This is a genomic window from Micromonospora sp. NPDC047134 (assembly GCF_040643455.1).
GTDB lineage: Bacteria > Actinomycetota > Actinomycetes > Mycobacteriales > Micromonosporaceae > Micromonospora.
Window position 1 is genome coordinate 1 of sequence record NZ_JBEYUI010000016.1, and the last position, 56430, is coordinate 56430.

The 56430-nt window shown below is 71.1% G+C and carries 52 protein-coding genes, 2 pseudogenes and 1 riboswitch (1 of these 55 only partly in view); of the genes and pseudogenes, 22 read left to right on the forward strand and 32 right to left on the reverse strand.

Features of this window, described 5'->3' with window-relative positions:
* Window positions 1-328: 328 nt before the first annotated feature.
* The 3 genes from ABZ795_RS19365 to ABZ795_RS19375 form a co-directional block, all read right to left on the reverse strand.
* Window positions 329-1009, reverse strand: a complete 681-nt coding sequence (locus ABZ795_RS19365; protein WP_327024586.1) for a dihydrofolate reductase family protein — start codon at window positions 1007-1009, stop codon at window positions 329-331.
* Window positions 1010-1924: 915 nt separating this feature from the next.
* Complete coding sequence (locus ABZ795_RS19370) at window positions 1925-3334, reverse strand: sigma-70 family RNA polymerase sigma factor (RefSeq protein WP_357531341.1); 1410 nt, start codon at window positions 3332-3334, stop codon at window positions 1925-1927.
* Window positions 3298-3669 carry a YciI family protein gene (locus tag ABZ795_RS19375; RefSeq protein ID WP_357531342.1) on the reverse strand — a complete coding sequence of 124 codons (372 nt, stop codon included), beginning with the start codon at window positions 3667-3669 and terminating at the stop codon, window positions 3298-3300. Before ABZ795_RS19375 ends, ABZ795_RS19370 begins: the two co-directional genes overlap by 37 nt.
* A gap of 279 nt (window positions 3670-3948) precedes the next feature.
* Here ABZ795_RS19375 and ABZ795_RS19380 point away from each other — a divergent pair, with 279 nt between their 5' ends.
* The 5 genes from ABZ795_RS19380 (at window position 3949) to ABZ795_RS19400 (ending at window position 7388) form a co-directional block, all read left to right on the forward strand.
* Window positions 3949-4218 carry a hypothetical protein gene (locus ABZ795_RS19380; protein ID WP_357531343.1) on the forward strand — a complete coding sequence of 90 codons (270 nt, stop codon included), beginning with the start codon at window positions 3949-3951 and terminating at the stop codon, window positions 4216-4218.
* Window positions 4218-5255, forward strand: coding sequence for a hypothetical protein (locus tag ABZ795_RS19385; RefSeq protein ID WP_357531344.1), 1038 nt, complete (start codon window positions 4218-4220; stop codon window positions 5253-5255). Before ABZ795_RS19380 ends, ABZ795_RS19385 begins: the two co-directional genes overlap by 1 nt.
* Window positions 5256-5413: 158 nt before the next feature.
* Complete coding sequence (locus tag ABZ795_RS19390; protein WP_327024590.1) at window positions 5414-5773, forward strand: GntR family transcriptional regulator; 360 nt, start codon at window positions 5414-5416, stop codon at window positions 5771-5773.
* Window positions 5770-6696, forward strand: a complete 927-nt coding sequence (locus tag ABZ795_RS19395; protein ID WP_357531345.1) for an ABC transporter ATP-binding protein — start codon at window positions 5770-5772, stop codon at window positions 6694-6696. Before ABZ795_RS19390 ends, ABZ795_RS19395 begins: the two co-directional genes overlap by 4 nt.
* Window positions 6693-7388, forward strand: coding sequence for an ABC transporter permease (locus ABZ795_RS19400; RefSeq protein ID WP_357531346.1), 696 nt, complete (start codon window positions 6693-6695; stop codon window positions 7386-7388). Before ABZ795_RS19395 ends, ABZ795_RS19400 begins: the two co-directional genes overlap by 4 nt.
* Before the next feature lie 174 nt (window positions 7389-7562).
* Here the strand turns inward: ABZ795_RS19400 and ABZ795_RS19405 are convergent, their stop codons facing one another.
* Window positions 7563-9749 (reverse strand): carbohydrate-binding module family 20 domain-containing protein, encoded by a 2187-nt coding sequence (locus tag ABZ795_RS19405; protein ID WP_357531347.1) that lies wholly within the window; start codon window positions 9747-9749, stop codon window positions 7563-7565.
* A 306-nt stretch (window positions 9750-10055) separates the two neighbouring features.
* On the opposite strand from ABZ795_RS19405, the gene ABZ795_RS19410 reads away from it, so the two are divergent.
* A complete protein-coding gene (locus ABZ795_RS19410) occupies window positions 10056-10985 on the forward strand; it encodes an LLM class F420-dependent oxidoreductase (RefSeq protein ID WP_357531348.1) in 930 nt (309 codons plus the stop codon).
* A gap of 2 nt (window positions 10986-10987) precedes the next feature.
* Here ABZ795_RS19410 and ABZ795_RS19415 read toward each other — a convergent pair whose 3' ends face one another.
* Window positions 10988-11386 carry a hypothetical protein gene (locus ABZ795_RS19415; protein ID WP_357531349.1) on the reverse strand — a complete coding sequence of 133 codons (399 nt, stop codon included), beginning with the start codon at window positions 11384-11386 and terminating at the stop codon, window positions 10988-10990.
* Between the two features lie 59 nt (window positions 11387-11445).
* On the opposite strand from ABZ795_RS19415, the gene ABZ795_RS19420 reads away from it, so the two are divergent.
* Window positions 11446-12681: an FAD-binding protein gene (locus ABZ795_RS19420; protein WP_357531350.1), complete on the forward strand. Its 1236-nt coding sequence runs from the start codon at window positions 11446-11448 to the stop codon at window positions 12679-12681.
* A 120-nt stretch (window positions 12682-12801) separates the two neighbouring features.
* Here ABZ795_RS19420 and ABZ795_RS19425 read toward each other — a convergent pair whose 3' ends face one another.
* The 3 genes from ABZ795_RS19425 to ABZ795_RS19435 all read right to left on the reverse strand — a co-directional run bounded on the left by ABZ795_RS19425 (window position 12802) and on the right by ABZ795_RS19435 (window position 14675).
* Window positions 12802-13941 (reverse strand): site-2 protease family protein, encoded by a 1140-nt coding sequence (locus ABZ795_RS19425; protein WP_357531351.1) that lies wholly within the window; start codon window positions 13939-13941, stop codon window positions 12802-12804.
* Window positions 13942-14052: 111 nt separating this feature from the next.
* The gene (locus ABZ795_RS19430) at window positions 14053-14472 is read right to left on the reverse strand and encodes a PIN domain nuclease (protein ID WP_357531352.1); all 420 of its coding nucleotides are present in this window, start codon (window positions 14470-14472) and stop codon (window positions 14053-14055) included.
* Window positions 14469-14675, reverse strand: coding sequence for a type II toxin-antitoxin system VapB family antitoxin (locus ABZ795_RS19435; RefSeq protein ID WP_327024600.1), 207 nt, complete (start codon window positions 14673-14675; stop codon window positions 14469-14471). The genes ABZ795_RS19430 and ABZ795_RS19435 overlap by 4 nt, the downstream gene beginning before the upstream one ends.
* 223 nt (window positions 14676-14898) lie before the next feature.
* Between ABZ795_RS19435 and ABZ795_RS19440 the strand changes: the two genes are divergently transcribed.
* From ABZ795_RS19440 to ABZ795_RS19450, 3 genes are read left to right on the forward strand one after another with little or no spacing between them, the layout of a single operon-like run.
* Window positions 14899-16992, forward strand: coding sequence for a prolyl oligopeptidase family serine peptidase (locus tag ABZ795_RS19440; RefSeq protein ID WP_357531353.1), 2094 nt, complete (start codon window positions 14899-14901; stop codon window positions 16990-16992).
* Between the two features lie 58 nt (window positions 16993-17050).
* The gene (locus tag ABZ795_RS19445; RefSeq protein ID WP_357531354.1) at window positions 17051-18151 is read left to right on the forward strand and encodes an XRE family transcriptional regulator; all 1101 of its coding nucleotides are present in this window, start codon (window positions 17051-17053) and stop codon (window positions 18149-18151) included.
* Window positions 18148-18690 (forward strand): hypothetical protein, encoded by a 543-nt coding sequence (locus ABZ795_RS19450; protein ID WP_357531355.1) that lies wholly within the window; start codon window positions 18148-18150, stop codon window positions 18688-18690. Before ABZ795_RS19445 ends, ABZ795_RS19450 begins: the two co-directional genes overlap by 4 nt.
* Window positions 18691-18742: 52 nt before the next feature.
* On the opposite strand, the gene ABZ795_RS19455 is transcribed toward ABZ795_RS19450, so the two are convergent.
* The 6 genes from ABZ795_RS19455 to ABZ795_RS19480 all read right to left on the reverse strand — a co-directional run bounded on the left by ABZ795_RS19455 (window position 18743) and on the right by ABZ795_RS19480 (window position 22092).
* The gene (locus ABZ795_RS19455; RefSeq protein ID WP_357531438.1) at window positions 18743-19150 is read right to left on the reverse strand and encodes a hypothetical protein; all 408 of its coding nucleotides are present in this window, start codon (window positions 19148-19150) and stop codon (window positions 18743-18745) included.
* Window positions 19151-19200: 50 nt separating this feature from the next.
* Window positions 19201-19842 carry a hypothetical protein gene (locus ABZ795_RS19460; protein WP_357531356.1) on the reverse strand — a complete coding sequence of 214 codons (642 nt, stop codon included), beginning with the start codon at window positions 19840-19842 and terminating at the stop codon, window positions 19201-19203.
* The gene (locus ABZ795_RS19465) at window positions 19842-20477 is read right to left on the reverse strand and encodes a hypothetical protein (RefSeq protein ID WP_357531357.1); all 636 of its coding nucleotides are present in this window, start codon (window positions 20475-20477) and stop codon (window positions 19842-19844) included. Before ABZ795_RS19465 ends, ABZ795_RS19460 begins: the two co-directional genes overlap by 1 nt.
* A 16-nt stretch (window positions 20478-20493) precedes the next feature.
* A complete protein-coding gene (locus ABZ795_RS19470) occupies window positions 20494-20754 on the reverse strand; it encodes a hypothetical protein (RefSeq protein ID WP_357531358.1) in 261 nt (86 codons plus the stop codon).
* Between the two features lie 266 nt (window positions 20755-21020).
* Window positions 21021-21221, reverse strand: a complete 201-nt coding sequence (locus ABZ795_RS19475; protein ID WP_357531359.1) for a DUF397 domain-containing protein — start codon at window positions 21219-21221, stop codon at window positions 21021-21023.
* Window positions 21214-22092, reverse strand: coding sequence for a helix-turn-helix transcriptional regulator (locus tag ABZ795_RS19480; RefSeq protein WP_357531439.1), 879 nt, complete (start codon window positions 22090-22092; stop codon window positions 21214-21216). The genes ABZ795_RS19475 and ABZ795_RS19480 overlap by 8 nt, the downstream gene beginning before the upstream one ends.
* 419 nt (window positions 22093-22511) lie before the next feature.
* Here ABZ795_RS19480 and ABZ795_RS19485 point away from each other — a divergent pair, with 419 nt between their 5' ends.
* The 3 genes from ABZ795_RS19485 to ABZ795_RS19495 are packed head-to-tail and all read left to right on the forward strand — an operon-like array spanning window position 22512 to window position 25140.
* Window positions 22512-22871, forward strand: coding sequence for a DivIVA domain-containing protein (locus tag ABZ795_RS19485; RefSeq protein WP_357531440.1), 360 nt, complete (start codon window positions 22512-22514; stop codon window positions 22869-22871).
* Window positions 22868-23125 (forward strand): hypothetical protein, encoded by a 258-nt coding sequence (locus ABZ795_RS19490; protein ID WP_357531360.1) that lies wholly within the window; start codon window positions 22868-22870, stop codon window positions 23123-23125. Before ABZ795_RS19485 ends, ABZ795_RS19490 begins: the two co-directional genes overlap by 4 nt.
* On the forward strand, window positions 23122-25140 hold the full coding sequence (locus ABZ795_RS19495; RefSeq protein WP_357531361.1) for a hypothetical protein: 2019 nt from the start codon (window positions 23122-23124) through the stop codon (window positions 25138-25140). The genes ABZ795_RS19490 and ABZ795_RS19495 overlap by 4 nt, the downstream gene beginning before the upstream one ends.
* A 379-nt stretch (window positions 25141-25519) precedes the next feature.
* On the opposite strand, the gene ABZ795_RS19500 is transcribed toward ABZ795_RS19495, so the two are convergent.
* Window positions 25520-26968, reverse strand: a complete 1449-nt coding sequence (locus ABZ795_RS19500) for an alpha-amylase family protein (RefSeq protein ID WP_357531362.1) — start codon at window positions 26966-26968, stop codon at window positions 25520-25522.
* Window positions 26969-27305: 337 nt separating this feature from the next.
* Between ABZ795_RS19500 and ABZ795_RS19505 the strand changes: the two genes are divergently transcribed.
* From ABZ795_RS19505 to ABZ795_RS19520, 4 genes and pseudogenes are all read left to right on the forward strand, one after another.
* The gene (locus ABZ795_RS19505; protein ID WP_357531363.1) at window positions 27306-28895 is read left to right on the forward strand and encodes a ferric reductase-like transmembrane domain-containing protein; all 1590 of its coding nucleotides are present in this window, start codon (window positions 27306-27308) and stop codon (window positions 28893-28895) included.
* Window positions 28892-30358 carry an NADH-ubiquinone oxidoreductase-F iron-sulfur binding region domain-containing protein gene (locus ABZ795_RS19510; RefSeq protein WP_357531364.1) on the forward strand — a complete coding sequence of 489 codons (1467 nt, stop codon included), beginning with the start codon at window positions 28892-28894 and terminating at the stop codon, window positions 30356-30358. Before ABZ795_RS19505 ends, ABZ795_RS19510 begins: the two co-directional genes overlap by 4 nt.
* A gap of 59 nt (window positions 30359-30417) precedes the next feature.
* Complete coding sequence (locus tag ABZ795_RS19515; protein WP_327024616.1) at window positions 30418-30687, forward strand: hypothetical protein; 270 nt, start codon at window positions 30418-30420, stop codon at window positions 30685-30687.
* Between the two features lie 34 nt (window positions 30688-30721).
* A pseudogene (locus ABZ795_RS19520) lies at window positions 30722-30928 on the forward strand (cytochrome c biogenesis protein CcdA); the annotation flags it as partial.
* Window positions 30929-31075: 147 nt separating this feature from the next.
* On the opposite strand, the gene serS reads toward ABZ795_RS19520, so the two are convergent.
* From serS to ABZ795_RS19540, 4 genes are all read right to left on the reverse strand, one after another.
* Window positions 31076-32356 carry a serine--tRNA ligase gene (serS, locus tag ABZ795_RS19525; RefSeq protein WP_357531365.1) on the reverse strand — a complete coding sequence of 427 codons (1281 nt, stop codon included), beginning with the start codon at window positions 32354-32356 and terminating at the stop codon, window positions 31076-31078.
* A gap of 178 nt (window positions 32357-32534) precedes the next feature.
* On the reverse strand, window positions 32535-33659 hold the full coding sequence (locus tag ABZ795_RS19530) for a MerR family transcriptional regulator (RefSeq protein WP_357531366.1): 1125 nt from the start codon (window positions 33657-33659) through the stop codon (window positions 32535-32537).
* 83 nt (window positions 33660-33742) lie between these two features.
* Complete coding sequence (locus ABZ795_RS19535; protein ID WP_357531367.1) at window positions 33743-34933, reverse strand: saccharopine dehydrogenase NADP-binding domain-containing protein; 1191 nt, start codon at window positions 34931-34933, stop codon at window positions 33743-33745.
* A gap of 54 nt (window positions 34934-34987) precedes the next feature.
* Complete coding sequence (locus ABZ795_RS19540) at window positions 34988-35320, reverse strand: hypothetical protein (RefSeq protein ID WP_357531441.1); 333 nt, start codon at window positions 35318-35320, stop codon at window positions 34988-34990.
* A 225-nt stretch (window positions 35321-35545) separates the two neighbouring features.
* Between ABZ795_RS19540 and ABZ795_RS19545 the strand changes: the two genes are divergently transcribed.
* Window positions 35546-38332, forward strand: coding sequence for a LuxR C-terminal-related transcriptional regulator (locus ABZ795_RS19545; protein ID WP_357531368.1), 2787 nt, complete (start codon window positions 35546-35548; stop codon window positions 38330-38332).
* A 41-nt stretch (window positions 38333-38373) separates the two neighbouring features.
* Here ABZ795_RS19545 and ABZ795_RS19550 read toward each other — a convergent pair whose 3' ends face one another.
* Window positions 38374-38919, reverse strand: a complete 546-nt coding sequence (locus ABZ795_RS19550) for a DsbA family protein (RefSeq protein ID WP_357531442.1) — start codon at window positions 38917-38919, stop codon at window positions 38374-38376.
* Between the two features lie 77 nt (window positions 38920-38996).
* Window positions 38997-39458, reverse strand: a pseudogene (locus tag ABZ795_RS19555) (BON domain-containing protein); the annotation flags it as partial.
* Window positions 39459-39771: 313 nt separating this feature from the next.
* Here ABZ795_RS19555 and ABZ795_RS19560 point away from each other — a divergent pair.
* Window positions 39772-42507, forward strand: a complete 2736-nt coding sequence (locus ABZ795_RS19560) for a cellulose binding domain-containing protein (protein ID WP_357531369.1) — start codon at window positions 39772-39774, stop codon at window positions 42505-42507.
* Window positions 42508-42601: 94 nt separating this feature from the next.
* On the opposite strand, the gene ABZ795_RS19565 is transcribed toward ABZ795_RS19560, so the two are convergent.
* Window positions 42602-43006, reverse strand: coding sequence for a hypothetical protein (locus tag ABZ795_RS19565; RefSeq protein WP_357531370.1), 405 nt, complete (start codon window positions 43004-43006; stop codon window positions 42602-42604).
* Window positions 43007-43521: 515 nt separating this feature from the next.
* On the opposite strand from ABZ795_RS19565, the gene ABZ795_RS19570 reads away from it, so the two are divergent.
* Window positions 43522-43887 (forward strand): STAS domain-containing protein, encoded by a 366-nt coding sequence (locus tag ABZ795_RS19570; protein ID WP_111218982.1) that lies wholly within the window; start codon window positions 43522-43524, stop codon window positions 43885-43887.
* A gap of 5 nt (window positions 43888-43892) precedes the next feature.
* Here the strand turns inward: ABZ795_RS19570 and ABZ795_RS19575 are convergent, their stop codons facing one another.
* From ABZ795_RS19575 to ABZ795_RS19600, 6 genes are all read right to left on the reverse strand, one after another.
* Complete coding sequence (locus ABZ795_RS19575; RefSeq protein WP_357531371.1) at window positions 43893-44717, reverse strand: 5'/3'-nucleotidase SurE; 825 nt, start codon at window positions 44715-44717, stop codon at window positions 43893-43895.
* Window positions 44714-45694 (reverse strand): PfkB family carbohydrate kinase, encoded by a 981-nt coding sequence (locus ABZ795_RS19580; protein ID WP_357531372.1) that lies wholly within the window; start codon window positions 45692-45694, stop codon window positions 44714-44716. Before ABZ795_RS19580 ends, ABZ795_RS19575 begins: the two co-directional genes overlap by 4 nt.
* Window positions 45695-45908: 214 nt before the next feature.
* Window positions 45909-46967, reverse strand: coding sequence for a hypothetical protein (locus ABZ795_RS19585; RefSeq protein ID WP_357531373.1), 1059 nt, complete (start codon window positions 46965-46967; stop codon window positions 45909-45911).
* Window positions 46968-46971: 4 nt separating this feature from the next.
* Window positions 46972-47107, reverse strand: a riboswitch (cyclic di-AMP (ydaO/yuaA leader).
* Window positions 47108-47291: 184 nt separating this feature from the next.
* Complete coding sequence (locus ABZ795_RS19590; RefSeq protein WP_357531374.1) at window positions 47292-49403, reverse strand: AAA family ATPase; 2112 nt, start codon at window positions 49401-49403, stop codon at window positions 47292-47294.
* Window positions 49404-49501: 98 nt separating this feature from the next.
* Window positions 49502-50416, reverse strand: a complete 915-nt coding sequence (locus ABZ795_RS19595; protein ID WP_357531375.1) for an alpha/beta hydrolase — start codon at window positions 50414-50416, stop codon at window positions 49502-49504.
* A gap of 200 nt (window positions 50417-50616) precedes the next feature.
* A complete protein-coding gene (locus ABZ795_RS19600) occupies window positions 50617-50946 on the reverse strand; it encodes a hypothetical protein (RefSeq protein WP_327024630.1) in 330 nt (109 codons plus the stop codon).
* A gap of 311 nt (window positions 50947-51257) precedes the next feature.
* Here ABZ795_RS19600 and ABZ795_RS19605 point away from each other — a divergent pair, with 311 nt between their 5' ends.
* Together ABZ795_RS19605 and ABZ795_RS19610 are read left to right on the forward strand one after the other, a co-directional pair.
* The gene (locus ABZ795_RS19605; RefSeq protein WP_327024631.1) at window positions 51258-51749 is read left to right on the forward strand and encodes a DUF3145 domain-containing protein; all 492 of its coding nucleotides are present in this window, start codon (window positions 51258-51260) and stop codon (window positions 51747-51749) included.
* A gap of 88 nt (window positions 51750-51837) precedes the next feature.
* On the forward strand, window positions 51838-53580 hold the full coding sequence (locus ABZ795_RS19610; RefSeq protein ID WP_357531376.1) for a glycoside hydrolase family 3 N-terminal domain-containing protein: 1743 nt from the start codon (window positions 51838-51840) through the stop codon (window positions 53578-53580).
* Window positions 53581-53606: 26 nt separating this feature from the next.
* Here ABZ795_RS19610 and ABZ795_RS19615 read toward each other — a convergent pair whose 3' ends face one another.
* The 4 genes from ABZ795_RS19615 to ABZ795_RS19630 all read right to left on the reverse strand — a co-directional run.
* Complete coding sequence (locus ABZ795_RS19615; RefSeq protein WP_357531377.1) at window positions 53607-54257, reverse strand: lipoprotein; 651 nt, start codon at window positions 54255-54257, stop codon at window positions 53607-53609.
* Window positions 54258-54414: 157 nt separating this feature from the next.
* Complete coding sequence (gene fabF, locus ABZ795_RS19620; RefSeq protein WP_327024634.1) at window positions 54415-55641, reverse strand: beta-ketoacyl-ACP synthase II; 1227 nt, start codon at window positions 55639-55641, stop codon at window positions 54415-54417.
* Window positions 55642-55643: 2 nt separating this feature from the next.
* Window positions 55644-55883: an acyl carrier protein gene (locus ABZ795_RS19625; RefSeq protein WP_013735281.1), complete on the reverse strand. Its 240-nt coding sequence runs from the start codon at window positions 55881-55883 to the stop codon at window positions 55644-55646.
* An 84-nt stretch (window positions 55884-55967) separates the two neighbouring features.
* On the reverse strand, window positions 55968-56430 hold the 3' end of the coding sequence (locus tag ABZ795_RS19630) for a beta-ketoacyl-ACP synthase III (RefSeq protein ID WP_357531378.1). The gene runs 482 nt beyond the window's last position; 463 of the gene's 945 nt are visible here — the last part of the coding sequence; its start codon lies beyond the right edge, outside the window; the stop codon is at window positions 55968-55970.

Genomic DNA, 56430 nt, shown 5'->3' on the forward strand with positions numbered 1-56430 from the left:
CACAAGGGCAAGTAACAACCCTCACCACACCACCACCAACACACCCACACCACACCGCCAGACCACCCTGCCCACACAACGGTCAAAACACGAGGGTGCCGTCCCGGCGGGATCCGCCGGGACGGCGACAGTCGGGGCAGGGGCCTCGCGGGACTCCCCGACGGCATCCGGGGACGGCTCGACCGGTGGCGGCTCGGACACCGCACCTCCTTGGACGACGATTGCCGTCACTCTAGGCGCGGACGCACATTCTCGACGCCCCGTGTCGCCGAGCATGTGCCGCGCCGCAACCCCGCCGGACGCGCCACCACGCCGGAGGACTCCACCCCTAGCTGCGACCCCGGTCGTCGAGGGTGAGGGGAGCACGCCCGTGCACCGCGTACCGGATGTGGGTGATCTGCGGCGCGGACACGACCCGGGTCGGGGTCAGTTCGATGGCCTCGAAGTCGGCCAGGTCCAGGTCGGCGTCGAACAGCCGCATCCCGGTGCCCAGCACCACCGGCGCGATGTGCAGCTCGAACTCGTCGAGCAGACCGGCGCGCAGGACCTGCCGGAACAGGCTGCCGCCCCCGGAAACCGCCACGTCCCTGCCACCCGCGGCGGCCCGTGCCTGGGCCACCGCGCTGGCCACACCGTCGGTGACGTACGTGAAACTGGTGCCGCCCTTGCGCACCAGCGTCGGGCGGGGTCGGTGGGTGACCACGAAGACCGGTGCCCGGAACGGCGGCTCGTCGCCCCACGGCACCTCACCGCCGTCGGCCATCCGGCGACCCATCACGTACGCGCCGGCTGCCTCGAACGACTCGGCCAGGATGTCGGAGTTGACGTCCTGCGCGCCACCGGCGAAGCCCTGCCGTTCCCGCCAGGACATCGCCTCGGTGGCCCAGCGGGTCACCCGGAAGAAGCCGTGGCTCTCCGCCGAATGCAGCCAGTCACCGTCGCCGTCATGCCGGGGGCCGGCGTAGAAGCCGTCCAGCGACACCGACATCTGCGCGGTCACCTTGGTCATCTCGTTCCTCTCGGTCTAGCGACACCCGCCACGGGTGCCCGCCCGCCGATGGATCGGAGCCGAACCGACGCCAACTACCGCGATTGACTGTGATCTGAATCACCGACACGGACCTCGTTGCGACGCCGCTGTCTGCCTGGAGACAGAGACGTTCGCACCGCCGGGTGGACCGTCATCATTCGGTGAGAGATCCACTGCTCGTGGACTCGTGCCTCAAGACGGAGGAAGCGATGAGGACACTGTCCCTACGACGGTCGGCCGCCACACTGGCCGCCGCACTGGTCGCCACGCTCGCTGTTGCCCTGCTGCCCGCCACGCCGGCGCTCGCACTGCCCTCAGGTGCCGGCTGGTCGGCCTCGTGGAGCTACTACCAACCGAACGCCTATCAGTACTCCGGCACACTGCCCGGGGTACGCCTGACCGGTTACGCCACCGACAACGCCGGCACCTCGGCCACCCTCGGCACCATCGAGGACACCGCGGCGGACGGACGCTGCGCCCGGGTGATGCTGTACGCGTACGGTGTCGGCTACATCGCCGACCGCACCACCTGCGGTAACGGCAGCTACCTGACATACAACACGGTCAGCTACGACCAGGGGCTGTTGGTGATCGTCTACCGGATGATCGACGGAACGAACACCAACGACAAGGGTTTCTACATGTTCATCCCCGGCTCGGCCACCGATTCGGGGCTGCGCACCGTCGGGACCGGGGCCAGCTGGTCGTACTACACCTCCACGGCGTACCAGTACACCGTCACCCGATCCGGCGTCAGCCTCGTCGGATACGGCGTCCACCAGGCGGGGGATCTGCGTTCCTCGCTGAACACGGTGGAGAAGACCGCCGTCGCCAAGGGGGCGTGCGCCAGCGGGACGGTCACCGGCGGGACGACCGTCAGCGGCAGCACCTGCCTCAACGGCGGCACCAGTTCCTTCCACCGCAACGACCACAGCTACAACCTGGAGGCGTCCGCCTGCTACAAGCCTCTTCTCGGTACGCAGCGCTGCCTGGCGGTGAACATCCCCGAGCCCTGGTGACCCCTGCACTGCTACCAGAGTCACTTGCGGTGGCAGCCCGGCGGAGCAGGTGCCGGCGTTCAGGGTCGCTGCCGGCGAGCTCCGCCGCCCGCCGCCAGGCCGTTGCCGCGCCGGCCCGGTCGCCGGCCAGCTCCAGCAGGTGCGCGCGGACGGCGTGCAGCCGGTGGTGCCCGGCGAGGATGCCCGATTCCAGGTGCGCCAACAGGGCCAGCCCAGCGGTCGGGCCGTGCACCATGCCCACCGCCACGGCCCGGCTCAGGGACGCCACCGGGTTGGGTGCCAGGCGTTCCAGCAGCTCGTACAGGGCCAGCACCTGCGGCCAGTCGGTCTCCTCAGTGGTCGATGCCTCGGCGTGCACGGCGGCGATCGCGGCCTGGATCTGGTACGGCCCCGGGGTCGAGGTGGTCAGGGCCTGCTCCACCAGCGCGCTGCCCTCGGCGATGGCCCTCCGGTCCCACCGGCGGCGGTCCTGCTCGGTCAGCGGCACCAACTCGCCGTCCGGGCCCACCCGGGCGGCGGACCGGGCCTCGGTCAGCATCATCAGCGCGAGCAGGCCGGTGGTCTCCCCGTCCTCGGGCAGTCGGTCGTGCAGTCGGCGGGTCAGCCACAGCGCCCGCCGGGTCAGGCCGGGCCGGTGCAACTGCGGGCCGCTGCTGGCGCTGTAGCCCTCGTTGAAGATCAGGTACAGCACCTGGCGGACCGCAGCCAGCCGGGCGCTCTGCTCAGCCTCCGGCGGCAACTCGAACCGGGCACCCACCTGGCGCAGCCGCTGCTTGGCCCGGAAGATCCGCTGGGCCATGGTCTTCTCCGGCACCAGGAAGGCCGCCGCGACCTCCGCCGTGGTCAGTCCGCCCAGGGCCCGCAGGGTCAGGGCCACCTGCGCCTCGGCCGGCAACGCCGGATGGCAGCAGAGCAGGAACAACTCCAGCAGGTCGTCGCGGGGCGGGTCGGCGTCCGAGGGCGGGCCGACCAGCGCGTCACGCGGGGTGGCGTCGAGCACCGTACGCTCGCGGCGTGCCCGGGCGGCCTCGGAGCGCACCTGGTCGACGTAGCGGCGGGCGGCCACGGTGTGCAGCCAGGCCGCCGGATGCTCCGGTACGCCGTCGCGCGGCCAGCTCTCCACGGCGGCGACGATCGCCTCCTGCACGGCGTCCTCGGCTGCGGTGAAGTCGCCGTAGCGGCGCACCAGCACGCCGAGCACCTGGGGGGACAGGCGGCGCAGCAGTTCGGCGGCGTGCTCGTCGAGGCTCAGTGGTCGGCCCCCTCGCGGGCCATCAACGGCCACATCTCGATGCCGCCGCCGAGGCCGGGGGCGAACCGCAGACCCGGGTACGACCGGGCGATCTCCAGCGCCCGTTGCTCACTGTCGACATCGACCACGAAGTACGACCCGACGTACTCCTTCGCCTCCAGGTACGGCCCGTCGGTGACCACCGGGGTGTCCCCGGTCATCCGCACCGAGCGGGCCGGGGAGTCCAGCCCCTGCACGTCGACCAGTTCACCCCGGGCGCGCAGCTCCTCGTTGAAGGCGTTCACCTCGCCGATCAACGCGGCCAGGTCGCCGCCGGGCAGGCTGCCCCAGATCTGCTCGTTGCCATAGATCAACATCAGGTACTTCACCGGGAATCCTCCGAAGTGTCAGCAAGGTGACAGGACGTCAGGGCCTGCCCCGATGCACTGTTGTAGCAGGTCAGAAGGCTGCGGATGGCGGGCCCACATCCGACTCTTCACGGCCGTACGGGGACAGCAGGCCCTCCGCCGGATCGCCTGCATCATGCCCGACAGCGATGTCGCCACCCCTCAGCCCGCCAGGTTCCGCCCCCGCGTGTCAGCCGACCCCGGCCGTCGACGCGCGCCGCCGCTGGGCCGTGGTGACCCCGAACCAGGAAGGAGCGCCTGATGGCCGCTCCCACGGTGACCGCCTCTCTCCATTCGACCACCTACGCCCCCGGTGCCCAGATGCTGCTCACGGTCGCCTACGGCGAACCCGACACGAAGACCTTCACGGTCACCCTGGTGGTCACCGACGACCAGGGCAACAGCAGCGCCCCGGTCACGGTCAGCGCCGTCATCGACCCCCTGACCCTGACCGTCACGGACGACTCGGACCGTACCTGGACCCGGGTGTCGGACAACGGTGCCGTGGCCGTGTTCCGGGCGGTGACCTGATGCCCCGGGTAACCGTCACGGTCCGTGACTCGGCCGGACAGACCACCTCCGCCGCCGCCGACTACACCGTCCTGCCGCCGGTGCTCGGTGGCTACTACCTGGCCGGCAACGCCGATCCGACGGCCGACATCTCCGGCGGCAACTTCCGCTCGCTGACCCAGTACCGCAGCTTCGCCGACGCCAACATCTTCCCCGGCTACAACAAGCCGTGGCTGATCACCCTGGGCCGGTCCGGCATCCAGATGAACATGGTGCTGGAACTCAAGTACTACGGGGCCGGTGATCCCCGGGCCCAGACCTTCACGGTGGACGGGGTGCGCTACACCGTGCCGGCCCCGACGATGACCATCCAGCAGCGCCCGGGGACCACCTGGCCGAGGGCGTACGGCTATGGCCAGGTCACCTCCGGGCAGTGCGACGGACTGTTCGCCCGGGCCCTGTCGCAGTACCGGACCCTGGGCTTCGGGGTGAACATCCAGCTCGCCTCCGAACTGGACACCGACAACGAGTTCGGCACCACCGAGGACGGCAGGGCGTACACCTGGGCGCAGTCGGACGCCCGGGCGGTGCGGGCGGTGACGTACATCGTCGACTGGTTCCGGGACAAGGGGCTGCCCTCGGGGAGCACCTTCTCGGTCGGTTCCGGGGGCTTCAACCGGGCCTCCTTCACCCGGACCCATCCGGAGTCGTTGATGTCGCGGCTGGACTACCTGCAATGGAACGTGTACGCGACGAGCGCCTCGGACACCGCTCTGGCCCGGTTCCGCCGTACCAAGGACTGGGCGGTGGCCGATCTGGGGCCGGTGGCCCTGTCCCGGCGGGTGATCGTCGCCGAGTGGGGGGCCCGGGTGGCCGAGATCCCGGACCAGGCGGCCTGGATCGCCACCGTGCCGGCCGCGATCGCCCGGCTCAACGCGGAGCGGGGGCCCTTCTTCGCCCGGACCAACTACTTCAACTCCGGCTGGGGCACCTTGAGCCCCAAGGCTCCCGGGCTGGCCGCGTTGCGTGCCGCGTACGCCCGGCCGCCGTACGTCTAGGCAGGTAGCCGGCCTCCGGCGGGAGTCGGAGGCCAACCGCTTCACGGTCGCCCGCCGGTTCTGCACCGGCGGGCGACCTTGACATTGAGCCTCCTTGGTTGCATGGTTAGTTACATGAGTAATGAACCAGCCAACCAACATGGTGTGGCGGGGGAGTGATGGAGGACGGCCGGCCGATCTTCCAGCAGATCGCGGAGCTGCTGGAGAACTCGATCCTGGACGGGACCCTGGCCGAGGAGAGCCAGGTGCCCTCGACGAACGAGCTGGCGGCCTTCCACCGGATCAATCCCGCGACCGCCGCCAAGGGCGTCAACAAGCTGGTCGACGACGGAACGCTCTACAAGAAGCGAGGAATCGGGATGTTCGTCTCCTCCGGCGCCCGCGCCAAGCTGCGCGCCCGGCGCCGTGACGAGTTCGCCCGGCAGTACGTGCAACCGCTGGTGACCGAGGCACGCAAGCTCGGCATCGATCCGGCCGAACTCAAGAACATGATCGATACCTGGGAGGAGACCCGATGAACCCGGTGGTCACCGTCACCGACCTCACCAAACGGTACGGCGAGGTCGTCGCGCTGGACCGGGTCAGCTTCACGCTGGCGGAGAACCGCATCTACGGCCTGCTGGGGCGCAACGGTGCCGGCAAGACGACCCTGATGCAGCTCCTCACCGCCCAGATCTTCGCCACCAGCGGGAAGATCGCCGTCTTCGGGGAGCACCCCTACGAGAACGAGCGGGTGCTCTCCCGGATCTCCTTCATCAAGGAGAGCCAGACCTACCCGTCGACCCTGCGCGTCAAGCACGTGCTCCGAGCCGCGGCCCTGGTCCATCCCAACTGGGACGAGGAGTACGCCCAGCAGTTGGTCGAGGACTTCCGGCTACCGCCGCAGCGCAACGTCCGCAAGCTGTCGCGGGGAATGCTCTCCTCCCTCGGCATCGTCGTCGGGCTGGCCGCCCGGGCCCCGTTGACCTTCTTCGACGAGCCCTACCTGGGCCTGGACGCGGTGGCCCGGCAGATCTTCTACGACCGGCTCCTGGCCGACTTCGCCGAGCACCCGCGCACCATCGTGCTCTCGACCCACCTGATCGACGAGGTCAGCGACCTGATCGAGCACGTGCTGCTGATCGACCAGGGACGCCTGCTGCTCGACGCCGAGACCGACGAACTGCGCGGCCAGGTGGTCATCGCCTCCGGGCCGGCCGACGCGGTCGACGAGTTCGTCCGCGGCGGCACCGAACTGCACCGGGTACGCCTCGGCGCGATGGCGCGGGCCACCGTACGCGGTGATTTCGGGCCGGCCGAGCACGACCGGGCCCGTGCCGCCGGGGTGGACCTGACCGCCTCTTCCCTGCAGGACATCGTCGTACGCCTGACCACCTCGACGCACCGCTCCGCGGCCGAGGTCGGCAGTGTCGTCACGGCCGACAAGGAGGTCGTCGGATGAACCGCACCCTGACCGTCGCCCGGATGCAGTTCGTGGCCTGGCGCACCGTGGTCGGCTGGCCGTGGGGGATCCTCATCCTCAGCTTCCTGATCAACCTGGCCCTGTTCAGTGCCATCGGTGAGAGGGAGGACTTCGAGCCGACCACCGGTGGCCTGATGAGCATCTACGTAGTGATGTTCGTGGCCAGCATCGGCGCGATCACCATGGACTTCCCGTTCGCCATGGGGCTGGGTGTCTCCCGCCGCAGCTTCTACCTCGGCAACGTGCTCCACTTCGTCGCGCAGGCCGTCGTCTATGCGGGGGTGCTCTACCTGCTGGCCGTGATCGAGGAGGCCACCGACGGCTGGGGAGTGAACCTGCGCTTCTTCGGCATTCCCTTCCTGATGGTCGACAACCCGATCCTGCGGTACCTCGGCTTCGCCATCCCCTTCCTGCTGCTCGGTTTCCTCGGCATCGCCATCGCCGTGGTCTTCAAGCGCTGGGGGATGAACGGGATGCTCACCCTGTCGGCGGCGACCCTGGTGGGTCTCGGTGGCGCCGCGGTGCTGGTCACCTGGCAGGGCTGGTGGTCGGCGATCGGCGGCTGGTTCGCCGACCAGTCCGGTGCCGCCCTCCTGGTCGGCTGGCCGGCCCTGCTGACCCTGCCCCTGGCCGTGATCAGCTACCTGATCATCCGCCGCGCCACCCCCTGATGAAAGGAAGGGCCCCTTGTTAACGCCTGCGGTAGAGCAGGGGCCCCCTTTTAACACCACGACCGGTTGAACACGACGACCGGCTGTGCACCGGAGGACGCGACGGCTCACCGTGCGCAACGGGGGCGGCCCCTCCCGATCGGGTGTCGGGAGGGGCCGCGCGGTGGGGTGCGGTCAGCGCCAGGTGTCCGTCAGGCGAAGCGAGCCGGACGCGGTGGCGGTGCGGTCGGCACCCGACTCCCAGATCACCTGCCCGGAGTCGGTGCGCTTGACGTACTTGTAGGAGAAGGTGGTGCCCGCCGGCAGGGTCAGCTGCCCGGTCCAGACCGGGTACGCCGAGGGCGAGAGCCGGACCCCCTTGGCCGGATCCCAACCACCCAGGGCGGGCAGGTCCCCGACGACGTAGAGGTGCTGACCCGGCACGGTGGTGGCGGTGGCCTGGAAGGAGACCGTGGCCTGGCCGGGCGGACCGGCGGCCGGTTGGTTCCAGCTCACCGAGAAGGCCTGCCCGCCGGTGCCGGTGCGGTTGGGGTCGTTCTCCCACTGCACGCCACCGTTGCCGACCTTGACCAGCTTCCACTCGAAGGCGGTACCGGCCGGGAGGTCGACCGACCCGCTCCAGGTCGGGTAGCTGCCCGAGGTGGTGGACAGCTTCACCCCGTTGGCCGGGTTCCAGGAACCCAACTGCGGGACCGACCCGACGACGTACACCTCCTGGCCCGGGTTGGTGGTGACCGTGGCGGTGAACCGGGTCGAGTCGGCCGGCTGCGAGGGGCTGGCCGTCGGGGTCGGGGAAACGGTCGGGGAAGTGGTGGGAGTGACCGTCGGAGTGGCCGTTGGGGTCGGGCCGTCCAGGCGGGCCTCGACGTGCAGGGCCACCGCCTGATCCGCCGGGACGGCGGCGGTGAAGCTGCCACCGGAGACGGTCACCGCCCCGCCCGGGCAGGCCCCGGTGGACCGGTCGTACGCACCCCTGCCCACGTTGCAGTACCGGCCGTCCGGCAGGGAGGTGCTGAAGCTGCGGCTCCAGGTGCTGCCGGTGGCGTTGAAGGCGGCGTACCCCCGGTTGCCCCGGGCGAAGGCCAGCCGGCCGTTGCCGTCGGTGACCACCGAGCCGATGCCGGTGCCGGCGACCGCGTTGCGGAAGCCCGGCATGCCGGCCACCCCGGCGTCACGGTGCTCGCAGATCCAGGCGCTGCTGGTGCAGTCCGTGGCCAGGGTGGTGCCGTTGGAACTGCTCGGCGGGCCCTGCCCGTGCACCGAGCCGAAGGCGTAGCTCGACATCAGCTGGGGTCGGCCGTACGGGTGGGCCATCATGAAGGTGTCCGCCAGGTAGTAGCGGGCGCCGTTCTTGTAGGTGAGGGTCGGGTTCTCCCGCTGGGTGTCATGGTTGTCGATGAACACCACGGCCTGCTGCCCGGTCAGACCACCGTAGTTGGGCAGGTTGCCCAACTGCGCGATGTTGCCGTCCCGGAAGGCCGACGAGACCGCCCGCTGGTAGTCGAAGTTGGTCACCCCGCCGTACGGGGCGTACGCGGTGTAGGGGATCGTGCCGTCGCCGTACACCTCGTGGAACAGGTCCGGACGGCCGCCGAAACCGGGCACGTCACGCAGCCGGCTGATGATGTCGGCCAGGTGCGACTCCTGCACGTGCTTGGCCGCGTCCACCCGGAACCCGGCCACCCCCAGGTCGATCACCGCGTTCATGTACTTGGCGATCTTCCGCCGTACCTCCGGGTCGGCGGTGTTGAGGTCGGCCAGGTCGAGCAGTTCGCAGTCCTGGACCTCCTGCTTGTTGCCCCAGTTGTTGATCTTCCGGTAGCAGGGCCCGAAGTCGGCGTAGCCGTAGCTGTCCCCGGAACCGTCGTTGAACAGGTTCGGGTAGCTGTACTTGCCGTAGGCCGTGCCGGCGCTGCCGGGGCCGCTGTTGGTCGAGCCGGTGCCGCTCATGTGGTTGAGCACCATGTCCACGTAGATCTTCACGCCCTGGGCGCGGCAGCGCTCGACCATGTCGACGAACTGGGCCTTGGTGCCGCGCCGGGTGGCGTCCAGCCGGTACGACACCGGCTGGTAGTCCTGCCACCATGGGTAGGTGGCGCCCTCGGCGCTGGGCAGCACGACATGTTCCTGGGGCGGGGAGACCTGCACGCCACCCCAACCGTTGGGGCCGAGATTCGACTCGCACTCCTCGGCGACGGAGTTCCACCGCCACTGGAACAGGTGGACGATGGCGTCGCCGTTGGCGCGTACCTCGGCTGCGCTGGCGGGGGCGGTGCCGGCGGCGACGACGGCTAGACCGGCCGCGACAAGTGTCGCGGCCAGGGCCGCGGGTATCGCGGCGCGGGGACGGGGAACTCGCACGGGCCCTCCTCGGGGGACGGTCAGGCAGAGGTGGTGGAAGTCAGCGCTTCCTGCAAGCTATGCAAGAACTTGCGATGATGCGTGACCGTAACAGGGCCATCGATGGTTGGGAACCTCTGATTCACAAGTCGCTCATATGAGGAACAAGCCCTTGCGGACCGCTGCAATCACTGCAAAGATTTGCGTCCACATCGCTCGGAACAACCGGAGACTCACCCCGGGAGCGGCGACCGCCGTGCCCGAACCCAGTCGGACCGCCGGCACAAGTCGGGGCGGTGGGGCCGTGGGCTTTCTATGCTCGACCTCATGGAACTGCGGATCTTCACCGAGCCCCAGCAGGGGGCTACCTATGACGACCTGCTCGCCGTGGCCCGGCGTGCCGAGGAGACCGGCTTCGGCGCCTTCTTCCGCTCGGACCACTACCTGAAGATGGGGTCGGTCAGTGGCGATCCCGGCCCCACGGACGCCTGGACGACCCTGGCCGGGCTGGCCCGCGACACCCGGTCCATCCGGCTCGGCACCCTGATGACCGCGGCGACCTTCCGGTTCCCCGGTCCGCTGGCGATCACGGTCGCGCAGGTCGACCAGATGAGCGGGGGACGGGTAGAGCTGGGCATCGGCACCGGCTGGTACGACGCCGAACACAGCGCGTACGGCATGCCCTTCCCGGCCCTGGGGGAGCGGTTCGACCGGCTGGAGGAGCAGTTGGCGATCATCACCGGGATGTGGCGGACCCCCGCGGGTCAGACCTTCGACTACACCGGCCGCCACTACCAGGTCAGTGACTCACCGGCGCTGCCCAAGCCGGTGCAGCAGCCACACCCGCCGATCCTGCTCGGCGGCAAGGGCGCGAAGCGTACCCCCCGACTGGCCGCCCGCTACGCCGACGAGTTCAATCTGCCGTTCGTCTCGATCGCCGACACCGAGGCCCAGTTCGAGCGGGTCCGGGCCGCCTGCCAGGGCATCGACCGGGACCCGACCGAGCTGGTCTGGTCCAACGCGCTGGTGCTGTGCTGCGGCAAGGACGAGGCCGAGGTGGCCCGCCGGGCCGCCGCCATCGGCCGGGAGCCGGACGAGCTGCGCGAGAACGGCCTGGCCGGCACCCCCGCCGAGGTCGTCGACAAGATCGGCCAGTACGCCGCCGTCGGTAGCCAGCGCATCTACCTCCAGGTGCTGGACCTGGGCGACCTGGACCACCTGGACCTGGTCGCCGCCGAGGTGATGCCCCAGCTCTGAATTCAGCGCGACGACGAGCGCAGCACCGTGTCCAGCCGACCGTCCCGATCACTGTCCAGGTAGGTGACGTCCGGTATCCCGTCGCCGTCCAGGTCGAACTGCACCACATCGGCCACCCCGTCGCCGTCGACATCGGTGACGACCTGCACGGAGCCGTCCAGATGTCGACTGACGATCGACCGGCCGCCGCCCGGAAGGCGGGGCGGCGGCCCGGGGGTCGGCACCGGCGACGGCGTCGGTTCGGGCACGGGGTTCGGTTGCGGGCCCGGCTGGCTCGCCTCCACCAGGGGGTACGCCCCGGTCGGGCCGCTGGCCGGCTCGACCCCGCTGCCGCCCGGATCGATCTCCTCCTCGGAGGGGTACACATCGCCCCTGGGGGCGGGATCACGGTAGCTGCTCATCGGCGTAGGGTTCCCCGACGGAGCCGGCGGTAACCGTCGGCGCGGCGAAGGGGGGCGCAGTGCCGACGCACCGTAACTGGGCCGGCAACATCCAGTACTCCGCCCGGGCCTACCACCGGCCCACCTCGGTCGAGGAACTGGCGGCCCTGGTAGCCGGCAGCGACCGGATCCGAGCGGTGGGCAGCGGACACTCCTTCAACCGGCTCGGTGACACCACCGGAGACCTGGTCACCCTGGCCGGACTGCCGCAGACCGTGCACCTGGACGAGGAACGCGCCACCGTCGAGGTCCCGGCCGCGATGCGCTACGGCGACCTGGCCACCTGGCTGCACGAGCGGGGGTACGCCCTGGCCAACCTGGCCTCCCTGCCGCACATCTCGGTGGCCGGTGCGGTGGCCACCGGCACCCACGGCTCCGGCGAGCGCATCGGCAACCTGGCCACCGCGGTAGCCGCCCTGGAACTGGTCACCGCCACCGGCGAACTGCGTACCGTGCACCGAGGCAGCGACGACTTCGCCGCGATGGTGGTCTCCCTCGGCGCCCTGGGCATCGTCACCCGGGTCACCCTGGACGTGCTGCCCACCTTCGACCTGCGCCAGTACGTCCACCTCGACCTGCCCCGCCCGGCCCTGGACGAGGCGCTCGGGTCCGCGTACAGCGTCAGTGTCTTCACCGACTGGCGCTCGACCCGCGGCACCCAGGTCTGGCGCAAGCAGCTGGCGGAGGCCCCCGCGCCCCCGGCGGGCTGGCTCGGCACCACGGCGGCCGACCGGCCCTGTCACCCGGTGCCCGGGATGCCCCCGGCCAACTGCACCGAACAGCTCGGCGCGGTCGGGCCCTGGCACGAGCGGCTGCCGCACTTCCGGCTCGGCTTCACCCCCAGCAGCGGCGAGGAGTTGCAGTCCGAGTACCACCTGCCCCGGGCCTGCGCCGCCGACGCCCTGGCCGCCCTGGACGAGGTGGCACCCCTGATCGCCCCGGTGTTGCAGATCAGCGAACTGCGCACCATCGCCGCCGACGACCTGTGGCTAAGCCCGCAGTACGAACGCGACAGCCTGGCGGTGCACTTCACCTGGATCGCGGACACCGCACAGGTGCTGCCGGTGGTCGCCGAGGTGGAACGGACCCTGGCCCCGTACGCACCCCGCCCGCACTGGGGCAAGGTCTTCACCACCGCCCCCGAGGCGATCGCCGCCACCTACCCCCGCTGGCCCGACTTCGCCGCCCTGCTGCGCCACCTGGACCCCACCGCCAAGTTCCACACCCCCGCCCTCAACCCCCTCTTCCCCCGCTGACGCCGCCTCCCTCACCCTCGCCCCGGCCCCGCCGCCCGCTCTGGCCCGTCTTGCACTTTTAGTCGCTGAAAAGCGGCTTTCATTCCGTATGCACCGACGAAAAGTGCATGATCGACGGGGCTAGTGGCCGGCGGTGACCTGGTCGCGGAGGTGGCCGCGTTGGACGGCGCGGCTGATGTCGCTGGGGGAGACGATGCCGACCAGTTGGCCGTCGGCGACCACCAGGGCGCGGCCGTCGGCGCACTCGCTCAGGCGGGGCAGCAGGTCGGTGAGTTGCTCGTCGGGGGAGGCGAGGACCAGGTCCTCGGCCCGGCAGGCCACCGCCGCCAGGGTGGTGCTGCCGCGCTGGTCACCCGGCACCCCACGGACCCGGTCGAGGGTGACCAGGCCGACCGGCCGCCCGTCCTCGGTCAACGGCAGTGCGGTGTGCCGGTACGCGAACAGGTAGTTGTCGACGAAGTCCGCCACGGTCAGCTCACCCGAGGCGGTCTGCGGCTGCGGGGTCATCACCTCGCCGACCCGTACCCCACGCAGCGCGCCGCCCACCCGGGCCTGCCGTTCCTCCATGCCGGCCGCCCCGATCAGGAACCAGCCGATCAACGCCAACCAGAGCCCGCCGAACCCGGCGCCGGTGAGGAACCGCCACAACCCCAGCCCGATCAGCAGTACGCCGAGCACCCAACCCGCCCGGGCCGCCACCACCGAGGCGCGGGTCCGGTCCCCGGTGGCCTTCCACACCGCCGCGCGCAGCAACCGCCCGCCGTCCAGCGGCGCCGCCGGCAGCACGTTGAACAGCGCCAGCAGCAGGTTGATCCCGGCCAGCCAGGCCATCGCGCCCAGCAGCAGTCCCTGCACCCCGGCCAGGCTGAGCACTATCGCGATCGCCCCGAAGAACACCCCGATGATCAGGCTGACCAGCGGCCCGACCCCGGCGATGCGCAGCTCTGCGCCCGGGGTGCGGGCCTCGCCCCGCAGCTCGGCTACCCCACCGAAGAGCCACAGGGTGATCCCCTGCACGTCCAGCCCGTTGCGCTTGGCCACCACCGCGTGGGACACCTCGTGGGCGAGCAGGCCCAGGAAGAAGACCACCGCGGCAGCCAGACCCGCGAAGACGTACGCGAGCGCCGAGCGGCCCGGGTACGAGACCGGGAACAGGTTCGCCGACAACCCCCACCAGATCAGCGCGAAGATGAACAGGACACTCCAGTTCACGCCGACCGGTACGCCCGCGATCCGACCGAGCCCGAAACTCGCCCTCATGCCTGGGTGATACCCCCGGAGGCTAAACCCATGCCGTACGCCGGGTGGGCGACCTGCCCGCCGCAGTGATCGATGGGGTTTCGCTTCCGCTGACTCGACCAGCTCCGATGGTCAGTCGGCGGTCCCGGCCGGGACGACCCAGGTGGTGGGCTGGCCGGTGATCGCGGTGATCATGTCGTAGTCGCCGTCGTAGTGCAGCACGGTGGCTCCGTGCCGCTCTGCGGTCGCGCCGATCACCAGATCAGCCATCGGGAGGGCCCGGTGATTGCCCTTGTGCAGTGCCTGGAGCTGGACTTCGACCGCTCGGTCCCAGACCTCGTCGGGTGTGGCAAGCCAGTGGAAGCCGCCGAGCAGCCAGCGCGCCCGCTGAGCTTCCCTGGCCGTCCGGGCGCTCTGGATCACCTCGATCTCGATCGCGCCACACACCGCCAACAGCCCGCGCTCGGACAACTCATCGAGCACTGGTGCGACGGCCGGCTTGGGCCAGCGGGCAAGCGCGGACTTGTCGAGCAGGTACAGCTCTCGACTCACGCCGCATCCGGCGTCGAGTCGGGGTGGCCGGTGAGGTCCGGCAGGCCGCCGCTCTTGAGCCAGTCGGCGAACTCACGCCTTTTCTCCCGATCGACGGCGGCCTTCAGGGCGGCGTTGACGGTCGCCTTCTTCGTGGTCGTGCCGAAGATCTTGGCGGCTTCGGCAAGCAGTTCGTCATCGACGTCGAGGATCGTCCTGGACACGAGTTCCTCCAGCTCAGTGCGGCGCTCACGCGATGATATCAACTTGCCGTGATCTTGATATCTAATGGCTGTCCGGCGATCTGCGCGGTTGCAGGTGAGAAGAGCCGGGCGTACGCAAAATTCCGCCAGATGAGCCCATGTGGTTGGTCTCAGCCTTCGGTAATGGGGACTGTACTTTGTGTACTGCGGCGATGGCCGTCGTCAGTGGTGAAGGAGTCGGTGGATGGGTGAAGACTCGTCGGGCGCAGACCCGTACCACTGGCTTGAGGACATCGATGGCGCGGAGGCCGTCCGGTGGGTGAGGGAACGCAACGCGGAGGCTGTCGCGGCGCTGACCGTCGGCCCGGCATTCGTCGCGCGGCAGGCTGAGATCCGGCAGATTCTCGACTCGGACGACCGCATCCCCTATCCGGGCTGGCGCGGAGACCACTTCTACTACGACTTCTGGCAGGACGTGGCGCATCCGCGCGGGCTCTGGCGGCGGACGACCCTCGAGGAGTACCGCCGCGCCGAGCCGGAGTGGGATGTCCTGCTCGACCTCGATGAGCTGGCCGAGCGGGAGGGCGAGAACTGGGTCTGGGGCGGCGCGACGACGCTGCCGCCCGAGCACCGGCGTTGCCTGATCAGCCTGTCCCGCGGGGGCGCGGACGCGGTGGTGGTGCGCGAGTACGACCTCGTCGACCGGGCCTTCGTGGCCGACGGTTTCACCGTCGCCGAGGCCAAGACCGATGTCGGCTGGATCGACGCCGACCACATCTACGTCGGCACCGACCTCGGACCGGGGTCGTTGACCGAATCCGGCTATCCCCGACAGGTGCGGCGGTGGCGACGCGGCACGCCACTGGCCGAGGCCGAAGTCGTGTACGAGGCGTCCCGCGAGGATGTCAGCGCGTACGGCTGGCGCGACCTCACGCCCGGTTTCGCGCGCGATTTCGTCAGTCGCCGCCTGGACTTCTTCCGCTCGGAGAGCTTCCTGCTGACCGGGGCGGGCGAACGGGTCCGGATCCCGGTGCCCGAGGACGCCGACTGGAACGTACACCGGGAATGGTTGGTGATCCGGCCTCGCACGCCGTGGTCGGTGGGCGAGTCGACCTACCCGGCGGGTGCCCTGCTGGCGACCCGGTTCGACGCCTACCTCGCCGGCAGCCGGGACCTGACGGTGCTGTTCCGGCCCGACGACCGTACGGCGCTGAGCGGTTACACCTGGACCCGCCACCACCTGATCCTGACCACCCTCACCGACGTACGCAGCACACTGGAGGTGCTCACCCCAGGTGAGGGTGAGTGGCGGCGGGCACCACTGCCGGGAGTCCCGAGCGACGAGGAGGGCTACCTCGTCGAGACCGACCCGGACCTCGGGGACGCCTACCTGGTCGCCTCGGAGGGCTTCCTCCAGCCGGCGACGCTGCGGCTCGGGCGGATCGGCGGCGGCTCTGTCGAAACCCTCAAACGGGCACCGGCGTTCTTCGACACCGAGGGCCTGACCGTACGCCAGTTCTTCGCCACCTCCGCCGACGGCACCCGGGTGCCGTACTTCGTGGTCGGGGATCCGGCCGCGCCCGCCGGACCGACGCTGCTGACCGGGTACGGCGGCTTCGAGATCTCGAAGACCCCCGGCTACTCCGGGCTCATCGGCCGGGGCTGGCTGGCCCGGGGCGGCACGTACGTGGTCGCGAACATCCGGGGCGGCGGCGAGTACGGACCGCGGTGGCACCGGGCGGCGTTGCGGGAGAACCGGCCCCGGGCGTTCGAGGACTTCGCGGCGGTGGCCGGTGACCTGGCCGAGCGGGGCATCACCACGCCGGAGCAGTTGGGCATCGAGGGCGGCAGCAACGGCGGCCTGTTGATGGGGGTGATGCTGACCCGGTATCCGGCGCTGGTCGGCGCCGTCGTCGCGCACGTCCCACTGCTGGACATGCGGCGCTACCACCGGCTGCTGGCCGGTGCCTCCTGGATGGCCGAGTACGGCGACCCAGATGCCCCCGAGGACTGGGCCTACCTGCGGGAGTACTCGCCGTACCACAATGTCCGCGAAGGGGTCCGCTACCCGCCGGTCCTGTTCGTCACCTCCACCCGCGACGACCGGGTGCACCCCGGCCACGCTCGCAAGATGACCGCCCTGCTCCGCGAGTACGGCCACGATGTCACCTACTACGAGAACATCGAGGGCGGGCACGGCGCGGCAGCCAACAACGAGCAGCGCGCCTTCATCAAGGCGCTGGCGCTGGAGTTCCTCTGGCAGAGGCTTTCCCACCCCCGTGCGGTCGTACCAGGCCAGCACACCCCGCCCGCAGACCGAGTGCCCGAGCTGCCGTGACGTGCCAACTTCGCATCGTGTTGGCCCCAAGTCGAGTCGACTGTGCGATTATCGCACCATGGGTGGGGAGCAGCAGGACTGGCAGCGCATCGGTGAACAGGTACGTCAGGCACGGATGTCGCTCGGCGTCTCGCAGCAGGACCTCGCCGACCGGGTCGGGCTTGACCGGACGATGCTTGCAAAGGTCGAGGCCGGCACGAGGCGCGTCGACGGAGTGGAACTGGCACGGCTGTCTCGTGCGCTCAAAGTGTCGATGGAGTATCTGATCGAGCCGCGGCCAGCAGTGCTGTCGCGGCGTGCAGTGCTGCTGACCGAAGAAACCGACACCGTGGCGGGGCGCTCATCCGAGCGCTTGGAGATCGCGTTGGCCGAGTGGCTGCGCAACGTGCGGCAACTAGTCAGCATCGGGACTTTGCAGACCCATCCGGTGCGCCAGTATCCGCACGCGGTGACGTCGGAGGCCGACGCGCGGCAGGCAGCCCGGTGGCTGCGGCAGCAGATGGGCCTCGACAGCGAGCCCATCGGCAGCATCATGCAGCTCTGCGAACGTGCTGGTCAGTGGGTGCTCGTCGCCGACCTACCCGGAGACGGCGCATCCTTGATCGACGGCGATCTCGCCGTCGCGGTGGTGAGCACCGAGGGCGACCCCGGCCGCCGTCGCACCACCGCAGCTCACGAGCTGGGCCATCTGGTCATCGGCGACGAGTATTCCAACGATCTGGGGGTCAGCGCGTCACGCGCGGACCGGGAACTGGTGATTGACGCCTTCGCCGCCGAACTACTGCTGCCGATCGACGCGCTAGCTAGTGCCCGAGCCGCCGGGCAGTTGACCCGAGAAGTGCTGATCAACTACGCGGCGCGATACCGCACCTCCTGGGTGCTGGCGTTACGGCAGGCGGAGCAGGCCCAGATCATCGATGCCGCGACGCGCAGTGCGTGGAGTTCTCCGCGACCTACCCGCGCAGAATTCATGGAGGCTCTGGGTTGGGCACCACAACCCGACCTGGCGGCCGTGCGGGTGCCGCCAGGTTACGCCCATGCCGTCATCGAGGCGTGGCGGGGCAACCGGATCACCCGAGTCAGGGCCATCGAAATGATGTACGGCCAGATCACCGACGCGGACCTGCCGGAGGAGACCGATCCGGAGCTTGCCCCGTGAGCGGTCCGCCGCAGACCGCCTTCGTCCTCGACACGATGATCCTGTCGCACTTCACCCTTGCGGACCGGTTGGATGTCCTGCAAGACCTGCTGATCGACGCGGACTGCTGGACGACCCAGGTGGTCATGGAAGAACTGCGGGAGGGCGCGGCCGATCATCCGGAACTGCTCGCGACGTGCGAGGTGACCTGGCTCGACAAGGCCCAGTTGGACACTCTTCCCGAGATCCGGTGCTTCGCGACCTGGGCTGGGAGGCTTGGTGCCGAGGAGCGCAACCTGGGCGAGGCGTCCGTCCTGGCCGCTGCCGAGGTGCGGCAAGGCATCGCCATCACCGACGATCGGCAGGCCACCAAAGTCGCACGTACTTACGGTGCGAAGGTCCATGGAACGATCTGGTTGCTCGCGGCGGCGTGCCGCACCGGCAAGCAGACCGAGACCGCCGCAGGCAATTTGATCGATGCCCTCCGCGCAACCGGTGCCCGCCTTCCATGCTCAGGCGCAGAATTCCCCGTGTACGCGCGCAAACACCACCTTCTCTAGCGAGGGCCGTTAGCGGAGCGTTTGCTGACGCACCTCATCCCGGCTTCTGTCGCTAGAACCGGCTGGCCAGAGCTGCGGCCTCGGAAAGTAGATCGTCCAACTCCCGATCGGAGACGGCACAGGAACCCAAGATGTGCAGGATCGTCGGGCCTTGGACCCGCCCGGCCATGGTCGGCTCGACGTCCGTGTCGATGCTCGGGTCGAGAGCGGCGTTGATCAGCTTCTCTGCGCTGGCCGCATCGGTTTCGGGGCCGCCGGTGGTCGTGATCCGCATCTCGCTGACGAACCGGATCACCTCGTCCTGGCTTGCCCCATTCGGAAAGCGGCGATTCACGGCAAAGTAGAAGACGGCACCGAGCAGCGTGCCAAACCCGTCCCAGCCCTGGGCATCGAGGCGGGCCTCGATGCGGTCGTTCTCGGCGTGCTCGCCCTTCACCATCGTGCGGATGTAGGCGACCATCTCAGGGCTGATCGTCACGGCGTTCCCTCTCCCGATGCTCCCGGCGTGTGTCAGATGCCGGCGCGGTAGCCGCTGATGGTGTCAGTGCAGTTGCCGAGTAGGCCGGGCGATTCGAGAACAAGGTTTCGAGCAGTGGTGAGTGTGTCGTCCAGGGCCCGCACCACCTCCGGCCGGCCGCCAGCCAGCACAGCGTTGAGCTCATTCTGAGTCGCCCACATCCTGCGGTGGATGTCGGCGAGATGACGTGACGCACGATTGAGCTGAGTCACCACGTTGTCCAGCCCACCAATTACTTGCCCGACGATGCTGGCCGAGCCGCCCTGTGGCCTTGCCGAGGAAACAGCCCGAGTTCCGCCGCCACTGCCGGTGCGCCGCGACCTGCGAGAGCCAGCCGCTGCGGCGGCAGACCTTCTTTGATCGCGTCGCTCGCGGAAGTGGTCGATGCCAGCTACGACGAACGCCTTGCCTTGCGATCCCATCATGCCGCCGATGATCGCTCCGCCGGTGGAGGCGACGGCAGGCGATACCGGCAACCCGTACTTGGCACTGCCGAGGCCGACCAGCATGCCAACGCCTGCGCCGCCCCACTCGACCAACTTCCCGAGCGCCTCCTTGGCGCTTTCGTACTTCAACCGCCGCGCGAACGGCCGCTCGATCTGCTTTCTACGGCGGTTTTCCTTACGCCAGCCCATCAGGCTGAGATCGGGTCCAGGTAACCGCAGCTGACGGCTATGAGCAGGGGCAGATGAACGGCGATGTCGTGAGCTACCTCGCCCGGGGTGCTGTCCGAGGGCTCGTCGCCCTCCGCAACGTTTTCCGAGTCGTCGGCATAGAGCACGCACGCCTGCCACAAATTCGGATCGCGCCAGGAAAACGACCAGAGTCCATATACGTCGACCGGCATGGCGATCTTGGGTTGACCGGCGTGACCGATGCGGTGAAGGTGGGGCTCCTCGGGAGTCGAGCCGAGGCCCTCGCCGAGAGGGAGGACTTTGTGGCGGCGGAAGACTGGTTCCAGGTCGCCGTCGGTGTCGAACTCGACCAGCAGGCCGCGGGCGATCAAGCTGTCGACCAGTCGGGCGGCCTGAGGTTCCGGAGTCGGAGCGGTTTCCAGTAGCCGGATCAGAGACTCGCGGTTCACTTCAAGTTTGGCGTGTCGCTCGGCATCCACGAAGGCAGCAGCCCAGACCGCCGCTTCAGTTTCGGTCAGCTCGATCAGGTCGTTGCCGAGGTGGATCTCGTAGCATTCGGGGATCGGGTCAGGTGGGCGGACGTAGCGGTAGCGCGGACCCATGGACAGGCCGACGGGGACGATGACGCGTGGCATGGTGACCTCTCGGGTGTCAGAAGCTGGCGGCGTATCGCCGAGTGGTGTCGACCGCGCCCATTGCGAGTTGGGACGCCTCATTGAGCTTGGCCTTGACCTGCTCAATCTGACTGATCGCTTGGCCGACGGCCGGATGGTTGGTGCCAGCGGTGACCGCCTGCAACAGCGCGAGGCTCTGCTCCAACGAGTCATGCACAGCGCGAAGCTGCACGACGCTCTGCTGCGTCTGTTGGCCGAACCGATTGATGCCAGCCTTGATTTCCTCAATCGACGCCACCGCGACGACTCCTCCCCGTGGGCATCGAACTGTCCGCAGCGACCGTATCGAATCATGTACGGTCCGTCAGCCCTCGGTCGCTCATCGGTCAGCGGGCGGGGCGGAGGTTGCGCTTGGTGGCCGCTGATCTCTTCCACAGTCGCCGTCGTCTCATCGCTCGGCCAGTGCCTGCAACAAAACTGTGCGGGATCGCCGGTCACGCTCGATTGATTGAGGGCGCAGGTCTGCTCGCCGCAGCGGCGGGTCGCCGACCCGCGCCCACCGACTCAGACGTCGAAGGTTTCCCGCTTCACGCCCACCACGAAGGCGGCCCAAGCCGCCGAGTCAAACGCGAGGATCGGACCGCTCGGATCCTTGCTGTCTCGCAGCCCCACGACGCCGGGCAGGTTGTCGGCAACCTCGACGCATTCGCCCGCGTTGTTGCTTCGGGTTGACTTGCGCCAGGTGGCGTTGCTGAGGTCAGGCACGCGAATACTCCTCTGCGACCGTCTTGATGAACGACTGGGATTCCGCCTCACTGAGCGCGCGGCTGGCCATGTCGGCCCAAATGGCGTTGTACGCGGCGGTTTCGTGGGGCTTGTCGAGGTAGACCGCTCCCGTGGTGGTCTCCAGGTAGGTCACGGTGGGCTCCACCTCCTCGCCCTTGCTGTCCCGGGGGAAGTCCAGGACCGAGAACGCTCCTGTCATCGCACCCGCATGGAGTCCAGCCGAAAATTTCAGCACGCGAACAGTCACGTTGGGTAGTTCGGTCGCCTTGCTGAGCTGGTGTAGCTGCTCCGCCATCAGCGTGGAACTTCCAACGGGCCGACGCAATGCTGCCTCGTTGAGTATCACGCTCAGTTGTGGGGGAGCAAAGCGGGTCAGCAGGGTCTGGCGTTGGATGCGAAGGGCGACGGCGCGCTCCTGCTCTGCGCGGTCGCCGTTGCTGCGAGGGACGCCTGGAATCTGGAAAAGCTGCTCGGCGTATGCCTTTGTCTGCAGCAGCCCCGGGATCAACTCGCACTGATACTGGCGGATGCTGGCTGCTGCCTCTTCGAGTCCGATGTAGAGCTGAAACCAGCGGGGTAGGCCCGAGCCGATGTAGTCGTGCCACCAGTTCTTGTTCTCGCGAGTGGCGGCGGTCATTGCCAGCAGCAGCTCAGTGTCCTCTGTCGTTGCGCCGTAGAGGTTGAGCATCTCCTTGACGTCGGCAGCGCGGAAGCGGACGTTTTCAGCGCCGTTCTCGATGCGGTGCAGGGTTGCCCGAGCTCGGTCCAGATCCTCGGCGGCCTGCTCCATGGTTAGGCCGGCTGCCCTACGCAGGGCTTCGAGCTTGCGGCCGATCTGGCGCCGCAACATTGTCGTTCCGGTTACAGCCTGTGACACTCCGCGCCTCCGCTGTCGTGACCATTGTCGACGTGTCTGTGCGTAATTAAACAGCGACGATGTATCAAAAACAATAGACATTTCACAGTGTGTGTTCGCGTTGTAGGCGTAGTCGATCAAGCATCGATTGTTAGACGTTGCATTTTTGCTTCACCGCTGCTTGACTCTCGGCACGGCCACTGTGGAAGTGCTGGTCATTGGCCGTGTCTGCCCTGGTGCCCTACTGCGATGAGGGCTGCGGTGGCAGGTGCGTGGCGGGTCCGTCGGTGCGCGGCGGGCCGATGGGCCCGCCGTTTTCATCGCCCACGCTGACGAGAGCGAGGTCTGTCATGCGCAACCCTTTCCGGCGACGAGCCGAGCGGTACGACGCCCGGCACACCGCAGGGCACACCATGCGGACGGCAGAGCGCACCAACAGCACCAGGCGGTCCGACGAGCAGCGGGGCGAGAGCATCGGCACCTGTTACCGGGCGGCGAGCTATCGGCCGTGGCAGGTGCGGGATCGGCGGTTCCGGCTGAGTCGGCGTGGCTACGACCCGGCGGAGGTGGTCGAGTTCCTCGACCGGGTGGCGGACGACCTGGAGGCCGCGTACGCGCAGGTGGCCCAGTCGCACCGGGAGGCGGCCCGGGTCCGGGAGGCGTTGCGGCAGTGGCAGACCGAGCGGGGTAAAGCCCGGCAGGGCGGCGCGAACCACCGGCCGGTGTACCGCCAGGCGGGGCAGCAGCCCGCGAACCAGGGAGCGTGGCGGTGACCGGGCGGTACGTGGTGCATCTGCCGGTTCAGGCGGGCGATCTGCTGGCGGCGCAGCGACTGGCGCGGTTGCTGGCCCGGTGGGCGCGGGTGCTGCCGCAGGCCGACCCGGGGGAGACCACCGTCTCGGCCGAGGACGACCAGGGCGTACGCCATCGGGTCTTCTGTGACCTGAGGCTGCCCGGCGGCGGACGGTGTCTGCTGCGGGCCGACCACGACGGCGACTGCGCGCGACGGCTGGGCGGTCGGTCGTGAACACCGTGGACTGCGACGACTGCGGCGGGCTGGGTTTTCGGGTACGGCGGTGCCAGTGCACCCGGGGTGGCGACCGACTCATCGTGGACGGCGGCGAATACCGCGACGAGGCGTACGCCGAGTGTCGGCTCTGTGGCGGCGACGGCAGTGTGGCCGAGCCGTGTCACCGGTGTGGGCGCGGTGGGCGGCGGCGCGCGGAGCTGGTGGTGACCGTGGTCAACCTGGACACCGGGGCGGCAGCGTCGCGGCGGCTGGTGCCCGGTCGGCTCGATCCGCCGGCCGGTCGGGAGCGGGCCCGTCGGGCGGGGGAGCTGGTCGGTGGGCTCTGCGCCACCGTCGGGGTACGCGGGCTGCGCCCCCGGTGGGGACGGCGGGATCTGGACGACACGCTGTTCTGGTTGCCGCCGCAGTGGCGTCCCGAGCTGCCCGAGCGGCAGCGGTGGGCGTTGGAGGCCGAGGCCCTCGCCCGACACGATCACGACCCGTGGTGGATCTTCGCCGGCCGGGGCAGCGCGGCACCGTCGCCGCCCGATCCGGCCGTCGAGCTGTCCCGGCTCTGCGGGCTGGCCGACCTGCTCCATCTTGACCTGGTGGTGGAGGCTCGCCGCCGCAGCTACGACGGGGTTGTCTGGGAGCTGCGGTACGAGCTACCGGGCAGCCCGGTGCCGCTCGATTCGCACGGGCGTGCCCGGGACCTGGCCTCGGCGATCGCCGACACGGATTTCCGGGCGGCCATGTGCGGGTTGGACGAGCGGGGACGGCACGCGCCGCTGTACACGGTGCTACCGGTGCCGGCGGTCGGCGTACCCCCGGTCATGGATCTTGACCGGTTCGGCCGGGCCGTGCTCGCGGAGCTGGTCGGCGACGCGCCCGGCGCTCAGGCGATCTGGCGGGACGGGCGCTGGTGGCACACCGCGCTGCTACCGACCGGCAGCGTCGAGAGCCTGCACGAGCGGGAGACCGGGCAGATCGTCCGGCACGTCACTAAGACACTGCGGCGGGCCGGCGAACCACCCGACCCGGCCTGGTGGGGTGAGCCGATAGCGCATCGGCCCTGCCCGGACTGTCGGCCCGGCAGCCGGTTGCGTCGCTGCGACTGCCGACTCGGCACGTCCGCACCCGACCCGGACTGCCCCGACTGCTCGGGTGCCGGGCTGGCCCCCTCGGTGGGCTGCTGCTCGACCTGCCGGGACAGCGGCCGGATTCCGGCGGCCGTGTCGGTGACCGTGACCGACCTGCGCCAGGTCAGCCACGAGACCTGGCGACCCGACGGGAGTGAACCCGCCCCGGTGGTCGCCCACCAACCCAACGGCAAACCGATACATCAGCTCGGGCCCCACCGGCGGCTGTCCCGCTACGCCGACACCTTCCGGGTACGCCCGGCCGACCTGACCCGCCTCGACACGGACTGGCCCGTCGACCATGACCTGCTCGACGGCTTCGTGACCGTTCACGAGCCCGGCGTCGACCCGGCGGGCCAGTACGTCGAGCACCTCGCCGCCGGGCTGCCCGGGGCGCGACTGTTCGTGCTGGCCGCCGTGCCGGACGCGCCACCGCTGAGCGACCTGCTGCGCCTCGCCCACGCTCTAGACCTCACCGCCGTGCTGACCTACTGCGACCACCGGCTCGACGCCGGTGACCCGCGCAAGATCCAGGGGGAGCGGTGGGATGTGCGGCTCATCGCCCGCGATGCGCAGGTCGGGGCCGAGTTTCCGTTCTGCGCCAGTGTCGAGGCGGCTGTGGCGCGCTGCGTCGAGTATCTCGACTGCCACCTGGTCGCCAGCGTGCCCCGGGACCCCGACCAGCCGGTGCCCGCACCACAGGCCGCGCCCTCGCCGCCGCTGCCGGACCCGACCGAGTTGCTGCGCCGCGTCGGCTGGCACTACGCCGGGCAGCCGGTGGTGGCGGCGTTCGACCGAACAGGCTGTCGGCTCTGGCTGACCGGGGAGGACACCCTCCAGCCACTCGCCCGGGCCGCCACCCTCGACGACGCCGTTTTCGCTCTGCGGCTGTGAGCCCGGGAGCCTGCCACAGGCGGTCGGGGGTGGGGTGGGTAGCCGGTTGACGACCACCACCGGGGTGCCCGGGGGTACCTCCTTCAGCAGCAGCCGCTGCCCGGAGCGGGTTAGCCGGATGCAGCCGTTGGTGGTTTTCCGACCCAGTTCCCCGTCGTGGTACCAGCCGCTCGACGATGATCTGGTTCCGCAGCTCGACCGTCTCGAAACCGCCGGGTGGCAGCCACGCCAGCTTCCCATCCACCCCCCCACCCCCAAACCCACCTGCCGCGCCTCTCCGAGCAGAGTTGATCAAGGAGTTGCGTCGGGATCGAGCTGGTTCCCGACGCAACTCCTTGATCACGGAAGCGAAGCGAGGAGGGGGAGGAGGGGGGTGAGGTCAGGAGAGGCGGGCGGAGAGGTGGATGGCCACGGCGTCGTGGGCGGGGACGTTGGCGGTGAACCAGCCGTTGGCGTCGACCGTGATGACCGGGCCGGAGCAGGTGCCGCCCGAGAAGGTGCCGTGGATGACGTCGCAGTAGCGGCCGGCGGGCAGGCCGGTGTAGTAGGAGCGGCCGTTGATGGCGAAGTCCTCGTCGTTGATGGTGATGAAGCCCTTGCCGGTACGGCTGAAGGCGATGTGCTGGTAGCCGTTGTCGTACCAGTTGCTGACCCCGGTGCCCTCGGTGGCGTTGCGGAAGCCGACCATATTCGCGATGACCGGCCAGCGGTGCTCGCACTCCCAGCCGGAGTAGCAGACCGTGTTGCGGGTCTTGTTGTTGCTGTCCGAGGGTGGGCCCGCGTCGCGGCTGCTGTAGGTGTAGCTGGACATCACCGTCGGCGAACCGTACGGCCAGGCCAGCATGAAGGCGTTGGCCAGGGCGTAGATGCCCCGGTCGCGGTAGGTGAGCACCCCGCCGTCGTCGCGCTGGGTGTCGTGGTTGTCGATGAAGACCGAGGAGACCCCGCTGGGCAGGTGGCCCCAGCCCTCACCGAAGTTCCGCAGGTAGGCCAACCGCTCGGAGCGGAAGACCCGGGCCAGGTCCTTGCCGTAGCGGAACTCGTGCACGTCGCCGTTGCCGGTGTACTCCTCGGGCCGGATGGGCTCGCCGGCACCGTAGATGACCTCCTGCACGATGTACGGGCGGCGGTTCAGTCGACTGAGGATGTTGGCTATGTCGGCGGCGGGCATGTGCTTGCTGGCGTCCAGCCGGAACCCGTCCACCCCGAGGGACAGCAGGTCGTTGAGGTACGCGGCCAGTCGCGAGCGGACGTAGTCCGAGCCGGTCTTCAGGTCGGCCAGGTTGACCAGTTCGCAGTTCTGCACCTCGTACCGGTCGTTGTAGTTGACGATGTCGTTGTTGCCGTTGCGGCCGCAGTAGTGGAAGTCCTGCGCCTGGTAGATCCCGGGGTAGACGTGGTGCTGGTACGACGATCCGGCCCAGCCGGTGCCGCCGCCCGACTGCCCGGACATGTGGTTGACGACGGCGTCGACGATCACCTTGACGCCGGCCGCCTGGCAGGTGGCGACCATGGAGCGGAACTGGTCGCGGGTGCCCTTGCGGGACTCGATCCGGTAGCTGACCGGCTGGTACGCCACCCACCACTGGTTGCCGCGGACGTGCTCCTGCGGGGGCGAGACCTGGACGTAGCCGTAGCCCTTAGGTCCCAGGGTGCTGGTGCATTCGCTGGCCACCGAAGGCCAGTTCCACTCGAACAGGTTGGCGATGACCTTCTTGCCGCCGCTCGGGGCGGCGACGGCCGCCGGTGCCGTCACGAGGGTGGGGGTGAGCAGGGTGGCGATCGCGCCGAGGGCCACGATCGCCGTACGGAGTCGACGTCGGTGCATCGGAAGCTCCTGGGGGAGAGGGCGGTTGCCTGATGCTTTCATCGATGCTGAAAAATTTCAGCAAGATTACAAGTTGATTTCACGGGCTGTCAACGTATGGACCTACGTCAGTGTCTGAGTGGGGTCTACACGCGCCAGGCGTGGGGGTGGTTCGACAAGTCGTGGAGATTTTTTCGGCGCGGGCTGATCCGTCCGGCATCCGACTGCGTACTGGAGTGGGGAACAGGGTCGGCCGGTGGTACGCCGCCGCGAGACGATCGAGGAGCACATGGCCCGGGCTATGCAGAACGAGACGCCGCCTGCCGTCCGTACCAGCAGCAGCAGTAGAGGGGTCCAGGTGGCCTCCCGCGGCCAGATCCTGGCGCTGTCCGCGTCCGGGCTCGCCGCGCTGTGGGCGCTGGTCATGCTCACCGGCGCCGGCCAGAAGGCGTACGCGATGGGGTTCTTCTTCACGGAGTTCTTCGCCGGGGTGATCGCCCTGGTAGCGCTGAGCCTCACGGTGATGATGGGTCTGCTCTCCACCGACCGGCTGGTGCTGCTCATCCGGCACCGGGTCCTGTTGCAGTCCGCGCACCGGGCCACCGGCATCCTCGGGGTGGCCGGCCTGGGCTTCCACGTCATCACCAAGATCACCACTGGTCGGGCCGGGATGACGGACGCGGCCGTGCCCTTCGTCGGTGGGCGGGGCCTCTACGTCGGGCTCGGCACCATCGCCGCGCTGCTCATGGTGAGCGTGCTGTGGACCGGGATCATCCGGGCCCGGTTCGCCGACATTGGTCCCAAGTGGGTGTGGCGGGCCCTGCACTCCCTGGCGTACCTGTCCTGGCCGTTCGGCATCTTCCACGGCCTCGGGGCCGGCCGCCCGCCGGCCACCTGGGTCAGCCTGAGCTACGGACTCTGCGTGGTGCTGGTCGTGATGGCCCTGCTGGTCCGCCTCTCGGTGACCCTTCAGCGGCGCAGCCGGGAGCGACACCAGGCCGCCGCCCTGAACGAGGCGATGACCGGCAAGGGCAGCGACGAGACCCGGCCGAAGACCCTGCTCGGCAACCTGGCCAAGCGGGCCGGTGAGGGGGAGCGGACCCGCCGCGACACGAGTTGGGCGGAAAGCACCTCCGGTACCTGGGCCAGCCCCACCATCCGGCGCAACAACCCGGAGCGGTTCACCGTGCCGGTGGTCCCGCAGCCGGGCACCCTGCGCGAACCGGTCCGCCCCGGCCGGGAGCGCCGCGAGGAGGAGTTCGAGCCGGCCGCCCGGCGTACCTCCTGGCGCGAGGAGGAGGAACTGGAGCCGGCCCCGCGCCGAGTCCGGCGTGACGAGGACCTGGAACCGGCGCCGCGTCGGTCCCGACGGGACGAGGAGTCCAGCCGCCGACGCTCCGCCCGGCGCGAGGAGGACTACGAACCGGTGGCCCGCCGCTCCACCCGCCGCCGCGACGAGGACCTGGAGCCGGAGGTCGACCGGGAGCCGGGCGGTCGGCGCTACCGCGACGAGGAGGGGTACGGCCGGTCGCGGCGCTCGCGCTCCGAGGCGGAGGCCGGTACCCGCTATTCGGCACCCCCCGACCGGATCGTCGAGGAGCCGGAGGAGCCCTGGGACAGCCCACGCCGCTGGGAGTCCACCGCGCCGATCTCCGGTTCCCCCATCTCGGGCTCGCCGATCTCCGGTTCGCCGATCTCGGCGGCGCCGCGCAGCGGGGGTGGGCGGCACAGCGCCGACGACGAGGGGCCCGAGGCGGAGACCGACTACTGGCGGCCCCCGGCGCGGTACGCCCCGGAGGAGGTCGCCGAGGACGACACCCCGACCCTGGTAGACCTGGCCGCCCGGCGGGCTAAGCGGGCCGCCGGAGACAGCCGGCGTCGCCGCCGGGCCGACCCGGACTCGGTAGACGGGGCCTACTGGGCCGGCCTGCGAGGGGAGGCCAGATGACGATGCGCACCACCGTGCCACCGGTCGCCTGTATCGGCGAGCCACGGCTCACCGCCGGGTTCGCCGAGTTCGGTCGCCTGGACCTGCGGGCGCACGACATGGTGCACGGCCCGATCAGCCCGATGGAGCCGTCGGCCCTGCTGCGGCTGGCCGAGGGCATCCAGCTCAAGGGCAAGGGCGGGGCCGGGTTCCCGTTCGCCCGGAAGCTGCGGGCGGTGCTGGAGTCCTGCGAGCGCCAGGACCTGCCCCCGGTGGTGGTGGTCAACGCCACCGAGGGTGAGCCGGCCAGCTGGAAGGACAAGGTCATCCTCACCCGGGCGCCGCACCTGATCCTCGACGGTGCCGCCCTGGCCGCCTTCGCCCTGGACGCCGAGGAGATCGTGCTCTGCGTGGCCGACGACCTGATCGGCCGGGACTCCCTGATGGAGGCGCTGGAGGAGCGCCGGATGCCGGTGCCGACCAGTGTGGTCACCGTGCCGCACCGCTTCATCAGCGGCGAGGGCGGTGCCCTGGTCAACGGGATCAACGGCCTGCCGCACATCCCGCCCGGTACGAAGAAGCGGTCCAGTGACTCCGGCGTCAACAACCTGCCCACCCTGCTGTCCAACGCCGAGACGTACTCCCAACTGGCCATCGCCGCCCGGCTGGGCCCGTACGAGTACGCAGCCCTGGGCACGGACGACGAACCCGGCACGGTGCTGCTGAGCATCACCGGCGCGGCCAAACGCCACGCGGTGGTGGAATGCGCCGCCGGCACCCCCCTGCGGGAGATCCTCGAACTCTGCGAGGTGCCCGAGGGGCCTGGCATCCTGATGGGCGGCTACCACGGCAAGTGGATCACCTGGGAGGCGGCGAACAAGGCCGAGGTCTCCCGCAAGGGGCTGGCCGCGGTCGGCGGCACCCTCGGCGCCGGCATCATCGTCCCGCTGGCCAACGACACCTGCCCGCTGGGCGAGGCCGCCCAGGTGGTGCGGTACCTGGCCGGGGAGTCCGCCGGGCAGTGCGGCCCCTGCAAGCGCGGGCTGCCGGACCTGGCCCGCGCCGTGGACCTGGCGGTCTCCGGCAGCGCCCCGGTGGAGGTCGTCCGCGCCGCCGCCGGAGACGTCAAGGGACGCGGCGCGTGCAGCCACCCGGACGGCACCTCCCGGTTCGCCCTGTCCGCGATGGAGGTCTTCGCCGAGGACCTGAAGAAGCACACCACCGGAGAAGGCTGCGGGCGACGGGTCAAGGGCGTGATGGGCCTGCCCGGTGCCCCCGACCCGGACCCGCAGAAGCTGGTCCTGGACTGGTCCCGCTGCGACGGTCACGGCCTCTGCGCCCACGTGGTACCGGACTTCATCCGGCTGGACCAGAACGGGTACCCGGCCTTCCCACCCACCCCCGTGCCCACCTGGCTGCGGGAGGGCGCCTCCAAGGCGGTCAAGGTCTGCCCGGAGCTGGCCCTGCGACTGACCAAGGCCTGAGAGCCGCCCGGCAGCCTCTGGCTGGCCGGCGGCGACGCTCGGCCAGCCAGGCCTGGACGGTGGCCGAGATCGCCCCGGGGTTCCGGGACACCGTGCCGATCGTCGGAGTGGCCGGGCTGGGCGAACACCGGGCGATGACCGACTTCGTCAGCGAGTTCGAGTTGGCGCCGGTGCCGCAGCTCGATGACCGGGAGGGTGCGCTCTGGCGGCGCTTCGGGGTCACCGAACAGAGCATCTTCGTGATCATCGATCGGGAGGGTCGGGTGATCCACAAGGGTTGGCTGGACGGGGAGGACCTCACCCGCCGGGTCACCGCCCTGGCCGCCTGATGCCGAGGTCGTACCGGCTTGGGGGACCCGGCTGATGGAGGCCACCCTGCTGCTGGCGTTGACCGCGGGGATGCTCGGGGCGGTCAACCCGTGCGGCTTCGCGATGCTGCCGGCGTACCTGTCGCTGCTGGTGGCCGGGGCTCCCGACAGCGGTGGCGCGGTACGGCGGGCGCTCACCGCCGCCGCGCTGACCCTCGGGTACGTCCTGGTGTTCGGTGCCTTCGGCCTGGCCCTGGCCCCCCTCCGCCGCCCCCCTGACCCCCGCGATCTTGCACTTTCTGTCCCGACAAAGGGGGCAGATGCGGACGTTTCAGCGACCAAAAGTGCAAGATCGCCGCAGAGGTCGAGGTCGAGGGCGCGGGGAGGGGAAGAGGGAGAGGGAGAGGGGTTAGCGGGGGGTCAGGCGGTCGGTGCCCAGGCGGTCGCGGAGGACCTCGGGGACCAGGACTGAGCCGTCGGGCTGCTGGAACTGTTCCAGGATGGCCGGGTACAGCCGGCTGGTGGCCAGGGCGGAACCGTTGAGGGTGTGGACGAAGCGGGTCTGCTTGCCGCCCGGCTCCCGGTAGCGGATGGCCGCCCGGCGGGCCTGGTAGTCACCGCCCCAGGAGACCGAGGAGACCTCCTTGTACTTGCCGGTGCTCGGCATCCACACCTCGATGTCTAGGGTCTTGCGCATCGAAGCGCTGGAGTCCCCGGCGGCCAGCAGACTGCGCTGGTAGTGCAGCCCCAGCCCCTCGACCAGGCTCTCCGCGTGGGTGACCATCTGCTCCAGGGCGGCCTCGGCCTGCTCGGGCAGGGTGAACTGGAAGATCTCCACCTTGTTGAACTGGTGGCCGCGGACCGTACCCCGCTCGTCCGAATGGGACCCGGCGGCCTCCCGCCGGTAGCAGGGGGTGTACGCGAACACCCGCAGCGGCAGCTTCGCGGTGTCCAGGATCTCGTCCTGGTACGCCCCGAGGATCGCGGTCTCCGCGGTGGGCAGCAGGAACTGTCCACGCGGGGCGGACTGCTTGTCCAGGTGGTAGACGTCGTCGTAGAACTTGGGGAACTGGCCGGCGGCGAAACCGGCCGTGTCCAGCAGCAGGTGCGGGGGGAGCAGGAACTCGTACCCGGCCTCGATGTTGCGCTCGATCAACCAGTTGATCAGCGCCCACTCCAGCCGGGCGCCCAGCCCGGTGTACATCCAGAAGCCCGACCCGCCCAGCTTGACCCCACGCTCGTGGTCGACCAGACCCAGCATCCGGCTCAACTCGACATGGTCTCGCAGCTTCTCGATGACCGGCGGGGAACCGAAGGTCTTGACCACCCGGTTGGCTTCCTTGCCACCGGAGATCACGTCGTCGGCGGGCAGGTTGGGCAGCTCGCTCATCACGGTACGCAGCCGGGACTGCACCTCGTCGAGCTCGGCCTCCAACTCGGCGACCTGCTTGCGCCCGGCCTCGTCGGTCATCTGCGGCTCGACACCGGCCCGCTTGGCCTGCGCGTACGCCCGGGCCTCGGCCTTGCGACGCTGCCGCTCCCCGTCGATCTCGGTGATCAGCCGGCGGCGTTCCCGGTCTAGGTGCTGGATCTCGTCCAGCGCCTGGTCGACCTCGGCGGCATCGAGCCGCTTGGCCAGCGCGGTCGCCACCGCGTCGCGATCCTTACGGATCAACTCCATGTCGAGCATGCTGCTCCGTACCTTCAGGTCAGGCGGACCCGCTGATGCTACCGCCGGACACCGACCGTGCTGCCTCCCGCACCCGACCCTCCTCCATCCGGGCCCGACCGGCCCGGCACACCCGCCCACACCACCGGTCCAGCGCTCACCGGCGGATCAGAGCGCGAGGCGGATCAGGCGTCAGCGTTCACAGGCGGATCGGCATCAGGATGGAGAAGGCGCCCTGGTCGTCCGGGCGGCGGATGGTCAGCGGGGTGAGCGGGCTGTCGAGCTCCAGGGTCAGGTGCCGGCCGCCCGCCGCGTCCAGCGCATCGAGCAGGTAGTCGCCGTTGACGCCGACCCGCAGTTCGGTGCCGTCCGCGCCGACCCGGTCGCCGCCGTCGGTCAGGTCGCCGCCGTCGGTCAGGTCCTCCGGGCCGAGCAGACGGAGGCGGTCCGGGGTACCCAGGCCGAGCACGGTCACCGGCCAGGACCGGCCGGCGTACTCCCGCAGGAGGGTCGGTCCGCCCGCCCGCAACGCGGCGACCAGCCAATCCGCGTCGACCGGAACCCGCCGGGCGGCATCGGAGCGCGGCAGCAGCACGTGGTAGTCCGGAAACTCCTCCGGCAGGGCGGTGGCGCGCAGTTCCTGCTCGGCCACCCGGGCTACCAGCGACGAGGCGGACAGGACCAACTCGACCTCACCCTGCTCCGGGCCATTGGGAGAGGGGGTGTCCAGCAGGCGGCGCAGGGCCTCCACCGCCGCCAGGGGCAGCAGGGTCCGCACCGGCGGGCCCTGCACCACCGCCTCGGCCGTCGCCACCGCCAACCGGTGCCGGTCGGTGGCCACCAGTTCCAGGCCGGTGCCGGTCACCTCGAACAGCACCCCGGTCAACCCCGGCACCGCCGGGTCGGTGCCGACGGCGAACCGTACGGCGTCCATGGCGGCGACCAGCGCGGCACCGGTCAGGGTCAGCCGGGTCAGGGTGGCGGGCCGCTCGGCCGGCAGCAGGGACCGGATCCGGGACACCTCGCAACGAGCGTCGGCCAACCCCTGCTCCAGCCGCCGCAGGTGGGTGTCCAGGAGCCGGTGCACCACGGCCGGTTCGGCGCGTACCGCCTCGGCGATCTCGGCCACCGGCATGCCGGCCCGGCGTAGCCCGGCCACCAGCCGGGCGGGCGCCACCTGGTCGTGGGTGTAGCGGCGGTAGCCGGTCACCGGGTCGACCCGGGCGGGCACCAGCACCCCGGCGGCGTCGTAGAACCGCAGGGCGCTCACCGTCAGTCCGCTGGCCCGAGCCAACTCGCCGATGCTGCGCAGGTCACTGTCCACCCCTCAGATCGTGCCCCCTCGACCTGCTTGAGGGTCAAGCCGCTGTCGGGTGTTAACAGGGGGCCCCTGCTCTACACCAGGCGTTAAGAAGGTGCCCTTCCTTCGTCCAGGACCTCGAAGGTCAGGCCGGCGGCGGTCAGGCGGTGCAGCAGGGCGTCGCCCATCGCGGTTACCGGGGTGACCTGCCCGGCGGTGGGCGGCAGGTCGTCCAGGGCCAGGCAGAGGGCCGACTCGGCGAGCATCTTCGCGGTCTCGTCGTACCCGGGATCTCCGCCGGCCACCTCGGTGACCACCCGTCGGTCGCCGCCGCGACCGACGAACCGGACCCGGAACCACGACCTGGCCCGCTGCTCCGGGCTGGGTCCCTGCCCGGAGGCGAGTCGGCCGAGCAGCCATCGCCGGGTCGGCGGCAGTTTCACCAGGGCGGTCAGGGCCCCCAGACCGGCACCGGCGGCCAGCACGGTCGGCAGTCGCCGTACCGCCGCGAAGTGTCGGTAACGGAAGTCCGGGCCGTACTCCGGGCGGGCCGCGGCGGATCGGCGGACCACCTGGGGGTCGATGGTGGGCAGGGGTACCGCCCAGACCGGCAGGTCGCGGGAGCGGGCCACCTTGCCGGGCACGGCCCGCACCTGGCGGCCGGTCGGGCGGGGCTCCACCGCGCGGCGTTCGCGGGCCGCCCGGGCGGTCTCGGCGGTACGCGAGAAGGCGGTCAACGCGGAGTGGTAGGTGCCGGCGGAGACCCGGCCACCGGCGCGTACGTAGCCGTCCACGGTGATCGGCACCTCGGCGGGCAGGTGCTTGATGGTGAACCAGACCCCCAGGTCATGGGGGATGGAATCGAACCCGCAGGCGTGCACCAGGCGGGCGCCGGTGCGTACCGCCTCGGCGTGGTGGCGCACGTACATCAGGTCGACGAACTCCGGTTCCCCGGTGATGTCCAGGTAGTCCGTGCCGGCGGCGGCGCAGGCGGCCACCAGCGGCTCCCCGTGCCGGATGTACGGCCCTACCGTGCTGGCCACCACCCGGGCGGCCTCCGCCACCGCCCGCAGCGACCCCGGGTCGGTGACCTCGGCGGTGAGCAGGGGCAGGGTGGCCAGGGCTGGGTCGATCGCGGCCAGCCGGTCACGGACGGCGGCCAGCTTGTCCGGGTTGCGTCCGACGATCGCCCACCGCAGCCCGGGTGGGGCGTGTCGGGCGAGGTATTCGGCGGCCAGCCCGCCGGTGAAGCCGGTAGCCCCGAACAACACGATGTCGTACGCCCGCTCCGCCGTCATCCCGCGATGATGCCAGGCCGCCCGGTCAACCGCTCGCTACCGCCGTGTCCGCACTCAGCCCGCGCGGCCGGTCGGCGGCACCTCCCCGGTCTCGGCCAGCTGCTTGGCCTGCCACAACGCGTGCCGGACCGCCAGCCGGGGGTCGTCTGCGACCAGATGCGCACCCAGCCCGGTGGGGTCGGCCACCGGCCGGGCGGCCAGTTCGGTGCGTCGCCCGTCGGGCGGGCCGCGCAGCTCCACCTGGACGGCCCCGTCCAGCCGACGCAGCGGCTCCGGCCAGATCCCGGCCGGCAGCACCTCCTCGGGCGGCCGGGCGATGGCGATCACCTGCCAGGACCGGGTCCCTCCGGGGGGCGCACCGGTCCGGCCGCGCAGCCGACGGCCCAGGGCGGTGCGCAGGGCCCGCAGGGTGGCCGTACCGAGGACGCCGAGCACCGCGAAGCCCGTTCCCACCCGTCCCACCGGTACCCCTTCCGTCGGCCGATCTCCACCCTGACCGGGGTCGGGGTGAACCCGGCTCCCCCCGAAGGGGTGAACCGCCCGGGGCCGGGTAACCGCCGGCCGCAGGACCCCAGGGGGAGGGGACACACGGCCGTGGGGGTGGGGGACCGGATGGCGCAGGACCGCAGAAACCTCCGGACCGCCGTACCGGGCGCTCCACCCGTGCTGGCCTCCCGGCTGTCCCCGGCCGCCCTGCCCGAACCGGTGGTGCTGCGCCCCCGGCTGGCCCGGCTGCTGGACGAGGCCGTGGCCCGACCGGTCACCCTGCTGCGCGCCCCGGCAGGCTGGGGAAAGACGACGGTGCTGGCCTCGTGGCGGCAGGCGGTCACCCAGGCGGGTGGGGCAGGACCGGCCTGGGTCTCCGTCGAGGCCGGGGACGACGCGGACCGGCTCTGGGCCTACCTGGCGGCGGCCCTGCGCTCGAGCATCGAGGCGGACCCGACGGCGACCCCGATCCCTGATCGGCCGCCCGGACCGGACGAGTTGGAGGTGCTGGCCGCCGCCCTGGCCGCCCGGGAACAGCCGGTGGTGCTGATCCTGGACGACCTGCACCGGGTCACCGATCCGGCGGCGGTGACCGGGCTGGAGTTCCTGCTGCGGCACACGGACCAGCGGCTGCGCCTGGTGATGGCCGGGCGTCACGGCCCACCCCTGGCGGTGCAGCGACTGCGGCTGGCCGGTGAGTTGACCGAGATCGGCCGGGAGGAGTTGGCCTTCACCGGCGACGAGATCGCCGACCTGCTGACCGCGCACGGGGCGGCGGTGCCGGTGGCGGCGGTACGGCGGCTGCGGCAGCGGACCGAGGGCTGGCCGGCGGCCCTGCGCATCGCCGCCCTGGCCCTGCGCCAGCAGTCGGATCCGGAACGATGGATCGACCAGCTCGGGGCCGACCAGCCGGAGATCGCCGGCTACCTGCGCGAGGAGGTGCTCGCCGGGCTGGCCCCGCAGGACCGGGAGCTGCTGCGCCGGGCCGCGGTGGCGGACACCGTCTGCGTCGGGCTGGCCGGCGCGCTGACCGGGAACCCGGCCGTCGAGGAGCGGCTGAGTGCTCTGGCCGAGGACGCCGGGTTGCTGCACCACGACGGGGGCAGCCCGGCGTGGTACCGCTGCCATCCCCTCCTGGCCGACCTGCTGCACCGCGAGTTGGCTCGACTGTCCGCCGAGGAACTGCGTGACCTGCACCTAAACGCCCAGGGCTGGTACGCCGACAACGGTCGGCCGGCCGAGGCCCTGCGGCACGCCCTGGCCGCGCAGGACTGGATCACCGCGGTCGACGTGTTCGTCACCCGATGGCCGGAACTAGTCCCGGCGGGCCGGGGGGACCGATCCGGACCGCCGCCCCCGGCACCCCCGCCGGAGGCGGTGACCCGGGATCCGGAACTCGCCCTGGCCTGCGCCGTCGAGCGGGCCCTGCACGGCGACCGGGAGGCGGCCGAGACCCGACTGCGGCTGGCCGCCGAGCCCGCCCGCCGACTCCCCGAGCCCCGCCGGACCCGGTACCGCCGGCTGGCCGCCGCCGCAGACCTCGCCCTGGCCCGGCTGACCGACAACCCCGCGGCCGTACGCACAGCCGCCACCCGGTTGCTCGCCACCAGTTCCTTCAAGGGGGGTGTTCCGGGCGCGCAGGACGCGGGTGCCGCCGTCACTGCCTCCCCGGGGGCCCTGGACGCGCCGGAACCCGCCGCCGGTGTGCCGCGTACCGCAGACAGTGCCGACGTGGCGGCGGTGGCCGGCGCGGAGTTGGCTCGGCTGGCCCTGGAGGCCGGGGAGTTGACCGAGGCGGCGCAGGGGTTCGAGGGGGCGTTGTCGGCGGCCCGGGTGGCCGGCCGACTCCGCCCGGAGCTGGTCTGTGCCAGCCGTGGGGCACTGCTGGCGGCGCTGCGCGGCAACCTGCGGGCGGCCGAGGAGATGGCCCGTGCCGCCCTCGCCCTGCCCCCCTGTCAGGGCTGGTCGGCGCCGCTGGACTGCGGCTACGCGTACCTGGCCCTGGGGTTGGTGGCGCTGTGCCGGGACCAGCCGGCGGAGGCGGCGGCGAACCTCACCCTGGCCGCGGCGGCCACCGGCGACCCCCCGGTCGGGGCGGTGGCGGCCTGGTGCCAGTCCCTGCTGAGCCGGGACGAGGGGGACCTGGGGCAGGCGCACCGCCTGCTCGTGGCGGCCCGGGAGTGCTGGTCGCCGCGAACCGGCCCGTTGGCGGCCGGGCTGCTCGCCGCCGACTTGGAGCTGCACGCCGCCCGGGGTGACCTGGCCACCGCCCGTGAGCTGGCGGCCGGTGCGATGGCGCAGGTCAGCACCCCCGGGCGGGACGAGTCCACGGCCGTGCTGGCGGTGGCGGCGGCCCGGGTGGAGCTGCGGGCCGGTGACCCGCACGCCGCCGCCCGGCTGCTGCCGGACTGGGCGGCCGAAACGGCAGCCGACTGGCCCCTGCCGGTACGCCTGGACGCCGCGCTGCTGGACGCGGTGCTGGCGGCCACCGAGGGCGACCACCGCCGGGCGGGGCGCATTCTGGAACGGGCCCTCGACCTGGCCGCCCCCGACGGTCATCGTCGGTCCTTCCTGCGGGCCGAGCCGGGCCTGCGGGACCTGCTGGCCGCTCACCTGGACGCCGGTACGGCGCACTGGCCGATGGTCAGCGACCTGGTCCGGGCGGTGGACACCTCGGCGGAATCGACCACCTCGGGTACCTCCGTGGCGGCGGCTCTGGACGAGCCCCTGACCGAGCGGGAGCTGACCATCCTGCGCTACCTGCAGAGCATCCTGTCCAATGTGGAGATAGCTGCCGAACTGTCGGTGTCGGTGAACACCGTCAAGACCCACGTACGCAACATCTACCGCAAACTCGACGCCACCCGCCGCCGCGACGCGGTCCGCCGCGCCCGCGAACTACACCTCATCTAGAGATCCGGTGCGGGTTCGCGGGCGGGCGGCGGGACGGCCGGTCAGTCGCCGGCGGCGTCGACCGTGGCCAGCAGGGTGGCCAGGTCGAAGTCCCCGTCATGCCGGGTGCCGTTGACGAACAGGGTGGGGGTGGCCTCCACCCCGCTGCGGATGCCGCCGACGAAGTCGCGCCGGATCCGGTCGCCGCCGACCTGCCGTCCGGTCTCCGCCTCCACCTCGGCCACGGGCAGCCCTAGCTGCTCCACACCGAGCATCAGGTGCACCGGGTCCAACTCCTCCTGGTGCTCGTAGAGCCAGTCGTGCAGCTCCCAGAACCGCCCCCGTCGCCCGGCGCCCTCGGCCGCCTCGGCGGCCATCTCGGCGTACGGGTGCATGTTCGCGATGGGGAAGTGCCGGTAGACCAGGCGGACGGTGTCGGACCGTTGCCGGAGCAGCTCGCGCAGGTTGGCGTGCGCCTGGCCGCAGTAGGGGCACTGGTAGTCGCCGTACTCGACGATGGTCACCGGCGCGTCCATCGGCCCTCGGACGTGATCGCGTTCCGTGACGGGGGTGCGGAGCCGCGCAGTGACCTGCAATGGGGTGGTCAGCTGATCGGTCATGACTGCCAGGCTGCTACCCGGCCGGGTGAGGGCGGGTCACCCGGCCGGGGTGGTCAGGGCAGCGCCGCCTGCCGCACCCTGATGCCATTGCTGACCCCCCGTACGCCGTCGAGCCGTTCGACCGACTCCAGCGCGGCCCGCCGCTGGTACTCCCATTCGACCTCGCCGTGCAGGGTGACCCAGCCCTGCGAGACCGTCAGATCCAGCTGCTCGACCGGTACGAAGGCGTGCCACTGCAGGGCGTGCTGGACCGCCCTGGCGATCTCCGGATCGGCGGGCTCCGCCCCGGTGACCAGCCGTACGGCCACGTCGTTGGCGACCGCCCGCACCTGGGCCACCCGGTGGGCCGCCCGTTCCGCCGCCCACTTCTCGGCGTAGCTGTCCACCCGACCGGTCAGGGTCACCACCCCCTCGACCACGCTCACCCCGATCTCCTGCGGCTGCACCCGAGGCTCCCAGCCCAGCTCGTCGAGCACCGCAGCTCGAATCTCCTGATCCCTGCGCTGAACCTCCGAAACACTCCCCATCACCCGACTCCTCCCCTCACCGACCCGGCCGCACCCCTCCCGCCTCCTGGGTCGATCAAGGTGGGTGGGATGGGCCGTGTTCGTGGGTCAGCCTGGTGGTGGGGTGGGTGAGGGGGGCTCGCCCGGGTGGGAGGAGATCTGCGTGGGAGCGCTTCCATTGATCTCGATGACGGGTTAGGCTGAGGCATTCCTCGGGTGCGGGAGCCGTCGCGCCGGTGCCGGAGCCAGGGCAGCTCCGACGGGTTTTCCCTGTGCGTCCAGCCTGACCCCGACACGGGGTGTGTGGGGTGTCTGCCCCCCGAGAGGAACCCAGATGCGGAGAAGTTTCGTCAGTGCGGTGGTGGCCGCCCTGGTCGCCGTCACGGCGGTGGTGGCGTTGCCGCTTGCCGCCTCCTCGGCTCCGGCCGAAAAGGCCGCCACGGAGGCGTACGACTGGCGCAACGTCCGGATCGATGGCGGCGGCTTCGTACCCGGCATCATCTTCAACCCCACCGAGCGGAACCTGATCTACGCCCGGACGGACATCGGCGGGGCGTACCGGTGGGATCAGTCCTCCCAATCCTGGATCCCGTTGCTGGACTGGGTGGGCGAGGACCGCTGGGGCTGGAACGGGGTGGTCAGCCTGGCCACCGACCCGGTACAGACCAACCGGGTGTACGCCGCGGTGGGCATGTACACCAACGACTGGGACCCGAACAACGGCGCGATCCTGCGCTCCACGGACAAGGGCGACACCTGGCAGGCGTTCGAGCTGCCGTTCAAGAATGGCGGCAACATGCCCGGCCGGGGCATGGGGGAGCGGCTGGCCGTGGACCCCAACCGCAACAGTGTCGTCTACTACGCCGCCGAGGGCGGCAACGGCCTGTGGCGCAGCACCGACCACGGCGCCACCTTCGCCAAGGTGACCGGCTTCCCCAATGTCGGCAACTACGTAGCCGACCCGAACGACAGCAGCGGCTACCAGTCCCAGAACCAGGGCCTGACCTGGGTCAGCTTCGACAAGTCCACCGGTACGGCCGGCAACCTCACCCAGACCATCTACGTCGGGGTGGCCGACAAGCAGAACCCGGTCTATCGCAGCACGAACGGTGGCAGCACCTGGGAGCGGATCCCGGGGCAGCCCACCGGATACCTGGCCCACAAGGGAGTGGTCGATCATGTCGGCGGCCACCTCTACATCGCCACCAGCGACACCGGCGGGCCGTACGACGGCGGCAAGGGTGACGTCTGGAAGTTCACCCGGTCCACCGACACCTGGACCCAGATCAGTCCGGTGCCCTCGAGCAGCGCCGACGCCTACTTCGGCTACAGCGGACTGACCATCGACCGGCAGAATCCGAACACCCTGATGGTGGCCACCCAGATCTCCTGGTGGCCGGACGCGATCTTCTGGCGCAGCACCGACGGGGGTGCCACCTGGAGCCGGATCTGGGACTGGGGCAGCTACCCCCAGCGGGTCAAGAAGTACACCATGGACATCAGTTCCGTGCCGTGGCTGACCTTCGGGGCCAACCCCCAGCCCCCGGAGGAGACACCGAAGCTGGGCTGGATGAACGAGTCCGTCGACATCGACCCGCACGACTCGGACCGGTTCATGTACGGCACCGGCGCGACCATCTACGGCAGCACCGACCTGACCCGGTGGGACACCGGCGGCACCATCACCATCCGGCCGATGGTCAAGGGCCTGGAGGAGACCGCCGTGCTCGACCTGATCAGCCCGCCCTCGGGCGCACCCCTGGTCAGCGCGCTCGGCGACATCGGCGGTTTCCGGCACACCGATCTCGACTCCGTACCGGCGATGATGTTCACCCAGCCGGTCTTCACCAGCACCACCAGCCTCGACTACGCCGAGGCCAACCCCTCGGTGATGGTCCGCGCCGGCGACTTCACCGACGCCGACCGGCCGGGCGACAGTCATGTCGCCTTCTCCACCGACGGCGGAGCGAACTGGTTCCAGGGCAGCGAACCCGCCGGGGTCAACCGGGGTGGCACGGTCGCCGCTGCCGCCGACGGCAGCCGATTCGTCTGGGCCCCCGGGGACGAGGGGCAGCGGGTCGTCCACTCGGTCGGCTTCGGAAACTCATGGACCGCCTCCACCGGCATCCCGGCCAACGCCATCGTGGAATCCGACCGGGTGAACCCGAGCAGGTTCTACGGATTCAGTGCCGGCCGGTTCTATGTGAGCACCAACGGTGGGGTCAGCTTCACCGCGTCCGCCGCGACCGGGCTGCCCACCACCGGAAACGTACGGTTCAAGGCCCTGCCCGGTAAGGAGGGCGAACTGTGGCTGGCTGGGCAGGGTGGGCTGTGGCGGTCCACCGATTCCGGAGCTACCTTCACCAGATCGGCCAGCGTCGACAGCGCGGGCAACATCGGCTTCGGTCGGGCGGCCCCCGGGCGGACCTACCCGGCCCTCTACCTGTTCGGCACGGTCGACGGCCAGCACGGGGTGCACCGCTCCGACGACACCGGCGCCACCTGGGTACGCATCAACGACGACCAGCACCAGTACGGCAACGCCGGTGACGCCCTCACCGGCGATCCCCGGATCTACGGGCGGGTCTACCTCGGCACCAACGGGCGGGGAATCCTGGTCGCGGACCGGGTCGGTGGTGATCCCACCCCGACCCCGACGAGCCCTTCCCCGGGCCCGACCACCCCGCCGCCGTCGCCCAGCGGTTCGTCCCCGTCCCCGACGCCCACCAGCCCGTCCCCGTCCCCGACCACCCCGCCGCCGACGGGCGGCTGCTCGGCCACCTACCACCTGGTCGGGCAGTGGCCGGGGGGTTTCCAGGGCGAGTTGGTGGTACGCAACGCCGGCCCGGCCCCGATCAGCGGCTGGACCCTGAGCTGGACCTTCCCGAGTGGGCAGCGGATCAGCCAGGCCTGGGGTGGCACCCACACCCAGACCGGGGCGACCGTGTCCCTGCGCGACGCCGGTTACAACGGCGCGCTGGCCCCCGGCGCCACCGCCACGGCCGGTTTCCTGGCCGGCACCTCCGGGGCCAACGATCCACCGACGACCATCACCTGCACCACTCGCTGACCGTCCACACCCGGTCAGCGCAGCGGGCCCCGTCCGACCTGGCCGGTCGGGCGGGGCCCGTCACCATGACGCGGGCGGGAGGTGCGGCCCTCGGTCAGCGGTCGGTCGTGGTGGGGGAGTCCGGGCGCTCGACATCGACGAACTCGATGTCGTCCACGGACCGGTCCTGGCTGCCGGCGGCCCGCGCGGCCGTTCCGGCGGCCCAGCCGATGGCCGCACCGACCAGGGCCGCGCCGATCAGCAAGGTCCACGGCAGGGCGGGGCTGCGACCGGCCAGGGCGTCGAAGGCCCGGGTGGCCCGGCGGCGGGCCTCCTCGGCGGCCGAACCCACCAGGTCCCCGGCGTCGTCGGCCAGCCCCATGGAGGTGTGCCGGGCGGAGCGGGTGGTGTCGCGGAGCGTGTCACCCGCGGTGTTCATCGCCGACACGAGGTGGTGCCAGGCGTCATCCGCGATCCGCTCCGGCTTGCTGCGGCGGTCCAGCAGGTTGGTTCCGAACATGTGGTTTCCTCCTCGACGGTGCCGAGGCAGGTGCCCGCAGGAGACCTCCTCGGCGGCTTGCCCGGCGTGCGGCGGGGTGCGCCTGCCGAGGCTGTGCCCCGTCCGCTATCGGCGCAAACCACGACGAGATGATCCTCGGGTTCCCCTACCTCCCGCACCCCGCCGAGGCACGCGGAAACGGTCAATCGTGATGCTAGGCACATCCAGCCCCTGGTCGCAGGCCTGCCACCAGGGGTGCAGGCCCTCGGGAGGTCGCCTCGGCGCGCCGGATATCGAAACCGTTGGCGTCGGCCCGCTACCCTGGTTCGGCGGCGTGGGCTGGCGCGCGACGTGGACTGGCGGCCAGCGCGTCGAGTGATAGGACATGAAAATTCCGGACGAAGGGGACGTGAGATGCCCCTGTCCGCGAATTGCTCATCCCGAGGGGTGGCGACCGAGGCCGTTGGAGGAATACTCTCGGTCGCGGCCCGCGTACTGATGAGGCGCCCGTCGTACGGGCGAGTGGAGGTGCTCGCGTGAGCCTGTCGATCCTTCAGACGGTTCGGCCTGGTGGTGTCATCGAGATCGCCCCCCGAGGGGAGATCGACGTCGACACCGCGTACGAGGTGAAAGAGGCCATTGCCGAGGTGCTGGCCAAGGGGCGGCCGGCCCGGATCGAGCTCAACATGCGGCTGGTCACCTTCATCGACTCGGTGGGCATCAGCGCGATGGTCGCCGGATTCCAGACCGCCGAGGTCAGTGGTGTGAAGTTGGTCGTCACCGAGCCGAGCCGGTTCGTGCACCGGCAACTCTGGGTGACCGGCCTGCTCGGTCTGTTCGGTGCCCCCGAGCCGTACTACGCGGGGGCCGCCGCGACACCCGAGGTCCTGCCGGGGGCCTGAGGCCCTCAGTCGGGATCCAGACCTGACAGATCAATATCGGTCGCCTCGGTGAGGGCCCGGATGGCCGTTACCGAGGCGTAACCCTCGGCCAGCAGGGCCAGGTCGGTGCCGGGCTGCACCGCCTGACCGGGCTGCTCCAGCGAGGTACGCACGAATCCCTGACCGGATTCGGCGACCGTCATCTGCACCTGACCGAAGGTGGCCAGGGTGCCCCGGCGTATCCCACGCAGCCGCCCGAAGGGCAGATCCGGTGCGTTGACGTTGAGCACGCTCGCCACCTGTCCGGTGAGCAGCCGAGGCAGCAGGTCCAGGGCTACCCGGGCGGCCGTGTCCCAGTGTCGGTCGACATCGCGTACCCGGGCGGCTTCGGCCACCGCCGCACCCCCGCTGGCGGCGGTAGCCTCACCGGCCGAGAGCACGTCCAGGGACACCGCCATCGCCGGGCAACCGTTGGCCACCGCGGTGAAGGCCGCGCCCACCGTGCCGGAGTGCAGCACCGCCCGGCCGGCATTGGCGCCCCGATTGATTCCGGACAGCAGCACCTGCGGGGGTGGCCCGAAGGCACCGTGCACGGCGATCAGGGCGATGAACCCGGGAGAACCCCCCACCGCGAACGCCGGGGTGGTCGCCAATTCCGGCAGGGGATGGTCGTGGACCACCACCCTGCCCTCCTCCTCCACCGCCCGCATCGCGGCGCTGGTGCCGCTGGCCTCCTCGAAGGGGGCGGCCACCACCACCTCCAGGCCCCGGGCGACCGCGGCTCGGGCCAGCGAGTGGAGGCCGGGGGCGGAGATCCCGTCGTCATTGGTGATCAGTACCCGCAGGGTCATCGGCCGCCTGCCCGGTGGGCCCACTCGTCCGGGGTGGTGCGGAACTGCGGCCGGTTGCCGGCCGGCACCAACTCGACCCGGTCGACCAGACCGGTGATCGAATCCAGTCGTCCGGTGCCCAGCCCGTGCCGGGTGACATTCAGCGCGCCGGCCGCAGCCCCGGTGCGGATCGCGGTACGGATGTCGCCGCCCCGGGCCACCACGGCCGCCACCCCGGCGGTCATCGAGTCCCCCGCGCCCCGCGGGTCGGCCGCCTCCAACCGGGGCATCCGTACCTCGAACACCTCGCCGTCGAGCAGGGTCAGGGCCGGTTTGTCGGCCCGGCTGACCAGCACGTTGTCCGCGCCGGCGGTGTGCAGGTCGTACAGGGCGGTGATGAGCTGATCCTGATCCTCACCGGCGGCCCGCCCGTCCGCGATCAACTCCTCGTGGCTGACCTTGAGGAAGAACACCCCGCTGTCCAGGACGGCCGTCAGGTGTTCGCCGCTGAGGTCGACCACCACCGGGCTGCCGTTGGCGCACAGATCGGCCGCGAAGCGGCGGTACAGGTCCGGCGGTACCAGGCTGGGGTGATTGGGGCCGCTCAACACGCACACCGCCGCTCGCAGTCCCTCGCTGAGGGCCAGGTTGTACAGCTCGTCCAACTCGTGGCGGCTCAACGGCTGACCGGGCACGTCGATGATCTCCCGCCGGCTGCCCTCCCGGCGGTCGTGCACGTACCCCCCGCTGCCGCCGGAGTCGCGGGCCACGACCTTGAGTTCCACCCCTTCGCTGACCAGCAACGGCTCCAGCACCTGCCCGATCTCGCCGCCCAGGGTGGTGCAGAGCACCACCTCGACACCGAGGGACAGCACCATCCGGGCCTGCCAGACCCCCTGCCCGCCGGGGTGCAGGTGCAGCTCCGGGGTGTCGTTGGGCTGGTCGACGGTGACGGTCAGCAGCGGCGTGGGCGCGAAGACCATGACGTGCCCGGTCACCGGAGCCACCCGCGGTTGTCGGGCCGGGTGAACCGGATGGTGGATTGCCTCATGCACTGCCCCCTCGTGGCGAAATGTCCACTTCACCCTCGACGGTAACCAAGGTGGCGGATTCCCGCGCGGCGACGGGCGGGGGACAGGGATCTTCGAGCGGCCGGGGCGGACACGACGACGCCGGGTGGGGATGCCCACCCGGCGTCGTGGCGAGGATCGGTCAGTACACCGACAGGTGTACGTGGTTGGTGTGGTCGCTGGACGGATCGCCCCGCGCGCCGCTGTAGGTCTTCCAGCCGCTGCTGGGCAGCCAGATCTGCTTGTACCAGATCACGTAGAGCACGGCGAGCCGGTCGGCGTTGTTGACGAAGTAGGCCGCCAGGTTGTTGCCGTAGGTTCGGTCACCGCCGGTGGCGGCCCCACCGAAGCCGTTCTTCTGCGCCGCGAAGTCGCAGGCCCGGCCCTTGGGGTGCTCGCCGGAGCCGCCCGACCGGTAGCAGGAGACGTACCGGGTGAACCCGGCCGACTTGGCCTGCTTGAGGGCGTGCAGCGTACGCGGGGTGATGCAGCCGTTGGCCGGGGTGGGGTCGTTGACAGTGCACGACTCCGCCGGCCACGAGCCGTTCGCGTTGCGGGGCGCGGGGGCGGCCCGGGGGCTGGATCCACCGGCCCGGGTCGGTGCCCGCTCGGCCCGCTGGGCGGCCTCGGCCCGCTCGTTGGCCACGGTCAGGGCCCGCTCGGCCTGATCCTTGCGCTTGGCCATCACCGCGACCTGCTTGCGCTGCTCCTGGACCTCCCGGTCCAGCGCCTGCTTGGTCCGGCTGACCTCGTCGCGGGTGGCCCGCAGCTCACCCAGGGCGCGCTCCTCGTTGGCGGCCACCGCGTCCAGGGCCGCCGCCCGGTCCATGAAGCCGGCCGGGGAGGCGCTGTTGAGCAGGGCCGACGCCGCGCTGAGCCGACCGGAGCGGTAGGCCTGGGCCGCGATCTCGGCCACCTTGCTGCCGCGTTCGGCGAGCTGGCTCTCGGTGGCGGTGAGCTGGCCGGCCAGCTGCTTCTGCCGCTTGACCGAACGGTCCAGGGCGGCCTTGGCGTCGAGGTACCCCTTGCTGGCCGCCTCCAACTGGGCCCGCAGCGCCGGGGTGCCGCCTTCGTCGCCGACATCGCCGGGCGCCGCTGCGGCGGGGCCGGGAAGCAGCGCGGCCCCCACGGCCAGGGCGAGCGCCGCGCAGATCAGGGCCGCCGTGCGGGCGGCCGGTCTAGCGGTTGCCACTGTTGGCATGCACATGTCCTTCCGTCAGCCGCCGACCGGGTTAGCTGACGGGTTCGGGACGGAAGATCCCTACCGCGCGTGCGCGGATGCACCCCAGAAAAACATGGTTCCCCGGCTCGCCCTCGCGGGCGATTGAGCGGCGGCCACCGCCGGCACCGGTGGGTGCCGCCTGGCGGAGGCCGGAGCCGAGCCTACCGGGACTGCCGTTACCTGTGCAGCCGGTGTGACTCGTGGTATTCGTCTGCTCACCATAGAATCAGACATAAGTGTCGAATATGCCCGCTTGGTGACACCAGTCACCGGGGTGTCCGTACCCAGCGTGTCCGGGCGGGCTCAGCCGAAGTCGATGGTGGTCAGCCGTTGGGTGGCTCGGGACAGCGCGACATAGAGGGTGCGTACCCCGGAGTCCGGCACCGCCCGGATCTCGCTCGGGGCGACCAGCACCACCCCGTCGTACTCCATGCCCTTGGCCTCCAGGCTCGTCACCACCTGGAGACGATCGCCGCCCAGGCCGCCGAGCCAGCCCGCCACCTCCGCCCGCCGGGGCACCGGAGTGATCACCCCGACGGTGCCCTCGACCTCGTCCAGCAGGGTGCGCGCGGCCGACACCACCCGGCCGGCCAACTCGGCCGCCGACACCACCAGTCGAATCGGCTCCACCCCGGTGGAGCGGACCGCTGTGGGCAGCGGCAGGTCCGGGTACACCCGACGGATCTCCTCGGCCGCCACCGCGAAGATCTCCGCCGAGTTGCGGTAGTTCGTGGTCAGGGTGAACAGGTGGCGCGGACGCCGTCCCAGGGCCTTGTCCCGGGCGCGGGTTAACTCCTGGGGATCTCCCGTCCAGGCGGTCTGCGCCGGGTCGCCCACCACCGTCCAGGAGGCCAGCCGACCCCGCCGGCCGATCATCCGCCACTGCATCGGCGAGACGTCCTGCGCCTCGTCGACCACCACATGGGCGTAGTCCCGGTAGTCCTCCGGGCGCTCGCGGGCGGCCTGCCGGGCGGCCCGCTGCCGATCGGCGAAGGTGCTCAACTCCCGGACCCCGCCGGCCAACTGGAAAGGGTCCCGCTTGGCCCGGGCCGGGCGCATCGGCTTACCGAGCAGGGTGTCGAGTTCGTCCAGCAGGGCGGCGTCGGCGACCGTCGGACCCTCCGTGGCCAGCCCCTGGTACGCCTCGGCCAGCAGCCGGATCTCTGCGCCGGACAGGATGCCCCCGGCGTACCGACGCAGCCGCTCGTGGTCGGCCAGCCAGCCGAGTACGTGCCGGGGATGCAGCCGGGGCCACCAGGCCTTGAGGAACTCCCGGAAGTCGGGGCGGTCGATCAGTTCGTCCTCGAAGGCGCGCTGCTCGGGCAGCCCGCCGATGCCCAGTCGACGGGCCTGAGCCCAGAGCGCGGCCAGTACCCCGTCGAAGCCGGCCCGGCGCACCTCGTTGCGGCGGGCGCCGCGCGGCAGCGCCCGGTTCCAGATCGCGTTCAGCTCCGCCCGGTCCAGTTGCAGCAACTGTCCCCGGTACAGCAGTCGCAACTGGGTGGGTACCCCCGGAGCGGGATCCCGGACGGCCCGTTCCAGGACCCGCCGCATCCGCAACGAGCCCTTGATCGTGGCCACCCGGGGCGGGTCGGTCCGGGTGGCCGTCACCCCGGGGAAGAGGCTGCCCAGGGAGTGCAGGGTGGCCGCGTCCTCGCCCAGCGACGGCAGCACCGAGGCGATGTAGGAGACGAAGACCGAGGAGGGGCCGAGGACCAGGATGCCGCCCCCGGCGTACCGGCTGCGGTCGGCGTAGAGCAGGTACGCGGCACGGTGCAGGGCCACCGCGGTCTTGCCGGTACCCGGGCCGCCGGAGACCAGGGTGACCCCGGAGGCGGGGGAGCGGATCGCCTCGTCCTGCTCCCGTTGAATGGTCGCGACGATGTCGCGCATCCCCCGACCGGTGGTCCGGGACAGGGTGGCCAGCAGGGCCCCGTCGCCCACCACCGGCATCTCCGCCGGTGCGGCGTCCGGGTCGAGCAGGTCGTCCTCGATCCGGGTGACCCGTTCCCCGCTGGACTGGATGGTCCGGCGCCGCACCACCCCGAGGGGCTCGGCCGGGGTCGCCTGGTAGAAGGCCGCGGCGGCCGGGGCGCGCCAGTCGACCACCAGGGTGCTGGCGTCCTCGTCACGGATGCCGAGCCGCCCGACGTAGAGCACCTGGCCGTCCCGCAGGTCCAGCCGGCCGAAGACCAGCCCCTCGTACTCCGCGTCGAGCAGGTGACGTCGCTGCGCGGCGTGGAAGACCATCGCGTCGCGTTCCACCAGGGCGCCGAAGTTGCCGACCCGGGCCAGCCGGTAGCCGTCCCGCTCCGCGATGACGGCCGCGCGCCGCAGCTCGGCCAGTCGCGCGTACACCCGGTCGAGATGCCGTTGCTCGACGGCGATCTCCTGATCCAGGGTGCTCTGATCCACCGCTCGTGCTCCTCGTCCCGCCGCCCGGCCAACCGCACGAGATTACGCCCCACCCGCCACGGGCAGGGAAGGGCACCTTCTCGGGCAGGGGACCTTTGTCAACAACCCGGGACGGAACTGGCGCCCAGGACCCGACGCAGTACGCCGGACAGGGCCTCGTTGACCTCCTCGGGGCGTTCCATCATCAGCATGTGGCCGGCCCCCGGGCACACCACCAGTTCGGTCGCGGACAGGGCCTCGGCGATCGACTCCGCGCAGGGCGGTGGGGTCAGCCGGTCCTTGTCCCCGACCAGGGCGGCGGCCGGCAGGTGCGCCAACGCGGCCAGGGTCTCCAGCCGGTGCTGGTCACCGATCGAGGCCCGGAACCCGCCGATCGAGCGCAGCGAGGCACGGGCCACCGCCGAGGTGACCAGGCGGATGTCCGAGGGGTCACAGCGCTCGCCGAAGAGCATCCAGCGGATGCTGGGCTGCAAGGCCCGCAGCAGGGGGCGGGGCGGCCGCCAGGAGCCGCAGCGGGCCAGCACCCCGGCCCCGGTGGTCTCCGCCAACCGGATGATCCGGGTGATCCGGGGCGACAGGCCGTAGACGGTGTGGGTGTGCCCCTCGGCGGTGGTGGAGACGAAGACCAGACCGGCGATCTGTCCCGCGAAGTGCTCGGGATGCCGGTGGGCGTACTCCATGATCGTCATGCCGCCCATGGAGTGGCCGACGAGCATCACCGGGCCGGTGGGTGACACCGCGTCCAGCACCGCCGCCAGGTCGTCACCGAGTTGGGCCAGGGTGGCCGTGGGCAGGGCCATGCAACTGGACCTGCCGTGCCCGCGGGCGTCGTAGGTGACCACCCGCACCGAGGGGTGGTTCTCCCGCAGGGCCGCCACCTGTCGGTGCCAGCTCCGGCCGTCCAGGGTCCAACCGTGCACCAGCACCGCGGTGACCTCGGCCTCCGCCGGCCCGCTGACTTCCACGTGCAGGCGTACGTCGTCAGGAGTTCGTACCTCGACCCGCTCTGGCATCGCCACCTCCCCCAAGGCCCGCGTGGCTGCGTGACACCGGGGATACCCGGTGGTAACACCGGCTACCCGCCATGACACCACGCCAACCACGATGCTGAGAAGGTGCCGACCGGGCTGAGGCGGGACGGGCCCGACCCCGGAGACGACGAAACGCCCGCCGGCAGACCGGACGGGCGTTTCGTGGTGGTACGTGAGGGGACTCAGCCCTCGAAGACACCGGCCTCGACCAGGCGCTTCTCGGCGGCGTCCCAGCCGTCGCCCGGGTGGGTGGCGTTGAGGTTGTTGATCTCCGCCCGGATCTTGGCGGCGTGCCCGGCGGCGGCCAGCACCCGGATCTCCTCGACGAAGGCCTCGGAGTCGGTGCGCAGGTGCACGGTCTTGCCGTTGGTCAGGTTCCGCACGTAGGCGTGCTTGCCGCCGTTGAGCGGGATCAGGTACTTGAACTCGCCCAGCACGCTGAGGGCGCCACCCTGGCCAGCCTGGCCGGCCCGGACTGACGCGCGCGCGGTCTTAGAGGTGTTGCTCGCCACGGAGGTACTCCTTGCAAGACGTACGGAGGACGGAACGTCCGGGGGCTGTTGCGGGGCGGCACCCGATGGGTGACCCCACGAGAGGCTTACGCGGCACAGGCCGCCGATGGAACTGTACACGACCCGCGATCCCGGCTGGTCATCACGGCGTCACGAGATGGAACCACGGCCCCCGGTTCGACTATTCCGACCGGCGGATTTGCCGATTCCCTGGCGCACCATCCGTCACACCAGTCATCATGTGTGCAACAAGCACCCGGATGCGGGCGAGGTCGTAGGGGAAGACGCACCTCGCTCTCCGGGAGGTCACCGTGCCAACGCGTGGCGTCGTATACGTCCATTCGACCCCGCTCGCCGTGTGCTCACACGTCGAGTGGGCGATCGCGCGCGTCCTTGCCGCGCCGGTCAACCTGCAATGGACGGCCCAGCCCGTCGACCCCGGCGCCCGCCGAGCCGAATGCGGCTGGTCCGGTCGCCCCGGAACGGGCGCCGAGCTGGCTGCTGCCCTCCGGCAGTGGCCCATGATCCGTTTCGAGGTCACCGAGGAACCCAGTCCGGGTGCCGACGGTGAACGCTTCATGCACGTCCCCGGTCGCGGCCTGTTCCGGGCCACCGTGGGCGCGGCCGGTGACATTCAACTCGGCGAGGACCGACTGCGCAGCATCATGGCCTCCGCCCGGGGACCCGAGGCCCTGGCGCACGCCCTGGACCGGGCGCTCGGCACCGCCTGGGACGCCGAACTGGAGCCGTACCGCTACGCCGGAGACGGTGCCCCGGTGACCCTGCTCACCCGGGTCGGCTGAGCCCGGCCCCGACCGCCGGCGGTGCGGAAGTCCGCCGGCGGCCGGTCCTGGCCAGGCCGAGTTGCCCGCTCCCCGGTCACCTGGTGGGATGGGCCGCGTGTCGACTACCCCTCGGCGTGTCGTCGCCGTGCTCCTCGCGGTGACCATGCTGTTCGCGGCCGGCTGCTCCGACCCCGGGCAGGGCCCCGGCGTGGAGGTCCCGCCCGGCTCGACCGAACCGGCGCCCTCGTCCAGCGGGCCGGCGCCGTCGGCGAGCCTGGACCCGGCGGCCCGGGCCGCCGCCCTGGTAGCCGAACTCACCGACGAGGACCTGGTCGGTCAGGTGCTCATGCCCTATGCGTACGGCGACCGGGCCACCAAGGTGTCGGCCGGATCGGCGGCCGGCAACCGGGCCCTGGCCGGGGTGGACACCCCGGCCGAGATGATCGAGAAGTACCGGCTGGGCGGGCTGATCCTGGTCGGCTTCAGCGCGGACGATCCCACCCAGGGCAACCAGCCGACCACCAACGTCGACAACCCGAAGCAGGTCCGGGAGTTGACCACCGGGCTGCGCGAGGCCGCCGGCAAGCTGGCCGCCGCCCCGGCACCCCTGCTGATCGGCACCGACCAGGAGTACGGGGTGGTCACCCGGGTCACCGAAGGGGTGACCATGCTGCCCAGCGCCCTGGCCGCCGGGGCCGCCGGTGATCCCGACCTGACCGAGGCGGCCTGGCGGGTCGCCGGCACCGAACTGGCGGCGATGGGGATCAATGTCGACTTCGCGCCGGTCGCCGACGTGCTGGTCACCCGCAGCGCGGTGATCGGGTCCCGGTCCTTCGGCGCGGACCCGCAACGGGCGGCGGCGCAGGTCGGCGGGGCGGTACGCGGGCTACAGGCGGCCGGGGTGGCCGCCACCGTCAAGCACTTCCCCGGGCACGGGCACAGCGCGGAGGACTCCCACCGGGACCTGCCCGTGCTGAGCCAGTCCCGCAAGAAGCTGGCGGCGCAGGCGTGGCCCCCCTTCACCGCCGGCATCGAGGCCGGGGCGTTGGCCGTGATGTCCGCCCACCTGGACGTCCGCTCCGTGGACCCCGGGGTGCCGGCGACCTTCTCGCACAAGCTGCTCACCGAGGTGCTGCGCGGGGAACTCGGCTTCCAGGGAGTGGTGATCACCGACGGCATGAACATGCCCCCGGCCCGCCGCTGGGGGCCGGGGGAGGCCGCGGTACGCGCCCTGAAGGCCGGCAACGACCTGATCCTCATGCCACCGAACGTGAGCCAGGCCTACGACGGGCTGCTGGCGGCCCTGCGGGACGGCTCGCTGCCCCGGGCCCGACTGGTCGAGGCCGTCACCCGGGTGTTGACCATGAAGTTCACCCTGTCCGGGGCTCCCGCACCGGAGCTGTCCGCCCTGGCCACCCCGGAGCACCGGGCGGCGGCACGGGCCCTGGCCGCCGCCGCGGTGACCGTGCTGCGCGGCCGGTGCGACCAGGCCGTGATACCCGGACCGGTCACGGTGACCTCCTCCGACGGCCGGGCACACACCCGGGCCGCCCTGACCAAGGCGCTGACCGAGGCCGGGGTGCCGGTGGTGCCCAGCGGCGGCACGATCGTCCACCTGGTCGGGTACGGCGACCGGGCCGGGGACCTGCGGGCCGACGCGGCGGTCACGGTCGCCATGGACACCCCGTACGTGCTCGGTCAGGCGAAGTCACCGACCCTGCTGGCCACCTACTCGTCGAGCCGGGCCGCGATGGAGGCCCTGGCCGAGGTGCTTGCCGGCAAGGCCCGACCCCAGGGGCGATCCCCGGTCAAGGTCTCCGGACTACCCGCCACCACCTGCGCCGGCTGACGCCACGATCCGGCCGGGCGCTGCGGTCAGGGGGCTGCGGTCAGCGTGTCGCGGGCCAGCCGGTACGCGGGCAGCACGTCGAGGGGGTCACCGAAGCTCGTGCTGCTGGCCTCCAACAGCACCGTCGCCGCACCGGTCCGGACCGCCAGCGCCCACTCCCGGATGTCCTCGTCGAGCAACTCCCGATGGCTCAGCCAACTAGCCTCGACCACCTCCAGGCCGCCGACCTGGGTCTGGCGGTACTGCGGATCGGTCACCTTCCCGTCGGCAGCGACGAACGCCTCCAACGCCTGCCGGACCGGGAGGTCCGCGTCATCGGCCGTCCACACCCGCAGGAAGCCCGACACGACAGCGCGGCCGTCCACCTCGCAGCGCACGGTCGAGCCGCCGCGTCGGGTCAACGCCTCGGCCACGGCGGCGGCCACCTCGTCGCCGGGGTCGGCGGTCTTGATCTCTTTCGCCCGCCACCCGTCGGCCAGCTCGAAGGTCACCGGCAGCGGACAGGGCGCACCGGCGCCGACCTTTCCGCTCGCCGTGGCCGAGGCCACCTCGTCGTGCCATGGCGCACCCGTCGCGCTGCCGCCGGGCTGCTCGCCGGAGTCGGTCTGCTCACCGCCGCCGCAGCCGGCGAGCAGCCCGATGGCCAGCGCCGCCAGCACGAACCGGGATCGTCCCACGATGTCCACTCCCCGCTGTTGATCTATCGAAGCGCTTAACAAAAGCGAAAGTGTCCGTCGCCGTCAAGTTCGTCAGCGCTTGCGACCGGCGGGGCGGGCCAACACGAAACCCCTGCCGTCGCCATGACGGCGACGACAGGGGTGACGGTGAGACGGGTCAGACGCGAGTGAAGATCAGCGCCACGTTGTGACCGCCGAAGCCGAACGAGTTGTTCAGCGCCGCCTCGATCGACATCTCCCGGGCCTTGTTGGTGGCCACGTCGAGGTCCAGACCGTCGTCCGGGTCGTCCAGGTTGATCGTCGGGGGCACCAGGCCGTCCCGGATCGACAGGATCGTGGCGATCGACTCCAGCGCACCGGCGGCACCGAGCAGGTGCCCGGACATGGACTTGGTAGCGGTCAGCACCGGGTGGTCGCCCAGCGCCTGGTGCAGGGCCTTGATCTCGGCCAGGTCACCCACCGGGGTCGAGGTGGCGTGCGCGTTGACGTGCACGATGTCCGACTTGGCGACGTCCGCGTCGATGATGGCCTTCTCGATGGCCCGGATCGCTCCGGCACCCTCGGGGTGCGGCTGCACGATGTCGTACCCGTCCGAGGTGATGCCGGAACCGGCCAGCCGGGCGTACACCCGGGCGCCCCGGGCGGCGGCATGTTCGGCGCGTTCCAGCACCACGATGCCGGCGCCCTCACCCAGGACGAACCCGTCCCGACCCTTGTCCCACGGCCGGGAGGCCCGCTGCGGCTCGTCGTTGCGGGTGGACATGGCCCGCATCGAGGCGAAACCGGCGATCGGCAGGGGGTGGATCACCGCCTCGGTGCCACCGGCCACCACCACGTCGGCGCGCCCGGCCCGGATCATGTCCAGACCCAGCGCGATCGCCTCCGCGCCGGTGGCGCAGGCACTGGCCACCGAGTGCACCCCCGCCTGGGCCCCGAGTTCCAGCCCCACCCAGGCGGCCGGACCGTTGGGCATCAGCATGGGCACGGTGTGCGGGGAGACCTTGCGCGGGCCGGAGGCCTCCAGGATGTCGTCCTGGGCCAGCAGGGTGACCGCCCCACCGATGCCGGAGCCGATGCTGACCCCCACCCGTTCCGGGTCGGGCGCGGAGTCGGCCAGGCCGGCGTCGGCCCAGGCCTGATGGGCGGCGATCAGGGCGATCGCCTCGGAACGGTCCAGCCGACGCAGTTTCACCCGGTCCAGCACGGTGGCCGGATCGACCGCGAGCTGGGCGGCGATCCGGACCGGCAACTGCTCGGCCCACTCCTGGGTGAGGGCACTCACCCCGGAGTGGCCGTTGAGCATGGCGTCCCAGGTCGACGCGACGTCCCCGCCCAGCGGGGTGGTCGCGCCTAGCCCGGTGACGACGACGTCGGAACGACTCATGATCAGGACTGCGCCTCGATGTAGCTGACGGCGTCCCCGACCGTCTTGAGGTTCTGCACCTCGTTGTCCGGAATCTTGACGCCGAACTTCTCCTCGGCGGCGACCACGACCTCCACCATGGAGAGCGAGTCGACGTCCAGGTCGTCAGTGAAGGACTTCCCCTCGGCCACGTCGTCCGGGCTCACCCCGGCAACCTCTTCGAGGATCTCGGCGAGGCCGGCGGTGATCTCGTCACGGGTCATTGCGGTGGGTTCCTCTCATCGGGTTCTCCTCGGCGGCGGCGACGCCGCCGCCTAGCTCCTCGGCGACGACGCGCCGAGGTCGTATCAGGGGCAGCGGACGACCTGACCGGCGTAGGTCAGACCGCCACCGAAGCCGAACAGCAGCACCGGCGCGCCGGAGGGCACCTCACGGCGCTCGACCAGCTTGGACAGGGCCAGCGGGATGCTGGCCGCCGAGGTGTTGCCGGACTCGACGAGATCCTTGGCGATGATCGCCTGCGGGATGTTCAGCCGCTTGGCGATGCCGTCGATGATCCGGGTGTTGGCCTGGTGGGGCACGAAAGCGGCCAGCTCCGAGGGGTCGACCCCGGCCCGTTCGCAGGCCTGCCGGGCCAGCGGCGCCAACGCCGTGGTGGCCCAGCGGAAGACGGTCTGGCCCTCCTGGGCGATGTACGGGCGCCAGCCCTCGATGCGTACCGCCTCACCGCGCTCGGGCACCGAACCCCAGACCACCGGGCCCACCCCGGGCGCCTCGCCCTCAGCGGTGGCGGTGACCACTGCGGCGCCC

Excerpts from the sequence above, each read along its gene's own strand:
- ABZ795_RS19365 (WP_327024586.1), bottom strand. The coding sequence starts at position 1,009 with ATGACCAAGGTGACCGCGCAGATGTCGGTGTCGCTGGACGGCTTCTAC.
- ABZ795_RS19380 (WP_357531343.1), top strand. The coding sequence starts at position 3,949 with ATGGCCGCTCCCACGGTGACCGCCTCTCTCCATTCGACCACCTACGCC.
- ABZ795_RS19385 (WP_357531344.1), top strand. The coding sequence starts at position 4,218 with ATGCCCCGGGTAACCGTCACGGTCCGTGACTCGGCCGGACAGACCACC.
- ABZ795_RS19390 (WP_327024590.1), top strand. The coding sequence starts at position 5,414 with ATGGAGGACGGCCGGCCGATCTTCCAGCAGATCGCGGAGCTGCTGGAG.
- ABZ795_RS19395 (WP_357531345.1), top strand. The coding sequence starts at position 5,770 with ATGAACCCGGTGGTCACCGTCACCGACCTCACCAAACGGTACGGCGAG.
- ABZ795_RS19400 (WP_357531346.1), top strand. The coding sequence starts at position 6,693 with ATGAACCGCACCCTGACCGTCGCCCGGATGCAGTTCGTGGCCTGGCGC.
- ABZ795_RS19410 (WP_357531348.1), top strand. The coding sequence starts at position 10,056 with ATGGAACTGCGGATCTTCACCGAGCCCCAGCAGGGGGCTACCTATGAC.
- ABZ795_RS19415 (WP_357531349.1), bottom strand. The coding sequence starts at position 11,386 with ATGAGCAGCTACCGTGATCCCGCCCCCAGGGGCGATGTGTACCCCTCC.
- ABZ795_RS19425 (WP_357531351.1), bottom strand. The coding sequence starts at position 13,941 with ATGAGGGCGAGTTTCGGGCTCGGTCGGATCGCGGGCGTACCGGTCGGC.
- ABZ795_RS19440 (WP_357531353.1), top strand. The coding sequence starts at position 14,899 with ATGGGTGAAGACTCGTCGGGCGCAGACCCGTACCACTGGCTTGAGGAC.
- ABZ795_RS19445 (WP_357531354.1), top strand. The coding sequence starts at position 17,051 with ATGGGTGGGGAGCAGCAGGACTGGCAGCGCATCGGTGAACAGGTACGT.
- ABZ795_RS19455 (WP_357531438.1), bottom strand. The coding sequence starts at position 19,150 with ATGGTCGCCTACATCCGCACGATGGTGAAGGGCGAGCACGCCGAGAAC.
- ABZ795_RS19460 (WP_357531356.1), bottom strand. The coding sequence starts at position 19,842 with ATGGGCTGGCGTAAGGAAAACCGCCGTAGAAAGCAGATCGAGCGGCCG.
- ABZ795_RS19465 (WP_357531357.1), bottom strand. The coding sequence starts at position 20,477 with ATGCCACGCGTCATCGTCCCCGTCGGCCTGTCCATGGGTCCGCGCTAC.
- ABZ795_RS19480 (WP_357531439.1), bottom strand. The coding sequence starts at position 22,092 with ATGTTGCGGCGCCAGATCGGCCGCAAGCTCGAAGCCCTGCGTAGGGCA.
- ABZ795_RS19485 (WP_357531440.1), top strand. The coding sequence starts at position 22,512 with ATGCGGACGGCAGAGCGCACCAACAGCACCAGGCGGTCCGACGAGCAG.
- ABZ795_RS19500 (WP_357531362.1), bottom strand. The coding sequence starts at position 26,968 with ATGCACCGACGTCGACTCCGTACGGCGATCGTGGCCCTCGGCGCGATC.
- ABZ795_RS19510 (WP_357531364.1), top strand. The coding sequence starts at position 28,892 with ATGACGATGCGCACCACCGTGCCACCGGTCGCCTGTATCGGCGAGCCA.
- serS (WP_357531365.1), bottom strand. The coding sequence starts at position 32,356 with ATGCTCGACATGGAGTTGATCCGTAAGGATCGCGACGCGGTGGCGACC.
- ABZ795_RS19535 (WP_357531367.1), bottom strand. The coding sequence starts at position 34,933 with ATGACGGCGGAGCGGGCGTACGACATCGTGTTGTTCGGGGCTACCGGC.
- ABZ795_RS19545 (WP_357531368.1), top strand. The coding sequence starts at position 35,546 with ATGGCGCAGGACCGCAGAAACCTCCGGACCGCCGTACCGGGCGCTCCA.
- ABZ795_RS19560 (WP_357531369.1), top strand. The coding sequence starts at position 39,772 with ATGCGGAGAAGTTTCGTCAGTGCGGTGGTGGCCGCCCTGGTCGCCGTC.
- ABZ795_RS19565 (WP_357531370.1), bottom strand. The coding sequence starts at position 43,006 with ATGTTCGGAACCAACCTGCTGGACCGCCGCAGCAAGCCGGAGCGGATC.
- ABZ795_RS19575 (WP_357531371.1), bottom strand. The coding sequence starts at position 44,717 with ATGACCCTGCGGGTACTGATCACCAATGACGACGGGATCTCCGCCCCC.
- ABZ795_RS19585 (WP_357531373.1), bottom strand. The coding sequence starts at position 46,967 with ATGCCAACAGTGGCAACCGCTAGACCGGCCGCCCGCACGGCGGCCCTG.
- ABZ795_RS19595 (WP_357531375.1), bottom strand. The coding sequence starts at position 50,416 with ATGCCAGAGCGGGTCGAGGTACGAACTCCTGACGACGTACGCCTGCAC.
- ABZ795_RS19610 (WP_357531376.1), top strand. The coding sequence starts at position 51,838 with ATGGGCCGCGTGTCGACTACCCCTCGGCGTGTCGTCGCCGTGCTCCTC.
- fabF (WP_327024634.1), bottom strand. The coding sequence starts at position 55,641 with ATGAGTCGTTCCGACGTCGTCGTCACCGGGCTAGGCGCGACCACCCCG.
- ABZ795_RS19625 (WP_013735281.1), bottom strand. The coding sequence starts at position 55,883 with ATGACCCGTGACGAGATCACCGCCGGCCTCGCCGAGATCCTCGAAGAG.